We start from the raw sequence: 52731 nt of genomic DNA, 5'->3' as shown, positions 1-52731 counted from the left end.
CTGCAGGCGCAGCAGGTTGCGGAAGTACAGGTGCCGCTCGCGCTTTTCCCGATCGGAAAGCGGGATCTCCCTGCCCTCTCCGTCGAAGGGGCGGTCTTCCAGTTCGAGCTCGAGTTCCTCGTCCCAGGAGTCCAGGGTTTCCAGCTGGGTGCGCCGGGTGAATTCTTCGCTGTTCATCGCAGCCTCCAGTCGCTAGCTTACGCCAACGGGCCGCGGATTTTGTGACACGGCCAAACGGCGGCAAGGAGTCAACTCACCTTCATGGTGGCCAGCGCCGGATCCTCATCCGGATACCGCAGCGGCAGGCCGCGGAAGCACTCGCGCAGGGCCAGCGCGATCATCAGGTTGCGGTGCGTCTTGGAGTCGGCCGGCACCACCACCCAGGGCGCCCACGGCGTGGACGTCGCGCCCAGGAAGCGTGCATAGGCGCGCTGGTAGTCGTCCCAGTGCTGGCGCACGTCGAGGTCGCCGCGCTGAAACTTGTAGCGCTTGGTCGGGTCGTCCAGACGGTCCTGCAGGCGCTTGCGCTGTTCATCCTTGGAGATGTGGAGCATGAACTTCACGACCAGCGTCCCCGTTTCGGCCAGCAGCCGCTCGAAATCGTTGATCTGCGCGTAGCGCCGCCTGGTCTCCGACTCGTCGATGTTGCCGTTCACCACCGGCACCAGCACGTCCTCGTAGTGGCTGCGGTTGAACACGACGACCTCGCCCGCGCCCGGCACCTCCTTGTGGATGCGCCACAGGTAATCGTGGTCGCGCTCGGCCTCGTTCGGCGCGCGCCAGGCCACCGTTCGCACACCCAGCGGGCTCATGCGGCCGAACACCGTGCGCAGCGTGCCGTCCTTGCCGCTGGTGTCCAGGCCCTGCAGCACCACCAGCATCTTGAAGCGCCGGTCGGCGAAGAACTTGTTCTGCAGCTCGTCGAGTTCCTGCGCGAGGTCGTCCACGCGCTTGCGGTCGCGCGCCTTGTCGCCGCCGGAAAACGGCTTGGCGCCAGGGTCGATCGCCTCGAGCGAGAAGGCTTCGTCGGCCGTCGTGAACCGGAAGCGCGCCCAGGGGTCTTTGGTGGCCATGCGGCAGTTTAGGGGGATCAGCGCCAGAACGGTTCGACCTTGGCCAGCTTGCGCAGCTGCCGGCCGCATTCGCGTGCGGCGCGTTCGCGGTCGGCCGTGAGCCAGCCCACCGCGAACCAGGCCCGCGGGTCCCCGGCGGCCCGCTCGCGGTAATGCGTCAGGGCCGTCATGCCGTCGATGTAGTCGCCGAGCGCGTCCTGCACCTTCTTCAGCTTCGCGAGATAGGCTTTCAGGGCCTTGGCGTCGTGCAGCGGCGCGCTGAATTCGGCCAGGTAGCGCAGGCGCTTGAGGCGCTTGCGCACGCGGTGCTGGCGCGCCGTCTCGATGCGCTCGTACAGCACGCCGTCGCGCAGCACCTGCTCGTGCAGTCTGGAAAGGCGCGCGCGGATTTCCGCCTTGGCGCCCCGCGCAGGGCCGTCGTCGGTCCGCAGCTCGCAGGCCCGCGCCAGCAGGTCCAGCACGGCCTGCTGGAACGCGGGCGCGCGCACGATGCGTTCCGGGGCCGGCGCGCCGGACGCGCGTTCGTGGGGCAGCGGCCCGCCCGCATCGCGCAGCCTGGGCTCGATGGCGCGCAGCACATGCGAGACGTCGCGATGTTGGCCCAGACCGCGGAATGCCTGGACCAGCGCCTGCTCCTGCGCGGCGACGTCTTCGCGCACCAGTTCGCGCAACGCGGTGCGGGCGCGGCGTATGCCGACGCGCAACTCGTGGATGTGGTCGTCCTGCGCGCTGCCGCTGGCGAGCTCGCTCGCATTGCGGATCACTTGATCGAGCGAAGCGGTCAGCGCCTCGCCTGCGATGCGACGAAGCGACGCGCGCGGATCGAAATCGGCGTCGGCAGCACCGGCCGCCGGGCCGAAATGCTGCGCGGCCGACGCCAGTTGCGCGCCCTTCTGGGCTTTGCTGATCGTGCTCAGCCAGAGCCCATGTTGCGTGCACCACTGGCGCGCCAGCTCGATCGCAGCACGCGGCTCGCCTTCCTTCAGTTCGAATTCGATCTCGCACAGCGCGAGCTTGCGCTGCCCCGACAGGATGTGCCCGCGGTCGAAGGCGATCTCGATGCGCGACGCGCCTTGGGCGACGGTCGCTTTCGTGCGTTCGACGTCGGTCTCGAAGAGCGGCTCCCACGCGCTGTCGTCGAAGCCCTGGCCCAGCACGCGCATCAGGCGCTGGCCCGCCGCAGCGTCGGCGTGCCTGGCCGCCACCGGATGCGGTACCGCGCGCGACCGGCCGAGTGCGACCTCGTGCTCCAGCCGCTCGAGCGAGCGGCCGCTGTCGCCCTTGAGCGTCTGCACCCAGCGGCCGCTCTCCGAGCGCAGGCGCAGCACCAGGCCTTCGCGCTGCAGCAGGCGCCCGGGCGTGTCGTAGTAGATCGCGCGCAGCTTTTCGGTCCTGGGATGCAGCCGCGCGAGCGCGGCCCGCACGGCTTTCGCGCGAACGGGCGGGATTTCGAGCTTCAGCTCGAACTCGGTACTCATCAATCAGTAGAGCACGTGGAAGCGCGAACCGCGGAAGGCCAGGATGACGCCCTCCGGCCGGATCTCCTGGACCACCACGCCGGAGCCGACGTCCTGCCCTTCGTGCACGACGTTGCCGTTGACGATCGCCATGCGCAGGTCGCGCCGCTCGGAATAGGTGCCGCCATTCACGACGAGCTTGGGCGCATCGGGCGGCAGGCCCTTCACCGGCGGCGTCGGCGGTGCGGGTGGCGCCGGCGCGCGCGCCACGGGCGCCGGCGCCGGATTGGGCGGCACCTGCTGAATTTGCGCGTACGGCGGCGTGACCTGCGGCTGGGGCGCAACTGCGGGCGCCGGCATCGCCACGGGGGCGGGCCCGGCGGCGGGCGGCGGCACCGCGGCTGCGGCCGAAGCGGGCGCCACGGCAGGGGTCGATGCAGGCGCCGAAGCCGGCGTCGCAGGCATCGCAGGCTGCGCCCACGCGGCAGAACCGGCGGCCGCCGCGGCAAGGGACAAGGCGAATCGGGTCATCATGGTCATGCCTCCGCAGGTTCGCGCGGCAGCTCGAATATCCGGAACGGCGGCTGGCCCGGGCGCGTGCGCTGCAACAGCGGCTTGGCCACGTTGAAGACCGGAACGCCGCCGATGGTGCGGGCTTCCATCGTGCCGCGATGCGCGTGACCGTGGAAGACCGCATCGACCGGGTAGCGGTTCAACGGCTCTTCCAGGCGGCTGCTGCCGAGGAAGGGAAAGATGTCGACGGGCTCGCCTTCGACGGTGCCGACGATCGGGGAGTAATGCAGGATCGCGAGCCGCCGGCGCGTGCGCAGCTTGGCCAGTGCCGACTCGAGCTTGAGCGCCTCGTTGAGCGCCTCCTGCACGAAGACCTTGATCGCCGGCTCGCCCCAGGCGCCCAGCGACCCGCGCCCGAAGCCCCCGGCGAAGCCCTTCACGCCCGCGATGCCGACGCCGTGGATCTCGCACGCTTCGCCGTCGAGGACCCGCGCGCCCGCGCGCACCAGGTGCTCGCGCACGATGTCGGGGATGCCCGACTCGTAATCGTGATTGCCCAGCACCGCGATGATCGGCACGGCGACCACGCTCAGCTCTTCCGCGAGCACCTTCGCCTCGTCGGCAGTGCCGTAGTCGGTGAGGTCGCCGCACAGGAGCAGCGCGTCCGCCGCTTCGGAGGCCTGCGCGAAGAAATCGCGCAGCTGCCCTGCGGAATCCTTCTTCACGTGGAGGTCGCCGACGGCGGCGAATCGGATCGCGGTTTCGGATTTGTTGTGGGTCATGAGCTTCGTCGGGCCTGAGCTCCAGCCGGATGATGCCCCGCGCGAGGCCGGTTGGGCTGTAGGCGCGCGCCGACGCCGCATGAGGCTTCCCACCGTGTTGCGTCCTGCAGGGGCGAAGTTACTGTGGGAGCGATGCGCCGACCACCCCTCGCCCCTTCGCTCGAGGTCGAAGTCGCCCCCGACACGGCCGCCTTCTATCGACGAGCCCTCCAGTTGCTCGTCGACCAAAGAGTGCCGTTCCTCGTGGGCGGCGCCTTCGCGCACGCCTGCTTCACCGGCATCCGGCGCGCGACCAAGGACCTGGACCTGTTCATCCGCCGCGCCGATTACGAGCGCGTGGCGCAGCTGGCCCGCGCACAGGGCTGGCACGCCGAACTCGCGTTCCCGCACTGGCTCGCGAAGGTGTATGCGGGCGACGAGTTCATCGACCTCATCTTCAATTCGGGCAACGGCGTGACGCCGGTGGACGACCGGTGGTTCCGCAACAACCGCAAGGCCGACGTGCTCGGCGTGCCCGTGCGCCTGGCCAACATCGAGGACAGCCTGCTCTCGAAGGCCTTCATCATGGAGCGCGAGCGCTTCGACGGCGCCGACATCGCCCACCTCATCCTCGCCAACGCCGAACGGCTGGACTGGCACGCGTTGCTGGATCGCACCGGGGCCCACTGGCGCGTGCTGCTCGCGCACCTCACCCTGTTCGGCTACATCTACCCGGGCGAGCGCCATCGCGTGCCGCAGTGGCTGATGGAGACGCTGGTCGGCCGGCTCGCGGCCGAAACGCGCCAGCCCCCGAGCGAAGACCCGCACGTGTGCGCCGGCACGCTGCTCTCGCGCGAGCAGTACCTGCACGACGTCGAGCAGCTTGGCTACGTCGACGGGCGCCTCACGCCTGCCAGCACGATGACACCGCAGGACGTGGTGGTGTGGACGGAAGCGATTCCGGGCCGGCAGGAAGAACCCCCGCCGCAGGAGCAATCGGGCACACGGTAGACTTCGACGGTTCGATGAACCCCGAAGCCGACCAACTCTGGCGCGCGCCGCGCTGGTCCCTCGCTTTCCTGCTGGCCGTGCTCGGCATGCTCGGGCCGTTCTCGATCGACACCTACATCCCCGCGTTCGCAGGTATCGCCAAGGCACTGGACGCCTCACCGGTGCAGATGCAGCAGACGCTTTCGGCCTACCTGTTCGGCTTCGCGTTCATGAACCTGTTTCATGGCGCGCTGTCGGACAGTTTCGGCCGGCGGCCGGTCGTGCTGACGGGGATCGCGATGTTCACGCTGGCCTCGGTGGGCTGCGCGCTGTCGCAAAGCATCGGGCAACTGGTGTTCTTCCGCGGCGTGCAGGGCCTGTCGACCGGTGCCGGCATCGTCGTCTCGCGCGCGGTGATCCGCGACATGTTCCCGCCCGCCGAAGCGCAGAAGGTCATGAGCCAGGTCACGATCTACTTCGGCGTCGCGCCGGCGATCGCGCCCATCATCGGCGGCTGGGTGTTCGTCAACCTGGGCTGGCACAGCGTGTTCTGGTTCCTCACCGGCGTCGGCGTCGTGCTGTGGGTCGCGAATTTCAAGCTGCTGCCCGAGACCTTGCATCGGACGCAGCGGCAGGCCTTCAACGTGGGCAACCTGATGCGCGGCTACTGGGAGCTGGGCGCGAACCCGCGCTTCCTGCTGCTGGCACTGGCGAGCGGCGTGCCCTTCAACGGCATGTTCCTCTACGTGCTGGCGGCGCCGGCCTTCCTGGGCGACCGCCTGGGCCTGGCGCCCACGCAGTTCTTCTGGTTCTTCGTGCTCACGATCAGCGGCATCATGGGCGGCGCCTGGGCGAGCGGACGGCTGGCCGGGCGCATCACGCCGCGGCAGCAGATCCGCCACGGCTTCGAGATCATGCTGGTGGTGTCGCTGCTGAACGTCGCCGCGAACTTCATGTTCCAGGCGCACGCCGCATGGGCCCTGCTGCCGATCGCGATCTTCGCGTTCGGCTGGGCGCTGATGGTGCCGGTGGTGACGCTGCTCGTGCTCGACATGGCGCCGGAGCGGCGCGGCCTGGCCTCGTCGCTTCAGGCCGTGATCGCGTCGGCGGCCAACGGCCTGGTGGCGGGCGCGGTGGCGCCGCTCGTGATGCATTCGACGCGGGCGCTCGCGCTCACGTCGATCGGCTTCCTGGCGATCGGGCTCTTCGCCTGGCTCTTCGTGCAGGGCCGCTGGCCCCACACCGGCCGCACGATCTCCGCGTCGGCTTGACGATCAGCGCGCCGGCTTGAACGCCGTGCGCTTGTTGCCGTTGTCGCCCCAGCCCGGCTTGCGGCCGTAGCCGTTGGCGTTGCGGCGCTCGCCGAAACCGCCGCTGCGGCCCGCAGGCTTGCGGTGGTCGCGCTTGAAATCGGGACGCGCCGCGCGCTGCTGCGGCTCCAGGCCCGGGATCACTTCGGCCTTGAACGGCTGCTTGGTGAAGCCTTCGATGTCGAAGATCTTGCGGCGGTCGCGGTGCTCGGCGAACGTGACGGCCAGGCCGTCGCGGCCGGCGCGGCCGGTGCGGCCGATGCGGTGCGTGTAATCCTCGGCCTTCATCGGCAGGCCGAAGTTGAACACGTGCGTGATCGTCGGCACGTCGATGCCGCGCGCGGCGACGTCGGTGGCCACCAGCACCTGCACGCGGCCCTGGCGCAGCGCCATGAGGCGGCGGTTGCGCAGGCCCTGGCTCAGGGCGCCGTGCAGCGCGACGGCGTCGAAGCCGGCCTGCTGCAGATCCTCGGCGAGGCCGTCGCATTCGATCTGGGTCGACGCGAACACGATCGCCTGGTTGATCGTCGTGTCGCGCAGCCAGTGGTCCAGGAGCTTGCGCTTGTGCTGGGCGCCATCGGCCCAGAACAGCACCTGCTTGATGTTGCTGTGGCGCTCCTGCGGCGACGCGATCTGGATCTTCTTGGGCTCGCGCATCACGCGCGCTGCCAGCTGCTGGATGCGCGGCGCGAAGGTCGCGCTGAACATCATCGTCTGGCGACGCGCGCTCGTGAGCTGGTTGATCTCCGCGAGATCGTCGGCGAAACCCAGGTCCAGCATGCGATCGGCCTCGTCGACGACGAGGAACTGCACCTTGTCCAACTGGAGCTGACCCGAGCGCTGCAGGTCGAGCAGCCGGCCCGGCGTGGCGACCACGAGGTCGGCGTTCTGCAGCTTGGCGATCTGCATCTGGTACGGCATGCCGCCCACGACGTTGGCGACGCGCAGGCCGCGGGTGTGGCGCACGAGGTCGATCGCGTCGTGCGCGACCTGCTGCGCGAGTTCGCGCGTCGGGCACAGCACCAGCGCGCCGGGCGTGGCGGGCTGGAACTTGCGCGTGCGCGCCGGGTGCGGTTTGGACGACTTGGCGCTCTGCCCGATGAGCGTGTGCAGCACGGGCAGCAGGAAGGCCGCCGTCTTGCCGCTGCCGGTCTGGCTGGAGACCATCAGGTCGTTGCAGCCGGCGGCCTCGTCATCGCCGGGCAGCGCCATCGGGATGGTGCGCTCCTGCACGGGGGTCGGCTGGGTGAAGCCCAGGTCCTCGATGGCCTTCATCAGCTCGGGCGCGAGGCCCAGCTTCACGAAGCCGTTGGGTGCGAGGCTCTCCACGGGCGTGGAGGCGTCGAAGGTTTCTGCGGGCGCGAAATCGCCTCGCGTATCGAACTGGTCGGTCATGTGTACTCACACGCGCAGGCGCACGGAGCGCGCTGCGCTGTCATCGATGGTTGGAAGAGAACATCAACCATCAAACGACTGCCGGCACGCGCGTAATAACTGCGGTGCCGTGGCCCCTTCATGGGACCGGGTGAGTGAAGGTCAGATGCGCGAAAGCCGCTTCTTTTGCGGCGAAAGGCGGATTATCGCAGATTCACGGATTTCCTGCTGGTGGCGTTTCCGCGGCCAGTCTCAGGAAGTGCTCGCGATAGTGCAGCAGTTCGTCGATCGATTCGTTCACGTCGGCCAGCGCCGTGTGGGCCTGCTGCTTCCTGAACGAGTTGTAGATGTCGGGGCGCCAGCGCTTGGCGAGCTCCTTGAGCGTGCTCACGTCCAGGTTGCGGTAGTGGAACCAGGCTTCGAGCTTCGGCATGTACTTCACGAGGAAGCGCCGGTCCTGCCCGATGGTGTTGCCGCACATGGGCGAGCCGGACTTGGGCACGTACTGCGCGATGAAGGCGATCAGCTGCTCCTCGGCCTGCGCCTCGGTCATCGTCGATGCCTTCACCTTGTCGATCAGGCCGCTCTTGCCGTGCGTGCCCTTGTTCCACGAGTCCATCTTGTCGAGCTGCGCGTCGCTCTGGTGGACCACCAGTACGGGCCCTTCGATCCGCGGCATGAGGTCCGGCCCGGTGACGATCACCGCGATCTCGAGCAGGCGATCGCTCTCGGGGTCCAGCCCCGTCATTTCGCAGTCGATCCAGACCAGGTTCTGGTCGCTCTTGGCGAGCGTGGGTGCGGCAGGCAGCGTGTTGTCCGTCATGGCCAGCGATTGTCGCCGATGGCCTAAACTTCCCCGGATGAACGATTCGGAACTCATGACTCTGGCATTCGCCGCGTTCCTGCTGGCGAGCCTGGCCGTCAAGTTCTGGCTCGCTTCGCGGCAGGTGCGGCACGTGGCGACGCACCGGGACGACGTGCCGACACCCTTCCGCGAGAAGGTGCCGCTCGCCGCGCACCAGAAGGCCGCCGACTACACGGTCGCGAAGACGCGCTTCGGCATGCTCGAGATGGCGTTCGCCGCCGCCGTGCTGCTCGGCTGGACACTGCTGGGCGGCCTCGACGCGCTCAATCGCCTGCTGCTGGGCTGGGTCGGCCCCGGAATGGGTCAGCAACTGGCCGTGGTGGCGGGTTTCGTGCTGATCAGCGGCGCGCTGGATCTGCCGTTCACGCTGTACGAAACCTTCGTCATCGAGGAGCGCTTCGGCTTCAACAAGATGACATTCAGGCTGTGGCTGGTCGACCTGGTGAAGGGCCTCGTGCTCGGCGTCGCCTTGGGCCTGCCTCTGCTGTGGGTCGTGCTGTGGCTCATGCATGCGGGCGGCGGGCTCTGGTGGCTGTACGCCTGGGCGATCGTCGCGGGCTGGCAGCTGCTGGTGATGTGGATCGCACCGCGCTTCATCCTGCCGCTGTTCAACAAGTTCACGCCCCTGCAGGACGAGGAGCTCAAGGCCCGCGTGACGCGCCTGATGGAACGCTGTGGCTTCGCGGCCAAGGGCCTGTTCGTGATGGACGGCAGCAAGCGCAGCGCGCATGCCAATGCCTTTTTCACCGGTTTCGGCACCAACAAGCGCGTGGTGTTCTTCGACACGCTGCTCGCGCAGCTGTCGTCCAGCGAGATGGAAGCGGTGCTCGCGCACGAGCTGGGCCACTTCAAGCGCCGCCACATCATCAAGCGCATGGCGTCGGGGCTCGCGCTGTCGCTGGCCGGCTTCGCGCTGCTCGGCTGGCTCTCGCAGCAGGCCTGGTTCTACACGGGCCTGGGCGTTCGCCCCAACCTCGACGGGCCGAACGACGCGCTGGCGCTGCTGCTGTTCATGCTGGCCGTGCCGGTGTTCACCTTCTTCGTGTCGCCGGTGATGGCGCGCTTCTCGCGCAAGCACGAGTTCGAAGCTGACGCCTTCGCGGTCGAACATGCGAGCGGACATGACCTCGCGGCGGCGCTGCTCAAGCTGTACGAAGACAACGCGTCGACGCTCACGCCCGACCCCTGGTACGTGAAGTTCTACTACTCGCACCCGCCCGCGTCCGAGCGCCTGGCAAGAATGGGAGCCTAGTCATGTGTGCCCCCGCGCTTCTCACTTCGTGCAGTGCGCTGCCCCCCGAGGGGGCCTCAGCCTCCTTCGGGCGGCCGTGCGGAGGCTGAATGGCCACTTCGATGATGCCCAAGAAGGACTGGTCGCTGCTGCCGCGCCGCGCGCTCACGCCGACCGAGGTCGTCTCGCGCCTCACGACCGCGCCGGGCTGGCAGCTCACGGGCACCGGGCCCGACGTCGCGATCGAGAAGACCTTCACTTTCGCGAACTACCACGAGACGATCGCCTTCGTGAACGCGGTGGCCTTCATCGCCCACACGCAAGACCATCACCCCGAGCTCGCGGTCCACTACGCCCGCTGCATCGTGCGGTTCGCCACGCACGACGTGCAGGGCCTGACGGAAACCGATTTCGAATGCGCGTCGCGGGTCGACGCGCTGCTCGCGTGAGCGGACGGCTTGCGGGACGGGTGGTCGCGAGCCACGGGCGCCATTTCCTCGTCGAGAAGGAGGACGGCAGCCGCCTCATCTGCCATCCGCGCGGCAAGAAAAGCGAGGCCGTGGTGGGCGACCGCGTGCAGTGGAGCGAGTCGCACGACGAAGGCGTGATCGACGCCATCGAGCCGCGTCGCAACCTCTTCTACCGCCAGGACGAGATCCGTACCAAGTCGTTCGCGGCCAACCTGGACCAGGTGCTGGTCCTGCTCGCGGCCGAACCCGAGTTCTCGGAACACCAGCTCGCGCGCGCCTTGATCGCCGCCGAGGCCGAACGCATCCAGCCCCTGATTGCACTGAACAAGAGCGACCTCGTCGACGCCTTCGAACGCGCCTGGACGCGGCTGCTGCCTTACCAGCGCATGCGCTACGGCGTGCTGCCGCTGTCGCTGCGGCTGTCGAAGGACGTCGATCGCGCGAAGCTGCTCGAGCACCTGCGCGGCAAGACCACGCTGGTACTGGGCCCCTCCGGTGCGGGCAAGAGCACCTTGATCAACACGCTGGTGCCCACGGCGACGGCGCAAACCGGCGAGATCTCGCGCGCCCTCAGCTCCGGCAGGCACACCACGACGACCACCACGCTGTATTGGGTCGATGCCGAGCGCACCACGGCGCTGATCGACTCACCGGGCTTCCAGGAATTCGGGCTGCACCACATCGAGCCGCAGCACCTGGCCGAACTGATGCCGGACCTGCGCGCACACCTCGGGCAGTGCCGCTTCTACAACTGCACGCACCGGCACGAGCCGGGCTGCGCGGTGATCGCGGCCGTGGGCGATTCGCCCGAAGGCATCGCGCCCTCGCGCCACCGGATCTACCAGGACCTGTTCGAGGAGCTCTCGCAGCCGCCGCGGTACTAGGAGGCTGGGCGGCCCAGCCTCCTACCCGAGCAGGCGAGCCAGCGTGAGCAGCGCCAGCAGCACCATCCACAGCACGACCGAGCGCCACACCAGGCCGACGATGCTGCGCAGGTGGCCGACTTCAGCTTCACGGCCCGGCGTGCTCTCGGTCGCGTCCACCACGCGCTCACCGGACGCGGTGAAGCTCTGCGAGTTAGCGGGCGAGAAAGCCGACGGCAGCGACTCGCCGCCCAGCCGCACGTTCACCGCGCCCGAGGTCGCGGCGAGGATCACGCCGTCGTTGTCGTCGGGGAAACGCTGCGCGTAGTTGCGCCAGCAGTCGACCGCGTCCTCGAAGCTGCCGACCACCGCGAAGGCCAGCGCGGTCGCGCGGGCGGGCAGCCAGTCGATGGTCTTCCATGCGGTCGCGGCGGCGTGCTGCAAGGCGGGACTGGCGGGTTGCGCCTGCGTGCTCGCGCGGTGCTTCCAGTAGCGCACGACGAATTCGCTCATGCGGTAGAACACCGCGCCGCCGGGGCCCAGGCCGAATGCCGCGGGGACCGAGAACCAGGCCAGGACGCCGAACACGTGGCGGTGCGCGGCGAGCACCGAGTACTCGATCACGTGCCGAACGATCTCGCTGCGGGGCAGCTCGCCCGCATCGACCTGCTGCCATTGCGCGAGCAGCTCGCGGGCGCGCTGCTCGTCGCCCGCGTCGAGCGCGTCGCGGATATCGGTGAAGTGGTGGCTGAACTGGCGAAAGCCGAGCGTGACGTAGAGCACGACCACCGTCCACGCGAAGGCGAACGGCCAGCCGGCGAAGTACACCAGCAGCCAGTAGATGCCGCTTGCGGCCAACGCCGGACCCAGGGTCGCCAGCGCCCAGGTTACCCAGCCATGTTGCGGCTTGCCCGCGTCGAAATTGATGCTGGTCCAGCGCGCCCACGCCCGCAGCATCGCGTGGATCGGGTTGTGGCGCGCCAGCGGCCGAACCTGCTCGATCAGGAATGCGAACAGGATGGAGAAGAAGGACATGAGAAGATGATAAATCCCTACGCCACGAGGAAGCGGTAGAGATTTCGCAGCATTCCCGCGGTCGCGCCCCAGATGAAGCGCTCGGTGGCGCCGTCCATGTAGGGCATGGAGAACCAGTCGCGCCGGATGCCGTCGGCGTCGTAATGGTGCCTGTGATGGTGCGCCGGGTTCATCAGGAACTCCAGCGGCACCTCGAAGGCATCGGCCACTTCGTGCGGATTGGGCTGGATTTCGTGCGACGGGTCGACCAGCGCCACCACCGGCGTGATGATGAAGCGCGTGCCGGTGGTGTAGATCGGCAGGGTGCCGATCACCTCGACGTGGGCCGGATCGAGCCCGACCTCCTCCTGCGCCTCGCGCACGGCCGTGTGCGCGGCGTCGCGGTCGGTGTCGTCACGCTTGCCGCCGGGCAGGGCCACCTGGCCCGAATGCGTCGACAGGTGCGTGGTGCGCTCGGTCAGGATCAGCGTGGGCTTCTCGCGCGTGACGATCCCCACCAGCACCGAAGCCTGCGCGGGCTGGCGCTCGGTGAAGTAACGCTCGGCCCACACCTCCGGCTCCCACGCCGGCGGGCTCGCGAAGCGCGCGCGCAAGGCCGCGGGCGTGAGCGACGCGGCGGCCACGGCGGGCAGGTGCGTGTCGATCCCGTCCACGGCCACCTCGCGCGGGTCGAAGTGCGGCAGCTTCGACAGGGGGACGGCGTTCTCGGGGATCGGTGCGGGTTTGGTGGTCATGCGGTCCAGAAAGCAAAAACCGCCGCAGCGCGAACGCTGGCGGCGGTTCGGCCCGGGTGCGGCGCCTTATTCGGCGGCAGCGGCCTTGTTGTGGTGCGCCAGCTTTTCCTTGATGCGCGCCGACTTGCCCGAACGCTCGCGCAGGTAGTACAGCTTGGCACGGCGCACGTCGCCGCGGCGCTTCACTTCGATGCCGGCGATCAGCGGGCTGTAGGTCTGGAACGTGCGCTCCACGCCTTCGCCGCTGGAGATCTTGCGCACCGTGAAGGCGCTGTTCAGGCCGCGGTTGCGCTTGGCGATCACCACGCCTTCGTAGGCCTGCGCGCGCTTGCGGTTGCCTTCGACGACGTTCACGCTGACGATCACCGTGTCGCCGGGGGCGAACTCGGGGATCTTCTTGCCCAGGCGGGCGATTTCCTCTTGCTCGAGGGTCTGGATCAGGTTCATGGTTGCCTCAGTCGATCGTGCCCGCGCTACGCAAGGGGCGGTTTCGTCAGACTCGAAAGTGCTGGAATCCGCGGCCGGGCAGAGGATCGGGGAACCGGGGATTATAGCAAGCCGGCCAGGAAGGCCTCGTCCGTCCGGGTGAGCCGCCCTTGCGCCCGGGCGGCCGCGATCAGGTCCGGCCGGTGGCGGGCCGTGATCTCCAGCCGCCGTTCGCGCCGCCAGCGCTCGATCTGGGCGTGGTGGCCGGAGAGCAGTTCGGCCGGCGGCCGGGTCCCTTCCCAATCCTCGGGCCGCGTGTAGTGCGGGCAGTCCAGCAGGCCGTCCAGCGCCGGGTTGAAGCTGTCGAACTGGTGGCTGTCCTCGTCGCCCAGCACGCCCGGCTGCAGGCGCGCGACCGCATCGAGCAAGGCCATCGCCGCGATCTCGCCGCCGGAGAGCACGAAATCGCCCAGGCTCAGCTGTACGTCCACATAGCGATCGACGAAGCGCTGGTCCACGCCCTCGTAACGGCCGCAGATGAGGACGGCCCCCTCGCTCGCAGACCAGGCCTCGACGCCGGAATGGTCGAGCTTGCTGCCGATCGGCGAGAACAGGACGACCGGCGCCTTGTCGCCACGTTCGGCGCGGATCGCTTCCACGCACTTCGCCAGCGGCACGGCCATCATCACCATGCCCGGCCCGCCGCCGAAGGGTCGGTCGTCCACGCGCCGGTAATTGCCTTCCGCGAAGTCGCGCGGGTTCCACAGCCGCACGTCGACCAGCCTGGCCTCGTACGCACGTCGCGTCACGCCCGAGGCCAGGAACGGCGCGAACAACTCGGGGAACAGCGTGACGACGTCGAAGCGCATCTCAGTAGTCGGGTTGCCAGTCCACCGTGATTGTCTTCGCGGCCAGGTCCACTTTGTCGACGTAGCTCGAAACGAAGGGGATCATGCGCTCGGCTCGCTTGCCGTCCTGCTCGTAGTCCAGCACCAGCACCGTCTGCGGGCCGGTCGCCATGAGATCCGTCACCCGTCCGAGCGCCAGGCCTTCGCGGTTGACGACATCGAGGCCGATCAGGTCGACCCAGTAGTACTCGTCGTCGCCGGCCGTGGGGAAGCTCGATCGCGGCACGAAGATGCGCGCGCCCTTCAGGAGTTCGGCCGCATCGCGGTCTTCCACCTCATGCGCCAGGGCGACCAGCGAATCGGAATGCTCTTTCGTCTCGCGGATGCGCAGCAGCGCCGTGCCCGAAAAGGTTTTCGCGCCTTTCCCGGACGGCTGCAGCCACCAGCGGCGGGAAGAAAAAAGCGCTTCGGGCGAAGCGCTGTGGGGGATCACCTTGAACCAGCCCTTGACGCCCCAGGCGTCGGCGATGCGGCCGACTTCGACGGCATCGGGCGGCAGCTCGGTCGCCTCCAGGCCCGCCGGAAGCTCGGCTGGAGGGCGGCCGGGCATCGGGCTCAGGCCGCGGCGGGTGCCTTGGCGGCGGCTTGCTTCAGGAGGCGCTCGACGGTGGGCGAGGCCTGGGCGCCGACGCCCTTCCAGTAGGTCAGGCGGTCCTGCGCGATGCGGATGCTTTCTTCCTTCTCGGTCGCGATCGGGTTGTAGAAACCGATGCGCTCGATGAAGCGGCCGTCACGGCGCGTGCGCTTGTCCGCCACGACGATGTTGAAGAACGGGCGGGCCTTGGCGCCGCCGCGGGAGAGTCGAATCACGACCATGATTTATCCTTGGGTGGTGTCGAAAGGCTCCGCAAGAGCCTTCCGTCGATTTCCACCAGCGTTGAGACACGCGCTTCGGCCACCCGGCCAGCGACACGCTGGGAAGCCCGCCATTATAGCCTTCCTGCCAACAATGAGTTCGATCCGTCCCAGCCGCGACTCCGACCTGCCCGCGATCACCGCGATCTACGCCCACCACGTGCTGAACGGCACGGGTACTTTCGAGACCACGCCGCCGACGGAAGCCGAGATGGCCGCGCGCCGCGCCGACGTGCTCGCGAAAGGCCTGCCTTATCTCGTGATCGAGGACGGCGGCCAGGTGCTGGGCTACGCGTACTGCCAGTGGTTCAAGCCGCGGCCGGCCTACCGGTTCTCGGCGGAAGATTCGATCTACATGCACCCGGACGCGGCCGGCAGGGGGCGGGGCAAGCGGCTCCTCGCCGAACTGGAGAAGCAGGCCGAGGCGGCGGGCATACGCAGGCTGATCGCCGTGATCGGCGATTCCGCCAACGCGGGTTCGATCGGCGTGCACCGCTCGCTCGGCTTCACGCACGCCGGCGCGATCAAGTCCTGCGGCTGGAAGTTCGAGCGCTGGCTGGACATCGTCATCATGGAAAAGGCGATCGGCAGGGGCGACACGACGCCGCCCGGAGCCGCCGCATGAAGAACAAGACCTTCGCGGCCTGGCTCGCGTTCCTCGGCGGCCCCCTGGGCCTGCACCGCTTCTACCTGCGCGGCTTCGCCGACGGGCTCGGCTGGCTGTTGCCCGTGCCGACGCTGCTTGGGCTCTACGGCATCGCGCGCGTGCAGCAATACGGCCTGGACGATCCGTGGAGCTGGGTGCTGATCCCGCTCCTCGGCTTCAACATCGCCGGTTGCGCGCTCACCGCGATCGTCTACGGCCTGAAGACGCGCGAGGAATGGAACGCGAAGTTCAACCCCGGCGTGCCCGCCGACCACGTGGCCGGTGCGACGAACTGGTTCACCATCGGCGCGATCGTGCTCTCGCTGATGATCGGCACCGGCTGCCTGATGGCGAGCATCGCGTACAGCTTCCAGCGCTACTTCGAGTACCAGGTCGAGGAAGGGCGGAAGATCAGCGAATAGTCTGTCGTTGCGGGCCTGACCCTTGTGGCCTTTGTTCCGGGTCGGCGGTCGGGGAGGACTTTTCTCCGGGACACGCTCGCGACAACCATCGCGTCGTCTTGAGACTACGCCCTCCCGCCCCCATCGCGCCAGAACCGTCCGCTGGGGTACGCGAATGGCCCTGCGAAAAGCCCTCCCCGACCGCCAACCCTGCGTGGGTGACCAACCATCGCGCCTGACGCGAGCCCCGCACGCATCGCTCCATGCGAATTCCGCATTTCACGCGGAACGAGCCCTTCGGTAGATTGATTCAGATGGACGCCGCCACCATCACCATCCGCAGCGCCGAACCGGAAGACGCCGCAACACTCGCCGCCCTGCTCGGCCAGGAGGGCGTGTACGAGGGCTTGCTGCAGACGCCCTACGCGCCCAACGCCTCGCGGCTGGAATACCACCAGAAGGTGGAGGCGCGGGAATGCCGCCTGGTCGCGGTCGCGGATGGCGAGATCGTCGGCATGGCGGGATTGCACCTGTCGGGGCCGGGCCTGCGGCGGGCCCATGTGCGCAGCCTGGGGCTGTTCGTCGCGTCGCCTTGGCAGGGGCGCGGCATCGGCCGCAAGCTGCTCGCCGCTGCGATCGAGTGGGCCGACAACTGGGGCCAGGTGCTGCGCATCGAGCTTCACGTGCACGCCGACAACGAGCGGGCGAAGGCGCTCTATGCCTCGCTCGGCTTCGTCGAGGAAGGCCGGCACAAGGGCTACTCCCTCAAGAACGGCCGCTACGTCGACAGCTTCTCGATGGCGCGGGTCCACCCGAACCCGCCGCGCATCGAGGCCTAGAACATCTGCAGGCTGGCCCAGTAGGCGATGCTGGCGACGAAGGCGCTGGCGGGGATCGTGAAGATCCACGCCCACACGATGTTGCCCGCCACGCCCCAGCGCACGGCGCTCGCGCGCTGGGTCGAGCCGACGCCGACGATCGCGCCGGTGATGGTGTGCGTGGTCGAGACCGGGATGCCCAGCGCGGACGCGAGGAACAGCGTCATGGCGCCGCCCGTCTCCGCGCAGAAGCCGTGCACCGGCTTGAGCTTGGTGATCTTCTGGCCCATGGTCTTGACGATGCGCCAGCCGCCGAACATGGTGCCGAGCGCGATCGCCGTGTAGCAGGAGAGCTCGACCCACAGCGGCGGGTGCTTGGCCGTGCCTTCCAGGTAGCCGGTGGCGATCAGCAGCATCCAGATGATGCCGATCGTCTTCTGCGCGTCGTTGCCGCCGTGGCCCAGGCTGTAGGCGCTGGCGGAAACCAGCTGCAGGCGGCGAAACCAGCGGTCGATGCGCGAGGGCGGCGTGCGCCGGAACAGGTGCGACACGACCAGCATCATCAGCGAGCCGAGCACGAACCCGAGCAGCGGCGACAGGAAAATGAACAGCACCGTCTTCCAGATGCCGGCCGCGACCAGGTGGCTGGCGCCCGCCTTGGCCATCACGGCGCCGACGATGCCGCCGATCAGCGCGTGCGACGAGCTGCTCGGGATGCCCCACATCCACGTGAGCACGTTCCACACGATCGCGCCGATCAGCGCACCGAAGACGACGTGCACGTCGACCACGTTCGCATCGACGATGCCCTTGCCCACCGTGGCGGCCACGTTCAGCCCGAACAACGCGTAGGCGACGAAGTTGAAGAGCGCCGCCACCGCCACGGCCGTGAACGGCCGCAGCACGCCCGTGCTGACCACGGTGGCGATCGAGTTGGCGGCGTCGTGGAAGCCGTTCATGAAGTCGAACAGCAGGGCGATCACCACCAGGATGACCACGAGGCCGAGGGTCGCCTGCATCAGGAATGCTCGAGGATGATGCCTTCGATCACGTTGGCGACGTCCTCGCACTTGTCCGTGATCGTCTCGAGCAGCTCGTAGATCGCCTTGAGCTTGAGCACCTCGCGCACGTCGGGCTCGTCCCGGAACAACTTGCTCATGGCGGAGCGCATCACGCGGTCGGCGTCCGATTCGAGCTTGTCGATCTCCTCGCAGGTCTTGAGCGCGGCTTCCGCCGTGGCCGAATCACCCAGTTTGCCGATCATGTAGACGGCTTCCTTCAATCGGTCGCAGCAACGCACCGAGAGGTCCGTCAGGCGCGCGATCTCCTCGGTGATGTGCCGCACGTCGTAGAGGGCCATCGTCTCGGCCGAGTCCTGGATCAGGTCGGCGACGTCGTCCATCGTGTTGATCAGCGTGTGGATCTGCTCGCGGTCGATCGGCGTGATGAAGGTCTTGTGGATCAGCCGGTTGACCTCGTGCGTCACCCGGTCGGCGGCGCGCTCGGCGTTGTCGACGTCACGGTTGTACTGCTCGCGCAGGTGCGGGTCGTTGTAGTTGGCCACCAGCTGCGCGAACGCACGCGCCGCCTCCACGATGCGGTCGGCGTGCTGGTTGAACATCTCGAAGAAATTGCCTTCCCGCGGCAGCAGCTTGGCAAAGAACATGACTGTCTCCTGGTCGGATGCGGGCGAGTGTAACTGGCCGAGTCAGCCACGGAACATGAAGTACACGGCGCCGACCATGCACAGGCCGGCCCAGAGGTAGTCGAGCTTCATGGGTTGGCCGAGCACGAAGACCGCGAAGGGGGCGAAGACGCCGAGTGTGATCACTTCCTGGAGGATCTTCAGCTGCGCGACGCTGTAGCCCGCCTCGAGGAAGCCGATGCGGTTGGCCGGCACCTGCAGCAGGTATTCGAACAGGGCGATGCCCCAGCTCACGACGGCGACCACGTACCATGGCGAGCCGGACTTGAAGAACTTCAGGTGGCCGTACCACGCCACCGTCATGAACACATTGGACGCAACGAGCAGCAGGATGGTCTGCAGCGACAGGGGAATGGCTGAAAGCGGGCTCATCGCCGGATTATCCGGAAGAGCCGGGACGGCCGGCTTGCCGGTGCTCCACGCCGACGATCACCTCGTCGTGCTCGACAAGCCGGCGGGGCTGCTGGCCGTGCCCGGCCGCGGCGCCGACAAGCAGGATTGCCTCTCGGCGCGCGCGCAGCAGGTGTTCCCGGATGCGCACATCGTGCATCGTCTCGACATGGCAACCTCGGGCCTCTTCCTGATGGCGCGCGGGGCGCGGGTGCAGCGGGCCTTGAGCATGGCCTTCGCCGGGCGCGAGGTGGCCAAGCGTTATGTCGCGCTGGTCGCCGGGCGCATGGAGGGACAAGGCGCCATCGGCCTGCCCCTCGTCGCCGACTGGCCGAACCGGCCACGACAGAAGGTGGACGCGCTGAACGGCAAGCCGAGCCGCACGCTCTGGCGCGTCATGGCGTACGACACGGCGAGCGACACGACGCGCGTGGAACTCGAGCCCGTGACGGGCCGTTCGCACCAGTTGCGCGTGCACCTGCAGGCGATCGGCCACCCCATCCTCGGCGATGCGCTCTACGCGCCGCCCGCCGTGCAGGATCGCGCGGCGCGGCTTATGCTGCATGCCACGCGGCTGGAACTCGCGCATCCCGCAACCGGCGAACTGCTGGGCTTCGTGAGTGCCGCGCCGTTTTAGGAAAGGAGCCGCGATGGCACGGTCGAACATCCGCCGGCGCGAAGCCGCCGCGCTCGTGGCGTTGCCATGGATCTGGGGCATCGCCCGCGCCCAATCCGCGCCCGCGCGTCGGCCGACCCCGGCGCAGACCGAAGGGCCGTTCTACCCGGTCGCGCTGCCGCAGGACAGCGACGGGGACCTGTTGCGCAACGGCGCGCTGCAATACACCCAGGGCCAGCCCGCGTGGGTCGAAGGGACGGTGACCGACCTGCAAGGCCAGCCTCTTGCCGGCGCGCAGGTCGAGATCTGGCAATGCGACGAGTCGGGCCATTACCACCACCCGGGCGACCGCGGCCGGGCCGACCCGGCATTCCAGGGATTCGGCCGCGTGGTTGCCGACAGGAACGGCGCCTGGCGCTTCCACACCATCCGGCCGGCGCCTTACACCGGGCGCACGCCGCACATTCATTTCAAGGTGAAGCTCGCCAACCGCGAGCTGCTCACCACCCAGCTGTACGTCGAAGGCGACCCGCACAACGCGCGTGACGGCCTGTGGCGCAGCCTGGGCCCCGACGACTGCAACGCCGTCACCGTGCCCTTCGCACCCGGCACGGACGGCATGCATGCGCAATTCCCGATCATCATCGCCACCTGAAACGACGACATGGCACGACACCTCACGGTCATCACGGGCGCATCGCGCGGCATGGGCCACGCGATCGCGCAGCAACTCATGGATGGCGGCCACGACCTGCTGTGCATCTCCCGCAAAACCAGCGGGGAGCTCGATGAGCGCGCGACAGCGCGCGGCGTTGCATGCGAGCAGTGGCCGCAGGACCTCGCGCACCCGTCGGTCGCCGCCGGGCGGCTGGAAACCTGGTTGAAGGAAAGGGCCGAAGAGCCTTACGAATCCGTCACGCTGGTCAACAACGCCGCACTCATCCCGAAGGCCGCGCCCCTGTCCGCGCTGCCGATCGACGAGCTCGCGGACGCGATCCGGGTGGATCTCGAGGCGCCGCTGCTGCTCACCTCGTCCTTCCTGCGTGCGACCCAGGCGTGGAAGGCACGGCGCCGCGTGCTGAACATCTCGTCCGGGCTCGGCCGGCGCGCCATGGCCTCGCAGGCGCTGTATTGCGCGGCCAAGGCCGGCATGGACCACTTCACGCGTTGCGTGGCGCTGGAGGAAGCGCAGCGGCCGAACCCGGCGCGGGTGTGCTCGCTGGCGCCGGGCGTGATCGATACCGACATGCAGTTGCAGCTGCGCAGCAGCGACCCGAGCCAGTTCCCCGACATCGGCTACTTCACGGGCATCAAGCAGCAGGGCGTGCTGATGTCGCCGGAAGAAGCGGCGCGAAAGGTGATCGCCTATCTCGAGCGGCCGGACTTCGGCTCGAACCCGACGGGCGACATCCGGGACTAAGAAAAGGAGCCCCGGGTTGCGGGGCTCCAAAAGGTTTCCCTGATGAAGAGCGCCCATCATATTTGGGCAAATGCATTTGGGACATGGGGGATTTCCCTCCTGCTACGTTCCCCTGGGCTGCGCCGGCAGGCTCGCGATCTGGGCAAGCGCCAGCGCGGGATAGAGCGGCCGCGCGATCCAGCGCGCGATGAGGCTCGCCAGCAGCGCCGCCGCCATCAGGCTCAGCACCATCGAATGGCCGTCGACCATCTCCATGACGATGATGAAAGCCGTGATCGGCGCCTGCGTGATGGCGGCAAGGAAGCTGGCCATCCCCAGCGCGATCAGGGCGGGGGCCTGCGCGTCGCTGCCGCACAGCAGCGCGACGTCGCTGCCCAGTCCCGCGCCGATCGCGAGCGACGGCGCGAACAGCCCGCCGGGCACCCCCGACCACACCGCGAGCCAAGTGGCGGCGAACCGCAGCGTCACATAGAGGAACGGCAACGTCGCATGGCCGGCGACCAGGGACTTCGTGAAGTCGTAGCCGCTGCCGAAGGTCGCGCCGCCGCTGGCCCAGCCGATGCATGCGATCGCCAGTCCGCAACCGCCGGCGAAACGCACCGGGTAGCGCCGCTTCCACGCGCTGAACATGTCGCTGCCGCCGACGATGGACGCGTGCAGCAGCCGCGAGAACACCCCGCCGGTCAGCCCGGCCACGGCGGCGACCAGCGCGGCCGGGAGCAGGAAGGCCGCATGCAGCGGCGCCGTCCTGATGACACCGAAGTAGGTGGAGTTGCCGAACACGGAGACCGCGATCAGGCCAGCCAGCACGATGGCCGCGACCACGAGACCGCTGCTGCGCTGTTCGATGCGCGGCGTGAGTTCCTCGATGGCGAACATCACGCCGGCCAGCGGCGCGTTGAAGGCGGCGGCGATCCCCGCAGCTCCGCCGGCCACCAGCAGGCCGTGCGTCTTGATGGACACGCCCGGGGGCAGCCAGCGGCGCGCGTGCAGCATGACGCCTGCGGCAATCTGCACCGAAGGGCCTTCGCGGCCGATCGCCAGGCCACCCAGCAGCCCCGTGGCGGTGAGCACGATCTTGGCCACGGCCAGGCGCAGCGAGACGAAGCGGCCGCGGTGCGCCGAAGGAACTTCGGGCCTGAGCGCGGCGATGATCTGCGGAATCCCCGAGCCGGCCGCGCCGGGGAAGAACTTGCGGGTGGCCCAGGCCACCGCGGCGCACACCAGCGGCGTCCAGACGAACGGGGCGAACGGCTCCCAGTGCTCCAGCGCCATGAAGGCGTGCAGCGCACGGTCGCACAACCAGGTGAAGGCGACGACGCTGGCGCCTGCCAGGGCCGCGTAAGCGAGCACGATGCTGCGCGCGAGCCACTCCCGCCGGTCGGCGAAGTCCCTGCGGATCGCGTGCAGGACATGAGGCTGCCCGTGCGCATGGGTTGGTCCCTGCATCGCATCGATTATATTTGTACAAATCAATTGCAACCGGGAGAGGGCCATGCCGACACCCGATCAGGACCTGCGGGTCGACCCCGAAGAAAGCGCCCGCCGCTTCCAGCGCCGGGGCAGCGGCATCGCGCCGTGGATCGCCGCGCTCGCGGCGGCGGCGGCGTGCGCCGCGGCCGCCTACTGGTGGTGGTCCGAGCGGCAGCCCGCCCCGTCTCCGCCGATCGTTGCGGCCAGCGCGCCCGCGGTCGCCCCCGCGCAGCCCGCGTCCTCGGCCGCATCGGAGCCGAGCCATCCGGTCCAGACGGCCAGTGAAGGGCCGATGTCCGCAGCCGACATCGACCCCGCGCTCGTCGAGCTGCTCGGTACGCGCGCCGTGGCCGCGTTCATGCAGACCAGTGATTTCCCGCGGCGCTTCGCTGCCACCGTCGACAACCTCGGACGCGCGCATGCGCCTTCCGCCGTGTGGCCGGTGCAGCCGACCCCGGGGCAATTCACGGTCGAAGAAGGCCCGGAAGGAACGGTGATCGCGCAGGCCAACGCCAGGCGCTATGCGCCGTTCGTGCAGATGGCCACCGCGGTCGATGCGAAGCGGGCGGCCGCCTTGTACCGGCGGATGTATCCGCTGCTGCAGCAGGCCTGGCGCGAGCTCGGCCTCGGCAAGCGCTACCTCAACGATCGCGTGATCGAGGTCATCGACCTGCTGCTGGCCACCCCCGAGCCCGAACGCCCGCCCCGCGTGCAATTGACCGAAGTGAAAGGACCGATCCCGTCGACGCGGCCCTGGGTGCGCTACGAGTACGTCGACCCGCAGCTCGAGTCGCTCACCGCGGGCCAGAAGATCCTCGTGCGCATGGGCGTCGCCAACGAGCGGCGCCTGAAGCAGAAGCTCAGGGAGTTGCGCGCGCAACTCGCCTGAGCCGCGCCGGGCAGTTCAGCCGCCCTGGAACCCGCCCGCGCGGTACGTCAGCACCAGCGTGTCGCGCCAGCCGCCCTCGCCCACCGGCTGGATCGGCGTCGATTCGTGGATGACGCGCTCGTCGTCCAGCAGCAGGAGCGACCACGGTTGCGTGAGCGTGAAACGCTCGCCGCGGGGACCCTCGGCCTCGAACACGCGCGTCTCGCCGCCTTTGATGCCCTCGCGCGCCACGAGGAAAACCGCGACCAGGTCGACGCCGTCGCGATGCGCGCCTTCAGGCGTGGGGCGGCCGATGCCGCCTTCGGTGTCGATGCGGAACTGGTGCGCCTCGACGAACCAGGGCTGCGCGCCTTTGAGCGCCGAGCTCACCCGGCCCAGCCAGCGCAGCAGCGCGAGCCAGGCCGGCGCCTGCGCGACCCGCGGCAGCACCGGCTCGAACCAGCGCTGCATCCCGCCGTGCAAGGCGTTGTATTCGACCGGCTGCCAGTGAGCGCGATGGGGCGCCAGGGTCACGCCGTCACCTTCCACCACATACGACGAGTGGCGGCGCTTGCGGTAATGGCCGCCGTCTTTCAGGTACCTGTCCGGCGCGAGCTCGTCCCAGCTCGGACGCAAGGCCATCAGCTCCTCGAGCGTGCAGCCCGCGAGTTCGCACACCGCCTGCACGGTGAGAACGGCGTAACCGCGCTCGCGCATGGCGGCGTCGAGTTGCCCTGGGTCGGTGGTGTGCGGCGCGAGCAGTTGCATGCCGCTAGCTTAGCGGCTTCAGCTTTCCCAGGATGGTCGGCAAGAATTCGGCCACCGTGGGGTGCACCGGCAGCGCCTCCTTCATCGCCCGCGCAGTGCCGCCCGCGGCCATGAAGTTCGTGAAGACGTGGATGATCTCGTCGGCGTTGAGCCCGACCAGCGCCGCGCCGAGGAACCTGTCGCTGTCCGCATCGACCAGGAGTTTGACCAGGCCGATCGTCTCGCTCTCTTCCTTCGCGCGGCTCACGTTCTTCATGTCGAACTTCGCCATCAGCACGCGCTTGCCCGAGGCCCGCGCGTCCGACTCGGACATGCCGACACGCGCGAACGGCGGGTCGGTGAACATCGCGTAGCACATGGTGCGTTCCTCGGCCGAGCGGTTGCCGCCGCCATGGTTCGCCACCACGATCTCGTGGTCGTGGTAGCTGGTGTGCGTGAACGCGCCGCGCTTGTTGATGTCGCCCAGCGCCCAGATGCCCGGCACGTTCGTCTCGAGCCGGCCATTGGTGGGGATGTAGCCACGCGGGTCGGTCTGCACGCCCACGGCCGCGAGGTTCAGTTTCTCGGAGTTCGGCAGCCGGCCGGTCGCGACCAGCACGTGCGAGCCTTCGATGCGTTCGTTGCCCACCTGCACGGCGATGCCGTCCCGCGTCTTCTCGACTTTCGTCACGGCCTGGCCCGCGACGATGCGGATGCCTTCCTTCCCGAGGAAGGCCGCGATGCAGGACGTGACGTCCTCGTCCTCGCGCGCAGTGATGCGCGGCGCCGTTTCGATCACCGTCACCTCGGACCCGAGGCGGCGGAAGATCTGCCCCATCTCCAGGCCGATGTAGCTGCCGCCGATGACGACCAGCTTCCTCGGCAACGTGCGCAGCTTGAGCAGGCTGTCATTGTCGAGATAGGGCACGTCGGTCAAGCCGGGAATCGGCGGGATGAACGGGCGCGTGCCGGTGTTGAGGTACACGCGTTTCGCGCGGATGGGTTGCGTGCCGGCGGTGAGGTCGAACGCGCCCTCCTGGCCACCGGTGAAGGAGCCCCAGCCGCGCACCAGGGTGATGTTCTTCGTGCCGCCCACCCACGCCTCGAGGCCCGCGCGCGCGGTATCGACGCGGTCCTGCATGCGGTTCATGGCGGCGGCGAAATCGACTTTCACTTCGCCCACGTGCACGCCGAACTCCGCCGCGTGATTCGCCATCCAGGCCACGCGCGCGCTCTTGCGCAAGGTCTTGGTCGGTGTGCAGCCGTTGTTCACGCAGGTGCCGCCCAGCTGCGCCGCCTCGACCAGCGCGACCTTCTCGCCGCGCTGCGCGAGCGCGATGGCCAAGGCCGGCCCGGCTTGACCCGCGCCGACGATTGCCGCATCGACTTCCAGGATATCGGCCATGATGCGCTCTCCTCAGGGTTCCACTTTCACGCCCTTCCAGAAAGCCACGCGGTCACGAACCATCTCGGCTTCGGGCTTCGGGTCGGGGTAGTACCAGACGGCGTCCGGGTTCAGTTCGCCGTCGACCAGCAGCGAGTAATAGCTGGCCGTGCCCTTCCACGGGCACACGGTGTGCGTGTTGCTGAAGCTGACGTATTCGCGCCTCAACGCGCCCGCGGGGAAGTAATGGTTGCCTTCGACGACCACCGTGTCGTCGCTTTCGGCGAGGGTGACGCCGTTCCAGGTGGCTTTCATGCGCTCGCTCTCCTTCAGGCCGGCGCGTGCAGCCAGTGCACGCTGAACAGGCGGTCGGCGTCGGTCCACACGGGACCGGGCCTGAAGCCCGCGCGCACCGCCAGCGCGTGCAGGCCCTCGATGGTGAACTTGTACGAGTTCTCGGTGTGGATCGCCTCGCCTTCGCCGAAGTCGAAGTGCTCGCCTTTCCACTCGACGCTGTGGCGCTCCCGGCTGACCAGGTGCATCTCGATGCGCGAGAGCGGCGCGTTGTAGAAGCCGCTGTGCCAGAACTTCGACAGGTCGAAATTCGTGCCGAGCTCGCGATTGGCGCGCGCCAGCAGGTTCAGGTTGAACGCCGCCGTCACGCCCTGTGCGTCGTTGTAGGCCGCGTGCAGCACCTGCGGGTCCTTCACCAGGTCCGCCCCGAGCAGCAAGGCACCGCCGCGCAGCACCTGCCCGGCGACGACGAAGAAATGAAGGGCTTCTTCCGGCGTGAAGTTGCCGATGGTCGAGCCGGGGAAGAAGCCGATGCGCCGTCCCGCCTGCGGCAGCGGGGCCGGCAAGAGCAGGCGCTGGGTGTAATCAGCAATGACCGGCTGGACGTCCAGGCCCGCATGGTCGCGCTGCAGCTCGGCCGCGCAGCGCGCGAGGTGCTCGCCCGAGATGTCGATCGGCAGGTAGCGGGCCGGCGCCTCCATCGCCTGGAGCAGCAGGCGGATCTTGCGCAACGAGCCGGCGCCGAATTCGACGATCTCGGCTCGCGGCCCGATGTGCGCGGCGATCTCGGACGCGTACTGCGTCAGGATGGCGAGCTCCGTGCGCGTCGGGTAGTACTCGGGCAATTCGCAGATCGCGTCGAAGAGCTGCGAGCCGCGCTCGTCGTAGAACCACTTGGGCGAGATGCTGCGCGGGCGCGACGCCAGCATCGCGCGCACGTCCGTGGCGAAGCTCGACGCGGTCGCCTTGCGGTCGCCCGGTTCCACGTGCATCTGGCCGCGCGTCAGCATGCGCCGTCCTTCGCGAGCCGCAGGCCCGAGAACTGCCAGCGCGCGCCCGGCGGGAAGAAATTGCGATAGGTGTCGCGCGCATGGCCGGGGGGCGTCGCGATGCTGCTGCCGCGAAGCACCACCTGGCCGATCATGAACTTGCCGTTGTATTCACCGACCGCACCGGCGAACGGACGGAAGCCCGGGTAAGGATCGTACGAAGAGCGCGTCCACTGCCACGCGCTCCCGTGCATGTCCTGCAGGCCCGCCGCGCTGGCGGCGGCTTCCCATTCGAATTCCGTAGGCAGGCGCGCGCCGGCCCATTCCGCATACGCCGCGGCCTCGTAGAAGCTCAGGTTCGTCACGGGCGCGGCGAAGTCGAGCGGCCGCACGCCATGCAGCCCGAAGGCCTGCCAGTGCGACGCGCGGCTGCGCGGATCATCCGGTGCGATCCAGTAGATCGGGTGCTTCCACACGCCGGCCTGCACAGCGGCCCACCCGTCGGACAGCCACAGGCCGGCGCGCTCGTAGCCGCCGTCCACGATGAACTCCAGGTATTCGCCGCAGGTGACGAGCCGGTCGGCGACACGGAAAGGCGCGAGCAGCACGTCGTGGCGCGGCGTCTCGTTGTCGAACGCGAAGCCTTTGCCGGCATGGCCGACCGAGACGGTACCGCCGGGCATCGCGATCCAGCGCGGCGGTTGCGGTGGCGACGCGACGCGCAGCGCGGCCGCCTCCATCGGCTGGTACGCCGGCAGCAGCGGATTGCAGGACAGCAGGTAGAGCATGTCCGTCAGGATCAGCTCCTGGTGCTGCTGCTCGTGATGCAAGCCGAGCTCCACCAGCGGCGCGGCGGTTTCCCAGTCGGCGTCCTCGGCGCTTTCGATGAAATGCAGCATCGCCGCATCCACATGCTCGCGGTAGCGATGCACGTCGGCGAGCGTGGGCCGCGTCAGCAGGCCGCGCGCCGGCCGTGGATGGCGCGGGCCGAGCGACTCGTAATAGGAATTGAAGAGCAGGAAGAAACGTTCATCGAAGGGCCGGTAGCCGCTTGCGCACTCGCGCAGCACCACGGCTTCGAAGAACCAGCTCGTATGGGCGAGGTGCCATTTGGTCGGGCTCGCGTCGGACATGGCCTGGACGCACTGGTCCTCGGGCGAGAGCGGTGCGGCCAGGGCGAGGGTGCGCGCGCGAACTTGCGCGAACCGGTCCTGCAAGGCCGCCCGCGACGGGGCGATGGTGCCGCTCAGGGCAGAAGTCACGGACACGTGAAAGGCCTCCAGCAGTTCAGTCGTTGCCCCATCCATTTCATTACAGCATGAATGGGGCCGGGCTCGCAGTGTCACCTTCGATACCCCGCGGGAGTGTCAGCATCCTTACCATCGCAAGCTCACCAGGAGCCCTGCCATGACCGCCATCGCCACCCTCGTCAACCACCAGGTCCGCCTCGCCAGCCGCCCCGTGGGCCTGCCCACGCGCGACGTCTGGTCGTTCACCACCGAACCGGTGCGCGAGCCGGGCGAAGGCGGCGTGCTCGTCAAGGCACTCGCGCTCTCGCTCGATCCCGCGATGCGCGGCTGGATGAACGAAGGCAAGAGCTACATCGAGCCGGTCGGGATCGGCGACGTGATGCGCGCCGGCGGCATCGGCCAGGTGATGGCCTCGAAGAATCCGCAGTTCGCCGCGGGCGACCTCGTGTCGGCGGTCATCGGCGTGCAGGAGTACGCCACCATCGAAGCCGACCAGGTGCGCAAGGCGGGCCTCTTCAAGATCGATCCGCGGCTGGGCAGCGTCACGCAATGGCTCAACGTGCTGGGCATGCCCGGCATGACGGCGTACTTCGGACTGCTCGACGTCGGCCAACCGAAGCCGGGCGACACCGTCGTGGTCTCCGGTGCGGCGGGCGCCGTCGGCCAGACCGTGGGCCAGCTCGCGAAGATCAAGGGCTGCCGCGCGGTCGGCATCGCGGGCGGCCCGGCCAAATGCGAATGGGTGGTGAAGGAGCTGGGCTTCGACGCCTGCATCGACTACAAGGGCGGCAGCGTGCGCGACGGCCTGAAGGAGCATTGCCCCAAGGGCGTGGACGTGTACTTCGACAACGTGGGCGGCGAAATCCTCGACCACGTGCTCGCGAAGCTCGCGCGCGGCGCGCGCATCGTGATCTGCGGCGCGATCAGCCAGTACAACAACACGCAGCCCGTGCAGGGACCGAAGAATTACATGTCGCTGCTGGTGAACCGCGCGCGCATGCAGGGCATGGTGGTGTTCGATTACGCCGATCGCTTCCCGCAGGCGGTCGCCGAACTGGCCGGCTACCTGAAGGATGGCCGCATGAAGAGCCGCGAAGACATCGTGCGCGGCATCGACAATTTCCCGGAGGCGCTGCTCAAGCTGTTCTCCGGGGAGAACTTCGGCAAGCTGGTGCTGCAGGTCGCCGAAACCTGATCACGACAGCGGCTTGACGGTCGAGCCCTCGACCCTCACGCGCGATCCGGCGGCGAGGGCGCCGCGCTGCTCGATGGTGCGCATCGTGCCGTCGTCCATGCGGATGTGCATCTGGTAGCCGCGCGGCTGCTTGCTGCCCTTGTCGTTCACGGCAACGACCATCTGCACCACGCCACATTGCTTGCATGCCGCCGCGCCGCCCATCGCCTGCGCCGACGCGGTGAGCGGTGGCGCCTTCACGACGTCGCTGCTTTGCGTGGCGACCGGCCCAGGCGCAGCGAGCGCCGCCTCGCGCGGCGCATCGTTCTCCGCCCGCTTCACCATCACTGCCGCGGCGACCGCCACCACCGCGACGGCCGTGACGGCCAGTGCGGGGACCAGGGATTCGCGACGCGTGGGAGGGACTTCGGGGAGCTCGGGATCGAGGTCGTCGGTGGGATCCATCAGCCCGTCTTGTAGCCAAGGAACCCGTCCAGCACGTGTAGGAGAGCGCCAACACGTGTGTAGTCAGTCTTCGACTACACGCCGCCCTTGGGGTGCGTGGGATCGACCCACAACACGCGTTCGGGTTTCTCGGCCGGCTCGATATCGAGGTTGATCGCCACCGCCTCGCCGTCGCTGCGGCAGAGCACGCATTCGAGCACCTCGGTCGGGCTGGCGTTGATCTCCTGGTGCGGCACGTACGGCGGCACGTAGATGAAATCGCCCGGCCCCGCCTCGGCAGTGAACTCCAGGTGGTCGCCCCAGCGCATGCGCGCGCGCCCCTTCACGACGTAGATCACGCTCTCCAGGTGACCGTGGTGATGCGCGCCGGTCTTCGCGTCGGGATGGATGTGCACGGTGCCGGCCCAGAGTTTCCGGGCGCCGACGCGCGCGAAATTGATCGCCGCCTTGCGGTCCATGCCCGGGGTCTGCGCCGTGTTCGCGTCGAGCTGGTTGCCGGGGATGACGCGCACGCCGTCGTGCTTCCAGCGGGGTTCACCGGAGGGGTTCGAAGGTGTCATGGCCCTCCTTTGTACCCCTGTTTGCACGGATGGGCGAGTGAGATGGCCGCCGCTTCGGGGTCCTTGTCCTGAACGGCGCGCGCCGGCGCAAGGCCGGCGAAGACGCGCCCGTGCAGCCCAAGTTGAAGCGGGCGTGACGACGCGCGGCTAGTCCACCGCCGCATAAACCAGGTGCCGGAACATGTTGCGGAAGAAGATCCGCTGGTTCGGCGCCTGTGTCATCAGGATCGCGAAGAGGTCTTCCGCCGGGTCGACGAAGAAGGACGTGCCGCCGATGCCGCTCCAGAAGTACTGGCCGACAGAGCCCGGCTGCGGCGCCATGCCGGTGTGGGTGCGCACGGCGACGCCGAGGCCGAACCCGTAGCCGGGGATCAGCAGGTCGTTGTACGCCGGCGTGGCACCGAGATGGTCGGACGTCATCCACTCGATGGTCTTGCGCGACACGAGCCGCATCCCGTCGAGCAAGCCGCCGTTGCGCATCATCTGCAGGAACCGCACGTAGTCCGGCGTGGTGCCGAACAGGCCGCCTCCGCCGGATTCGAACGCCGGCGTCATGCGCGCATCGATCATCTCGACCGGCTTGCCGGTGTCGGGGTCGGTCGCGAAAGGCTCGGCCACGCGGCCCCAGGCCTCGCTCGGCACCCCGAAGGCCGTGTCTCTCATGCCGAGCGGCGCGAAGATGCGTTCGGCGAGGAAGCGGCCCAGCGTCTGCCCGGCCACGACCTCGATCAGGGCGCCGAGCACGTCGGTGGCACGGCTGTACTGGAACCAGGCGCCGGGCTGGTCCTGCAGCGGAATCGATGCGAGTACCTTGCAGAACTCGCGGTTCGTGCGCGAAGGGTTGGCGATGTCGGCCGCGTCGTACTGCTTCTGCGCGGCGCTGCTGCCGAGGTATTCGTAGGTGAAGCCCGCGGTGTGGCGCAACAGGTCGTGCACCGTTGCCTCGCGATTCGCCCCCACCAGTTGCACGGACGATCCCTTGTCGACGGCCACCTTCGGGTTCGCGAACTCCGGCAGGAACTTCGAGAGCGGATCGTTCATCTGCAGCGCGCCCTCCTCCATCAGCATCAGCGCGGCCAGCGAGACGATCGGCTTGGTCATCGAGTAGATGCGGAAGATGGCATCCTCGCGCATCGGGCTGCCGGCCTGCGGGTCGAGGCGGCCGAGGCATTCGAAGAATTCCACCTGCCCTGCGCGCGCGACCACGGCAATTGCACCGGGAATGCGGCCGCGATCGATGTGCGATTGCAGCGTCCCCCGCAAATTGGCGAGCGCGCGCGTGTTCAGGCGCGCCGTCACGACCCCCACCTGTCGCGCGCCAGCTGCGCGCCCTGGGCAAGCGCCTCGAGCTTGCGCAGCGCGATGTCGCGGTCCATCGGCGCCATGCCGCAATTGGTGCAGCAGATCAGGCGGTCCTTGGGCACGAACTGCAGCGCCGTGCCTATCGTCTCGGCGACCTGCTCGGGCGTCTCGACCTCGTCGCTCGCCACGTCGATCACGCCGACCATCACCTCCTTGCCCCGCAGCAGCTTCATCATCTCCGGCGGCACGTGCGAATGGAAGCACTCGAGGCTCACCTGCTGGATGCTGCTCCTGGCGAGTGCGGGGAACACCTGCTCGTACTGGCGCCACTCCTCGCCCAGCGACTTCTTCCAGTCGACGTTCGCCTGGATGCCGTAGCCGTAGCAGATGTGCACGGCCGTCTTGCACGTGAGCCCTTGCGCCGCGCGCTCCAGCGCCTTCACGCCCCAGTCGGCGGCGTCCTTCATGTAGACGTTGAAAGCCGGCTCGTCGAACTGGACGATGTCCACGCCGTCGGCCTGCAACGCGAGCGCCTCCCGGTTCAGGAGCTCCGCGAAGGCGAAAGCCATCTTCACGCGGTCGCCGTAGTAGTGGTCGGCCACCGTGTCGACGATGGTCATCGGGCCCGGCAAGGTGAACTTGAGCTTGCGCTTCGTGTGGGCACGCGCGAGCCGCGCCTCGAATTCATGCACGCGCCCTTTCAACCGCAGGGGCCCGACCACCTGCGGAACCATGACCTTGTAACGGTCGGCGCGGATGCCCATCTCCACCTTGTGTTCGAAGTCGATGCCCTCGACCTGCTCGAGAAAGCCGTGCACGAAATGCTGGCGCGATTGCTCGCCATCGCCGACCACGTCCAGGCCGGCGTCCTCCTGGGCCTTGATCCAGAGCAGCGTCGCGTCGGCTTTGGCTTGCTTCAGCTCATTGCCCTGCGCCTTCCATTGCGGCCAGAGCTTGTGCGTCTCGGCGAGCCAGGCCGGCTTGGGCAGGCTGCCCGCGATGGCGGTGGGGAACATGGCTGTCTCCTTCATCGTGCTGTGCAGTCGGACATTCGCATAATGCCAGCATGCGAGCGAACAAGAATAAACCCCGCGTCGTCATCATCGGTTGCGGCTTCGGCGGCCTCGAAGCGGCCCGGGCGCTGAAGGATGCCGACCTCGACATCACCCTCGTCGACCGCACCAACCACCACCTGTTCCAGCCCTTGCTCTACCAGGTGGCGACGGCGGGCCTGTCCGCGCCCGCCATCGCCGCGCCGGTGCGCCACCTCTTTCGCCGGCAGCAGAACGTGACCAGCCTGCTTGGGGAGGTCACACGCATCGATCCCGCGGCGCGTGAAGTGCATCTCAAGGAAGGCCACGTGCTGCCGTACGACTACCTGATCGTCGCGGCGGGTGCGACGCACAGCTATTTCGGGCGCGACGATTGGGCACCGTTCGCCCCGGGATTGAAGACGCTCGACGATGCGTTCGAAATCCGGCGGCGCATCCTGCTCGCGTTCGAATCGGCGGAGAAGGAAGCGGACGCCACGCAGCGCGAAGCGTGGCTCACGTTCGTGATCATCGGCGGCGGACCGACCGGCGTCGAGATGGCCGGCACCGTTGCGGAGATCGCGTGCGATACCCTCCCCGGCGAGTTCCGCCACATCGACCCGAGCGGCGCCCGGGTGATCCTGCTCGAAGGCAGCCCGCGCTTGCTGCAGGCCATGCCCGAGGTGCTCGGTCGCCGCGCGCAGCAGCAGCTCGAAAGGCTGGGCGTGGACGTGCGGGTGAATTCGCGCGTCGTCGCCATCGACGCGCAACGTGTCGAGATCGCGCCGGCCCAAGGCGAAACCTACGCCGTCGCGACCCGCTGCGTGGTCTGGGCGGCGGGAGTCGCCGCATCGCCGCTCGGCAAGCAGCTCGCGCAGGCGACAGGCGCGCAGACCGACCGCGCGGGACGCGTGATCGTCGAGCCCGACCTGTCGCTGCCCGGCCATTCCGAGATCAGTGTGGTGGGCGACCTCGCATCGGCACGCAGCTTCGCGCCGGGACACGAGCCCACGCCCGTGCCCGGCGTTTCACCCGGCGCCAAGCAGATGGGCCGATGGGCCGCGGCGAACATCCTGCGCCGCATCGCGGGCGAGCCGACGCGGCCCTTCCGCTACCGCGACTACGGCAACCTGGCGACCATCGGCCGCAATGCAGCGGTGGTCGACCTCGCTTCGCCCATCGGCCACTTCAAGTTCAGCGGCTATTTCGCCTGGCTGTTCTGGCTGTTCGCGCACATCTACTTCCTCATCGGGTTTCGCAACCGCATCGTCGTGCTGATCGACTGGGCCTCGGCTTACTGGAGCAAGCAGCGGTATGCGCGCGTGGTGACCGGGATAGAAGATTAGTATCGCGGGCTTGAGCACAGCCGCCGTCATCGTCAACGCTTCCGCCGGCGCAGGCTGCCGCCCCGGGTACGACCGCGAGCTCGAAGAGCGATTCGCGGCGCAGGGCCTCTATGCCAGCGTGCTGCTCGTGCACACGGGCGATGAAATCGTCCACGCGGCGCAGGAGGCCGTGCGAAGCGGCGCGCGGCGCATCGTCGCGGCCGGCGGCGACGGCACCGTCAGCGCCGTGGCTTCGCAAGTCGCGGGCACCGGCATCGCACTGGGCGTGCTGCCGATCGGCACCTTGAACCATTTCGCCCGCGACGCCGGCATCCCGCTCGACATCGACCAGGCCATCGCCACCATCGTGCAGGGCCGCGAGCAGGCGGTGGACGTGGGCGAAGTGAACGGGCGCGTGTTCATCAACAACTCGAGCCTGGGCCTTTATCCGGACATCGTGCTCGATCGCGAACGCCAGCGCCGGCGGCTCGGTCGCGGCAAGTGGATGGCCCTGGCCGCAGCGTCGCTGGATGCGATGCGGCGCTACCCGGTGCTCACGCTGGCGATGGACGTCGACGGGAAGCAGCTGCTTCGGCGCAGCGCCTTCGTCTTCATCGGCAACAACGATTACGCGATGGCGGGCTTCGAGATCGGCGAGCGCGCACGGCTCGACGAGGGCTTCCTGAGCCTGTACGTCACGCAGCGCACCGGCCGCTTCGGGCTATTGCGCCTGGCGCTGCGTGCCCTCCTGCGCCGGCTCGAGCAGGCGCGCGATTTCGACCGGCTCCATGCAGGGCGGGTGACGGTGCAGACGCGGCAGCGCTCGATGCGCGTCGCGGTCGACGGTGAAGTGGTGCGGATGCGCATGCCGCTCGACTACCGCATCCGGCGAGGCCATTTGCGCGTGCTCGTGCCGGCCTGACAAGCTGGACTGTGCGCGTCCGGCTTATTGATAAGCCAAACCATTTCGCGCTGTGTCGAAAAAGGCTGACGCAGCGTGGCTCATGCGGCTCTTAACCTTCGCGGCTCAACAGCATCGAGCAGGAGACCCCATGAATTCCACCCGTTCGTCATCCTTGCGCATCAGCGCTGCCTTGGTCGCTCTCTGGTTGAGTGCCTGCGGCGGAGGTGGCGGAGGCGACACGACCGCAGCTGCGCCTGCGCCCGCGCCCGCCCCCGCCCCCGCGCCGGCTCCCGCGCCCGCCCCCGCTCCCGCTCCCGCTCCTGCTCCGGCACCCGCGCCGGCACCCGCACCCGCGCCCGCGACATACACGTGGGCGGTCGCGGATCCGACGGCGCGCATCTGGCATTCGCTCGCGGCTGACACGGCGGGTGACGTGATCGTGGCGGGCGAAGCGGCGGGCGGGGCCCTGCATGTTTCGCATGACAGCGGAGCGACCTGGACCGCGGGCGACAGCCCATCGGGGATCTGGATCTCCACCGCGAGCTCCGGCACGGGCAACCGCCTTTACGCCGTGCAATTCGGCGGCACGGCGTACCTGAGCACCAACTTCGGCACCAACTGGACGGCGCTGGCCAGCGGCACGGCGAACTGGGAAGGCATCGCGTCTTCGCAGGACGGAACGAAGCTTGCTGCTGTCGCGCAGAACGGACCCCTGAAGCTGTCGACCAACTCCGGCACGACCTGGACCGTCGCGGCCATGCCGGATTCGCAGGCCAACCATTGGTGGCGCTCGGTCGCGATGTCCAGCGACGGCAGCGTGATCGTCGCCGTGGCGCACACCGGTGAGATGTTCCGCTCCACCAACAGCGGCGCGACGTGGAGCAGCGTCGCCGTCACGGTGGGCGCGACGACAGTCTCGGTCCCGGGGTGCTTCACCACCGGCCCTTGCGAAAGCTGGTACCGCGTGAAGATCTCCTCGGACGGTCAAACCATTGCGGCAGTCGGCAACAGCTTCGGCACCGGTCCGGGTACGGGCATCTACGTCTCGCATGACGGCGGCACAACGTGGACGAAGGGGTCGAGCCTGGTGGCGGACTACACGTTCCTCGCGATGTCTTCGGACGGGCAACGGATCGCCGCGACCGTGTCCAACAGCACGGCCACGGGTGCAGCGACCACCGGGCGTGTGCTCTTGTCGACCAACGGCGGCGCGACGTTCACCCAACTGACGATGCCGGGCACGAACACGGACTGGCGCGCGATCGCGATGTCCGCCACGGGCAATCTCGCTTACGCGGCGACGGGCAACTTCGCCACGAGCACGCCGGGCCTGCTCTACAAGGGCCAGTGAGAATGGAGGCGGGCGGGTATAACGTGCGTGTTTTCCGACCAGGAGCCGCTCATGCCCGTCCGCATCGTCCGACTCGGTACAGCGCGCAGCCCCGGCGAGGGGCTGCGCCTCGGCACCGTGCGGCGCCCGCCGCGCGGTGTTCCCAAGTCCGAATTCGCCCAACGCGATTTCTACGACACGTGGCTTCCGAACCTGGCCCCGTCCGCACCCTTGATGGCCGAGGGCCAGGCCGCGAAGACCGACAAGGAGTGGGCCTCGTTCAAGCGCAAGTTCCATGCGGAGATGAAGCAGCCCGAGGCGAGCCACGTCCTGGACCTGCTCGCTGCACTCTCGCACCAGACCTCTTTCGCCATCGGCTGCTACTGCGAAGACGAGAACCACTGCCACCGCTCAGTGCTGCGTGAACTGCTCAAGCAGCGCGGCGCCGACATCGCCGAAGCGGAATAAGGCCCAGCCGACTGCGCCTACGCGGCGCCTCAAGAGGCGACGACAGCCTCCGGGGCAGCGACTCCCCACACTGGGGGGTGGCCCGAAAGAAAGGAGGTCCGCCATGTTCGGAAGATATCTGGCCCCTTATTCGCAATCGCGCGACCTGCGCACGACCGATCCGTTCACTGAGCTGCATCGCGAGATGAACCGCCTGTTCGATGATTTCGTGGGTGGCAGCGGAACCGGCAGCGCCTCGCAGAACATGATGATGGCCCCGCGCCTGGACGTGAAGGAGCGCGACAACGAGATCTGCGTCGCGGCCGAGCTGCCGGGTGTCGAGCCGGCCGAGGTCGACGTGCGGCTGGAAGGCAGCCTGCTCACCATCCGCGGCGAGAAGAAGCACGAGGCCGAGCAGGAGAAGGAGGATTACCACCTGATGGAGCGCAGCTACGGGCGGTTCCAGCGCTCGCTGCAACTGCCGTTCGAGCCGGACGCGAATCAGGTGCATGCCGACTTCAAGCACGGGGTGCTGACGATCCACGTGCCCAAGCAGCCGCAGCAGGAGCGCAGCAAGCGCATCGAGATCGGCACCGGCGGTCAACCTGCCCAGCAGCAGGCCAAGGTGCGCCACTGAGCCGCGTCACTTCAGGCGGTTGTGGATCTCGGTCGACGCGATCGCCGCCTCGCCGGCGGCGACGTTGATCTGGTTCAGGCCCGACGCGACGTCGCCGGCGGCGAAGAGGCCCGGCACCGTGGTCTCGAAGTGATCCGAGACGACGAGCTGCCCGGCCTCGTTCGCCCTGGCGCCTAGCGCCGTGGCCAGCTCGGACGCGTGCTTCAGGCCCAGCGCCGGGTAGAGCACGTCGAACCGCAGGCGCTCGCCGTTCTTCATTTCGACTTCGATGCCTTCTTCTGCATCGCAGTCGATGTGGCGTGGATCGTGCTCGACGATCTTCACGCCTTGCGCGCGCAGGCGCTCGACTTCCCGCGGGTCGCAATTCACGTGCGTGCCGAGCGAAAGCCAGGTGACCTCGTTGTCGAAACCGGCCACGAACGCCGATTCGCGCAGGCCATGGGCTTCACGACCGAGCACGGCCACCCGTTTGCCCTGCGTCTCGTAGCCGTCGCACACCGGGCAATAGCGCACGTGCCCGGCCTTCAGCGATTCCGCCAAACCCGTGAGCTGGGGCTCGATGTCGCGGGCTCCCGTGGCCAGGATCACAAAGCGCGCACGCAAGTGCGTGGATCCGGCCCAGGCTTCGAAAACATCGCCCTGCTTCTCGATCCGCTCGACGCGCCCCATCTCCAGCCGCCCGCCGAAGCGCGCCGCATGGTCGCGCATGCGCTGCAGCAGGTCCATGCCGACGACGCCATCGGGAAAGCCCAACACGTTGCGCGTCTTCGGGATCATGGCCAGCCGGCTGCGCCCCTCGTCGACAACGACCGCGCTGCGCTGATAGCGCCCCAGGTAAACGGCCGCCATCAACCCGGCCGGTCCGCCGCCGACGATCAGGCAGTCGAGGATGGCTCGCGGCAACGGAAGATCAGGCTGTGCTGAGCGCGCGCTCGCTCTGGCCGCCATGCAGGGCGGTGGCGACGGCCGAACCCAGCGAGTTGATGTCGAACGGCTTGCGCAGCACGGTGGGCTTGCCGGCGAGCCGCTCGACTGCCGCCATGTCGGCATAGCCCGTGGCGAGGATCACGGGCAGGTCGCCGACCATTTCGCGTGCTTTCGAAATCACTTCCGCGCCGGTCATGTCGGGCATCGCGTAATCGACCACCAGCAGGTCCGGCTTGCAGCGCTGGATCGCCTGCAGGCCTTCCGCACCGTTGGGGGCCTCGGTCACGCTGTAGCCGATCAGGCCCAGGCACTCGACGATCACGCGGCGGACATCGGCGTCGTCCTCGACCACCAGGATGTTCCGCGAGCGCTCGCCCGCGGGCATGGTCGACGCGCCGGGCGGCTCGGTTGCGTCCTCGACGTTCTCGGGTGCGCAGGGAAAGTACATCTCCACCGTCGTGCCCTTGCCCACTTCGCTGCGGATGAACGCGAGCCCGCCCGATTGCCGCGCGAAGCCGTACACCTGGCTCAGGCCCAGGCCCGTGCCGCTGCCCAGCGGCTTCGTGGTGAAGAAGGGCTCGAAGACCTTAGACAGCAGGGCCGGCGGGATGCCGGGGCCACTGTCGGTGACGGAGAGCAGGACGTAGTCGCCCCTGGGCAACTGGCCCTCGACGTCCGTGCCGCACCGGGCGCGGGTGGCGATCTTCACCGTGCCACCTTCGGGCATCGCGTCGCGCGAATTCACCGCGAGGTTCAGCACGGCCATCTCGAGCTGGCTCGGGTCGACGACGATGGCGCAATCCTCTTCGCTCAGGTCGAACTCCACCGCCACGGCGGAACCCGCGGAAATCTCGACCAGGTCCCGCATTCCCAGCAGCAACTTGTTCACGTGCGTGAGCTTGGGATGCAGCGACTGGCTGCGCGCGAACGACAGCAGCTGTCCGGTGAGCTTCGCGCCGCGGCGCGCGGCGGACTTCGCCCGGTCGACCACGGGTTTGACCTTCTCGTCCCTGGCGTAGAGCGAGATCAGCTCCAGGTTCATGTTGACGACGTGCAGCAGGTTGTTGAAGTCGTGCGCGATGCCGCCCGTCAGGCGCCCGATCGCTTCCATCTTCTGGCCCTGCGTCAGCGCTGCCTGCGCGCGCTCCCGCTCGGCGATCTCCTTCATCAGCCGGTTGTTGGCCATGGCCAGTTCGCGCGTGCGCGTCTCGATGCGGTGCTCGAGCTCGGTGTTCAGCTTCTGTACCTCGGCCTGCGCCCGGTTGATCTCCTCCAGGTGCTGGCGCGTGACGTACTGGCGCCGGCGCGCACGCACGGCGGCATCCGCGGCCGACAGCAGCGTCTCGGCATTCAGCGGGCGTTCGAGCAGGATCACGTTGCCCAGCCCGTGCAGGATGTCCAGGGCGAAGGCCGATCGCGGGCCGGCCTGGCGCGAGGCGAGCACGATGAAGGGGAAGTCGGACCAGGGCGGCTGGGTGACGAGCCACTCGTTCAATCGCCCGGCCAGCGATTCGTCCGCCAGCGCCTCTTCAGTGATCACGGCTGCGGCAGCGTCCTCTTTCATGGCGGCCACCAGCTCCGCGGGCGTTTCGCAGATGCAGGCTGCGTGGTTGGGCTGAATGATGTCCTTCACGACCGCGGCATCACGCGCGCGTTGGGCATGGATGAGGACACGCAGCTCCATCAGGCCGCGATCCTAAGCCGATCCGCCCCATCGCCATGTAGGAAGGGGCCGACAGTCGAGCTGGAGGCCGCTAGCGGGACTCCTGCTCCTGCAGCGTGCGCCACATCACCTTGCCGCTGCCGCTCTTGGGCAGGCTGGCGGCGAACTGGACGATCTTCGGTGCCTTGTACACGGCCATGTTCTCGCGGCACCAGTCGATGATGTCCTGCTCGCTCACCTTGCCCTCCTGGCCCGGGCGAAGGACAACCACGGCCTTCACCGTCTCGCCCCGGTAGGCGTCGCGTGCCGCGATCACGCAGGCTTCGGCGATGGCCGGGTGGCGGAACATCAGCGCCTCCACTTCGGCCGGCCAGACCTTGAAGCCCGAGGCATTGATCATGCGCTTGAGGCGATCGGTCAGGAAGAAATAGCCGTCCTCGTCCATGCGGCCGAGGTCGCCGGTGCGGAAGAACCGCTTGCCCTCGAACTCGATGAAGGCGGCTTGCGTGGCTTCGGGCCGCTTCCAGTAGCCATCGAACACCATCGGGCCGTGCACGACGATCTCGCCCTGTTCGCCGGTCGCCACTTCGCGCAAGCTATCGGGATCGATCACCCGGGCGTCGCAGCTCATGAAAGGCACGCCCAGGCACTGCTGCTTGGGCCGGTCGGGCGGGTTGCTGTGCGAGGGCGCCGCCGTCTCGGTCAGGCCGTAGCCTTCCACGTATTGCAGGCCGAACTGCTCGAACAGGCGCTGGGCCACGGCCTGCGGCATCGCCGCACCGCCCCCACCGATGTGCTTGAGGCTGGACAGGTCGTACTGCGCGAAATTCGGGCTGGCCATCAGGTCGATGATCATGGTCGGGATGTTGGTCCACGACGTGACCTTCCAGCGCGAGATGAGGCGCCCGGCCAGCTCGCGGTCCCAGCGCGGCATCATCACGAGCGTGCCGCCCATGTAGATGGTCGAGTGCATCACGCTCACCATGCCGGTGATGTGGAACATCGGCACGACCTGCAGCGCGACCGTCTCCACCGTCCCGTTGCCCCATACCGTGCTGGACGCCGCGTTGTGCATGAGGCTGCGGTGCGGGTGCATGCAGCCCTTGGGCAGGCCGGTGGTGCCGCTGGTGTAAGGCAGCACGGCCAGGTCCAGCGGACCCGCCTGCAAGTCGGGCAGGGGCAGCGCGTTGTCCAGCGCCGCCTGCCAGGCCATGACCTGGCCGCCCGCGATCCCAGGCAGCGCGTGCTTCGTCAGCAGCCAGTCGCGCCACGCGGCAGGCAGCGGATCGGCATTCGGGTCCTCGGGATCGAACGCATCCGTGAACTGCGTGACGATGAGGTGGGCGAGACGCTGCTCGGCGGGCAAGGCGTCGCTGGCCTTCGCGATCTCGGGCGCGAGATCGGCCGTCGTGATCGCGACCTTCGCGTCCGGATCGGTGATGTAGTGCTTGAGCTCTTCCGCCCGGTTCATCGGGTTCACCGGCACCACGACCGCATTGGCGCGCAGGATCGCGAAGTGCGCGATCAGGAGCTGCGGGCAGTTCTGCATGTCGAGCATCACGCGGTCGCCCTTCTTCACGCCAAGCGACGCCAGGCGCGCCGCCAGCCTTTCGGCCAAGCGCACGACTTCGGCGTATGAATGGACGCGGCCGAAGAACACGAGCGCTGCCTTGTCGGGGTAGCGGCGGGCGCTGATGGCCAGGTTGTCCCACAGCGACGTGGCGGGCGGGGTGAGCGAATGCGGCAGGCGCGCGGGCCAGAACTTGTGGTGCGGACGATCCATGCGCGAAGACTAAACCGGGTGACGCGCCGCTCGCATCGGGAGGATTCCCCTACGCGTCACCTGCGCGACGCCGCCGATATCATGGATCGATGACCGCCTCATTCGACGTGCACGAGGCTGCGCGCCGCCTCGTCGCCGCGCGCCAGGGCGGCCGCCCGATCCGCAGCGCGACCGTGTGCCCGCCGGGCCGCGACGGCGCCTACGCCGTGCAGGACTCGACAGTGGATGCCTTGGGCGGCGCGGGCGGATGGAAGGTGGGCTCCCCGCGACCGGAGCTGGAGCCTCATTGCGCGCCCCTGCCCGCGCCGGGCATCTTCGGCACCGGCGCGTCGCTGGTCGGTGCACCTTGGCGGATGCGCGGCATCGCGGTCGAGGTCGCGGTGCGCTTCGCCCGCGACTTCGAACCCCGCTCGCCGCGGATCGCGCGTGGCGAACTGCAGGATGCGATCGAGTGCGTCCTGCCGGTCATCGAGGCCGTCGAATCGCGTTTCGCCGACGTGCGCGAGGCCGATCCCCTCTCCTTGCTCGCCGACCTGCAATGCCATGGTGCTTTGGTCCTGGGCGAGCCGTCGGCGATCAGTCCCGCCGCGCTCGACCTGCGCCAGGTCGAGGCCTACCTCGCCTTCGACGGCCAGCCGGTCGCGAGCTGCCGCGGCGCCAACCGCGCCGGCGACATCTGGCACCTTCTCTCGTGGCTGGCCTGGCATGCGGCGCAACGCGGGCGGCCGCTGCGCGCGGGCGACATCGTCACGACCGGGTCGTGCAGCGGCCTGCTGTTCGCCGGCGAGGGCATGCACGTGCTTGGTGACCTGAAGGGTATCGGGCGGGTCGAACTGCACTTCTGAGGCGCACCGCGAACCAGCGCGGTGCACCAAGCTTGTATACCAGTTGGCACGGCCGATGCTTGCCATGCGACCATGGCCACGTCGTCGGAGATCTCGGACCGCATTCTCGAAGCGGTGATGGCGCGCAAGCTCGAACCCGGCTCGCGCCTGGGCGAGCAGCAGCTCGCGATGCTGTTCGACTGCAGCCGCACCATCGTGCGCGAGGCGCTCACGCGGCTGGCGGCGCGCGGCATCGTCACCGTGAGCGCGCGTCGGGGCTGGTACGTCGTCGAGCCCGGCGCCGACGAGGCGCGCGAAGCCTTCGAGGCCCGCAAGGTGATCGAGACCGGCCTGATCCGCAGCACGAAGGCGATCGACAAACCCGCGGCGCAGCGGCTGCGCACCCACCTCGCGCGGCAGAAGGCGGCGGTCAAGGGCAGCGACGTCGGGATGCGCAGCTTCCTTCTGGGCGACTTCCACGTCTGCCTGGCCGAGTGCCTGGGCAACTCCCTGCTCGCCGAGACATTGCGCGACTTCACCGCGCGCACCACCCTCATTGCCATGCGCTACCAGTCGCCCGAGGACGCTGCGCAGTCCTGCGCGGAACACGTCGAGATCGTCGCGGCGCTCGAAGCGGGCGACCTCAAGCGCGCCGAGCAACTGATGGCGGCGCACCTGTCCACCTGGCAGCGCAAGCTGCAGGCGCCGGGCGACGACCCGCTGCACAAATTGCGCACCGCCCTGGCGCCGGTCCGGCCGGGGGCACGGGACTTGCATACAAGGAAACGGTCCACCTACCTAGGAGAAGTGCTATGAAGCCCACCCGCCGCCTGTTCACGCTGGCCCTCGCGGCCTCGGCCCTGGCCGCCACGGCCGTCCATGCGCAGACCGCGCTGGACGACGTGATGAAGGCCAAGGAGATCCGGATCGCGATCCCGACCGACTTCCCGCCCTACGGCTTCGTCGGCACGGACCTCAAGCCCCAGGGTCTGGACATCGACGTGGCGAATTACATCGCCGCCAAGCTGGGCGTGAAGGTGGAGCTGCTCCCGGTCACGACGGCGAACCGCATCCCCTACCTGCAGACGAAGAAGGCCGATCTCGTGATCTCCACGCTGGGCAAGAACCCGGACCGCGAGAAGGTCATCGACTTCACCATCGCCTACTCGCCCTTCTACATCGCCGTGTTCGGGCCGAAGACGCTCGCGGCCAAGGGCCCGGCCGACCTCGCCGGCAAGTCGATCTCCGTCACGCGGGGCTCGATCGACGACATGGAACTGACCAAGGTCGCGCCGCCCGCCGCGGAACTGCGCCGCTTCGAGGACAACAACTCGACCGTGTCGGCGTATGTCGCGGGCCAGGTGCAATTGATCGCCACCAGCGCCCAGGTGGCCGGCGCGATGATGTCCAAGAACCCGCAGCTGGGCACCGAGTACAAGTTCGTGCTGAAGGATTCGCCCAACTACATCGGCGTCGGCAAGGGCGAGGACAAGCTGCGCCTGAAGGTCAACGAGATCATCCTGGAGGCTCGCAAGAACGGCGACATGGACAAGATCGCGATGAAGTGGCTGGGCCGGCCCGTCGGCGACCTGCCGCAGTAAGCCCGCGCCGTGCGCATCACCTTCGACTTCCTCGCCGTCCTCTCGCAATGGCCCATGCTGGCCAAGGGCGTGGCGTGGACGCTCGGCCTGACGGCCGTGTCGGCGCTGGTGGGTGTCGCGGTGGGCATCGCCTGCGCGTGGGCGCGCAGCCAGGGCCCCGCGTGGCTGCGCGCGATCGCCGGCACGTACGTGGAGTTGATCCGCAACACGCCCTTCATCGTGCAGCTGTTCTTCGTGTTCTTCGGGCTGCCGGCCGCAGGCGTGCGGCTGTCGCCCGAAACCGCGTCCGTCATCGCGATGGTGGTGAACCTGGGCGCCTATGCGACGGAGATCATCCGCGCCGGCATCGAGGCCACGCCGCGCGGGCAGGTCGAAGCCGCATTGAGCCTGGCGCTCACGCGCGCGCAGGTGTTCATGCGGGTGGTGCTGCCGCCGGCCTTGCGCAAGGTGTGGCCGGCGCTCGTGAGCCAGATCATCATCGTGATGCTCGGCTCCGCGGTGTGCGGCCAGATCTCGACCGAGGAACTGAGCTACGCCGCGAACCTGATCCAGAGCCGCAACTTCCGCGCGTTCGAGGCGTTCATGGTTGCGACCGGCATCTACCTGCTGCTGGCCGTCGGCGTGCGCCGCCTGCTCAACTGGGCCGGTCCCAGGTTCCTTTTCTGAGCGCACCGTGATCGAATTCGCCTTCTGGGACGTGGTTCGCAACCTGCTGCTGGCGGTGCGCTGGACCATCGCGCTGTCGCTCATCGCGTTCGTCGGCGGCGGGCTCGTCGGCCTCGCATTGCTCATCGCGCGCATGACGAAGCGCCGCGTGGCGCAGCGCGTCGTCGCGGGTTACGTGCAACTGTTCCAGGGCACGCCGCTGCTGATGCAGCTCTTTCTCGCCTACTTCGGCATCGCACTGTTCGGGATCAACACATCGCCCTGGGTCGCGGCGGCGCTGGCCCTCACGCTCTACACGAGCGCGTTCCTCGCCGAGATCTGGCGCGGCTGCGTCGAGGCCGTGCCGAAGGGCCAGTGGGAGGCCGCACAGAGCCTGGCGCTGAATTTCCGCGAGCAGCTGGCGCACGTGATCCTGCCGCAGGCCGTCCGCATCGCGATCGCGCCGACCGTGGGCTTCCTCGTGCAGGTGATCAAGGGCACCGCGCTCGCCTCGGTGATCGGCTTTGTCGAGCTCACGAAGGCCGGGACCATGATCACGAATGCCACGTTCCGCCCCTTCCTCGTCTACAGCTGCGTGGCGCTGCTGTACTTCGCGCTGTGTTTCCCGATCAGCTGGTATGCCAAGCGCCTGGAGCGCCGCCTGAGGCCCGCATGAAACCCGTCGTCCAGATCACCGCCCTGCGCAAGTCCTTCGGCACGAACGAAGTGCTCAAGGGCATCGACCTCACCGTGCAAAGCGGCGAGGTCATCGCCATCATTGGCAAAAGCGGCTCCGGCAAGAGCACGCTGCTTCGCTGCATCAACGGCCTGGAGACGTTCCAGGAAGGCTCGCTCACCGTGGACGGCAAGCCGCTGCTGCACGAGAGCAGCATGGCCATGCGCGAACTGCGCCAGCACGTGGGCATGATCTTCCAGAGCTTCAACCTGTTCCCGCACCTCACGGTCGGCCGTAACGTGATGCTCGCGCCGACGCTGGTCAAGAAGACGAACCGCGCCGATGCCCAGACGATGGCGCGCAAGCTGCTCGATCGCGTGGGCCTCGCGGAGAAATTCGATGCGATGCCCGACCAGCTCTCCGGCGGCCAGCAGCAGCGCGTCGCGATCGCGCGGGCGCTGGCCATGCAGCCGGCCGTGCTGCTGTGCGACGAGATCACCAGCGCGCTCGATCCCGAGCTGGTGGGCGAGGTGCTGCGCGTCGTCGAAAGCCTGGCCGAGGACGGAATGACCCTGCTGATGGTCACGCACGAGATGAACTTCGCGCGCAAGGTCAGCGACCGCGTGATCTTCATGCACCAGGGCAAGGTGCACGAGATGGGCCCTCCGGAACAACTCTTCGGCGCGCCGAAGACGCCCGAGTTGAAGCAGTTCCTGTCGTCGCTGGACTAATCGAGCGCCGAGAGGTCCAGCGGCCACTCGTTCCCGAGCCAGTACGCGTACTTCGTGTGATCGGCGATCGCGTCGTCCGACAGGCCGTGCACCAGCACGTCGAGATTGCCGCGGTGCTCGTCGAGCCACGGAATCAGCTTGCCGAATTCACTCCGCGAGAACGCGAGCTGCACGCTCCACGCCGGATGCGGACCGACCGGCCGCTCGTGCACGCGTCCGACAGCCACCTTGAACAGGCGGCCGGCTTCCTGCGCGAGCGCCCGCGCCTGCTCCAGCGTCTCCGGGCCGAAGTAGATGTGGGCGTGGTAAGCGTCGTGGACGTTGACGGGACGTTGCGGCATCTCACTTCCCCCAGTGCGCGGCGAATACCGGGGCCACGGAGTCATGCGACTCGATGCGCTCCAGCAGTTCGAAGAAGGCGGGCCGGTGTACGCGCAGGTGGGGCCGCGTGCCCGCCCACTTCGATACCACGGCCGCGAGGACATCGAGCGCGCCCGGCGCCGCGCCGTTGAAGAACGGCGCCCCCTGGAACGTGTCGGCGAAGATCTCCCAGTGCCGGTGCAGCCGCCGGCGCGTGCCGGCGCGCACCGCGTCGAGCCGCTCCTTGTCGGTATCCGTCGTCCAGCGCTCGGGGTAATCGATGATGCTGATGCCGCTGTAGCAGTTGGCCGCGATGTAGACCAGCCCGCGGATGCACTGCGCGCGCGCCGCCGCATCGGCCGGCAGCAGCAGCCCCGGTGGCGCGACGAGTCCCAGGTGGATCAGGATCGCCGCGCTCTCGGTCATCACGCTGCCGTCGGGCAGCACGAGCGTCGGGATCTGCACCAGCGGATTCACCCGGCGCAGTTCCTCGATGGCGGACGTCGGTTCCCAGCTCGCCACGTTCACGGTGCGGTATTCGAAGCCGGCAACATGCAGGCCCATCTCCGCCGCGGCGGAGCCGGTGCCCTTGAAGCCATACAGCGTGTACATCGTGGCAACCTCCTTGTCTCGCCGCGCATTCAATCACAAGACCGCCGTCAGTGCTGGTGCCGGTGATGCGCGTCCGGGTAATGGGGATGGCTGTGCGCGAACGGGGTGTGCTCGTGCGGATGCGTGTGCCGCGTGCCCGGCGCGACCGGCGGGTCGTGGCGATGGTCGTGGTGCTCGTCGCCCTCGCCGTGCACGTGCTCGTGCGAATGGGCCATCGCCTCGTGGGCATGCCGGTGCTCGTGCCGTTCGGACAGGTGCAGCGCGACACCGATCGCCATCAGCACGCCGGCGAGGACGAGCGGCAGCGTCACCGGCTCGCCCAGCCAGGCGATCGCCACCACGGCGCCGAAGAACGGTGCGACCGAGAAGTACGCACCGGTGCGCGCCGTACCCAGGCCGCGCAGCGCGATCACGAACAGCGTGAGGCTCGCGCCGTAACTGGCGAAACCGACGAGCGCCGCGCCGGCCACCGTGGGCAGCGGTGGCCACGTGGCGCCAAGCATCGACGCCAGCACCAGGTTCGTGGCCCCGGCCGCGAGCCCCTTGACCATGGCGATCCACGACGCGTCGGCGAGCGCCACCTTGCGCGTGAGGTTGTTGTCGATGCCCCAGGCCAGGCACGCGCCCAGCACGGCCAGCGAAGGGCGCCAGCCCGCCCACTCCAGCGAACCTGGCCAGCTGATGAGCGCAGCACCCGCCACGATGCAGAGGAACCCGAGAAAGATCCGCGCATCGACGTTCTCGCGGAACACGATCCATGCGATCGCCGCGGTGAACACCGCTTCGGCATTGAGCAGCAGCGATGCCGAGGACGCCGGCATCGCCGCCAGCCCGAGCATCAGCAGCACCGGCCCGATCACGCCGCCGGACACGACGGCGCCGGCCAGCCACTTCGCTTCGCCCGGGCGCAACCGGGGCCCGTGCGCGCGGCCGAGCACGCGCGTGATGGCCAGACCCGCGCCGGAGCCGAGGTACAGCAATGCGGCCAGCAGCCACGGACCGGCGTGCGCCAGCAGCGACTTGGCGAGTGGCGTGCCCGCGCCGAAGAGCAGTGCGGCCGCCAGTGCGGCGAGGATGGGACGTGCGTTCACGCCCCCGATTCTGTCAGCGCGTGATCTTCGCGAGGACGTACCCGAGCGCGAAGGCGCCGGCCACCATCATCAGCGGGTTCTGGCGGACCTGCTCGCGCGCCATGTCGCCGTATTCCTGCTGCCAGCTCATCACGCGCTCGGTGCCGGAGCTGATGCTCTGCGCCATCGTGTCGACGGCGGCATGCGCCTTCTCGGCCACGCGCTGGACCTGCGCCTGCGGGTTGGCGCTCGTGCCGTTCAGGCCCGTGGTGCCCTGGCCGGTGACGCCCATGGTGTCGCCGGTGTCCATCGTTTCGCTGTTCATAGGTGAATTCCTCTCGCCGAAAGCATCACTGTAGGAAGCTCTTCACTCCGGGTTTGTCGGCCGATACCGAGCAAGGTTTGTAGGACAGGGCCTCCATGCTCATGCATGGATAATGCCCCGATGCCCCGCATCGCTTCGATCACCGACGTCGCCGGCATCGAGGTCGGTCACTTCACCGACACGCGCCGTCCCACCGGTTGCACGGTCGTGCTCGCGCGCGAAGGCGCCGTGGCCGGTGTCGACGTGCGCGGCGCCGCACCGGGCACGCGCGAGACCGACCTGCTCGCGCCGACGAACCTCGTGGACCAGGTGCACGGCATCCTGCTCGCCGGCGGCAGCGCGTGGGGGCTCGATGCGGCCACGGGCGTCGCGCACTGGCTCGAGGAACAGGGCGTCGGCCTGGACGTGCGCGTGGCACGCCTGCCCATCGTTCCCGCCGCCGTGCTGTTCGACCTGGTCGTGGGCGACGCGAAGATCCGTCCCGACGCGCAAGCCGGCTACGCGGCGTGCGAGGCGGCCTCGACGCGCGCGCCCGCCGAAGGCAATGTGGGCGCGGGCAGCGGCGCCGCCGTCGGCAAGATCTTCGGCATAGCCCGCGCGATGAAAGGCGGCATCGGCAGCGCGTCGCTCACGGTGGACGGCGTCACCGTGGGCGCGCTCATCGCCTGCAACGCACTGGGCGACGTGGTCGATCCCGACACGGGCCGCCCGATTGCCGGTGCCCGCACGAAGAACGGCAAGTCGCTCGTCGATTCGCGCCGCGCGATCCTGCGCGGCGACGCGCCCAAGCCGCTGCTGGCCGGCACCAACACGACCATCGGCGTGATCGCCACCGATGCGGCGATCACGAAAGCCCAGGCCACGCGGCTCGCGACCATGGCGCACGACGGCCTGGCGCGCGCGATCAACCCGGTGCACACCATGTCCGACGGCGACACTCTGTTCGCGCTGGGCACCGGCCGCGCGAAAAAGTCGCCCGGCATGATGGTGCTGGGGACGATGGCCGCCGAAGTCACCGCGCGCGCGGTCGTGCGCGCCATCCGCGCCGCGCAATCCGTGCGCGCCGGCAAGCTCCACCTGCCCGCTGCCCGCGACCTCGCATGACCAAAACCATCCGCTACACCCTGGTCTCCATCCGCGAACTGCTCGTCTCGGCGGGTCCGTTTGCCGTACTTGCCATCGCTCTGCTGGTGCTCGCCTACCTGTGGCTCAACCCCAACCCGCCCAAGCACGTGCGGCTCGCCACCGGGCCGGCGCAAAGCGCGTACGACGAGTTCGGCAAGCGGTACAAGAAGGCCCTGGCCGCGAACCGCATCGAGGTCGTTCTGGTCCCCAGCAACGGCTCCGCCGAGAACCTGCGGCTGCTGCGCGAGGGCAAGGCGGACATCGGGTTCGTGCAGGGCGGCAGCACCCAGGCCGACGAGAACGACAGCGGCATCGAATCCCTCGGCAGCCTGATGGTCGAGCCGCTCTGGCTGTTCTACCGCGAGGACAGCGCGAAGAAGGCGAACATCCCGGTGCTCGCGTCGCTGACGCAGTTGCAGGGCTGGCGCCTGAACATCGGTGCCCGCGGCAGCGGCGCACCGCGGCTGATGCGCAAGCTGTTCGAGGCGAACGGCATCGACATGGCCAACCTCAAGAACGTGTCGCGCCTGGACGATACGCCGGCCGTGGTGGCGTTCCTGAATGGCGAACTCGACGCGATCGTGTTCACCTCCGCGCCCGAATCGCTGTTCGTGCAGATGCTGCTGCAGACTCCCGGCGTGAAGCTGATGGACTTCGCGCAGAGCGAGGCCTATTCGCGGCGCTTCCCCTTCCTCACGCCGGCGGTACTGCCGCGCGGCGTGGTGGACCTGGCGCGCGACGTGCCCGCGTCCGACATGCGCCTGGTCGCGACGACCACGTCGCTGCTCACGCGGCACGAGACGCACCCCGCGATCATCGAGCTGTTCGTGCAGGCCGCGCGCAGCATCCACGGCCCGGCCGGCTGGTTCAACCGCGCGGGCGCGTTCCCGAACCCGGAGCACAGCGAATTCCCGCTCTCGCCCGAGGCGCAGCGGGCGCTGCAGAACGCGCAGCCCTTCCTGCAGCGTTACCTGCCCTTCTGGCTCGCGAACCTGGTCGAGCGCATGTGGCTGGCCCTGGGCATCATCCTGGCCATCCTGCTGCCGCTCTCGCGCGTCATTCCCCCGCTCTACACCTTCCGCATCCGCTCGCGCATCTTCCGCTGGTACGGCCAGCTGCGCTCGATCGAGGCGCGCCTGCAGGACGAAGGCACCGATCGTGCGGAACTCGCGAAGGAACTGGAGGAACTGGATGCGCGCGCGGGCCGCATCCATGTGCCGCTGTCGTACGCGGACGAGCTTTACGCGCTGCGGCAGAACATCCAGCTGGTGCGCGGGCGCTTCGCCTGAGCCCGCCTGGGGATCACTTCAGGGCCTTGTAGCGAACGCGATGGGGTTTGGCGCCTTCCTCACCGAGGCGCTTCTTCTTGTCGGCCTCGTACTCCTGGTAGTTGCCGTCGAAGAAGGTCCATTGCGAATCGCCTTCGGCCGCGAGGATGTGCGTGGCGATGCGATCGAGGAACCAGCGGTCATGGCTGATCACCATCACGCAGCCTGCGAATTCGAGCAGCGCGTCTTCCAGCGCACGCAGCGTTTCGACGTCGAGGTCGTTCGACGGCTCGTCCAGCAGCAGCACGTTGCCGCCCTGCATCAGCGTCTTGGCCAGGTGCAGGCGCCCGCGCTCGCCGCCCGATAGCAGGCCGACCTTCTTCTGCTGGTCGCCGCCGTTGAAGTTGAAGCGGCCGCAATACGCGCGGCTGGGCATCTGGAACTTGCCCACGGTGATGATGTCCAGGCCGCCGGAGATGTCCTCCCACACCGTCTTCTCGTTGGAGAGGTCGTCGCGGCTCTGGTCCACGAAGGCCATCTTGACGGTCGATCCGATCTTCACGACGCCCGCGTCCGGCTTCTCCTTGCCCGCGATCATCTTGAACAGCGTCGACTTGCCGGCGCCGTTCGGGCCGATGATGCCGACGATCGCGCCGGCCGGCACCTTGAAGCTGAGGTTGTCGATCAGCACGCGGTCGCCGAAGGACTTGCTCACGCCGTTGAACTCGATCACCTCGTTGCCCAGGCGCTCGGCGACCGGGATGAAGATCTCCTGCGTCTCGTTGCGCTTCTGGTATTCGTAATCGGAAAGCTCCTCGAAGCGCGCGAGGCGGGCCTTGCTCTTGGCCTGCCGCGCCTTCGGGTTCTGGCGCGCCCACTCCAGCTCCTTCTTCATGGCCTTGGTGTGCGCGTCCTCGGCCTTCTGCTCCTGCTCCAGGCGGGCTTCCTTCTGTTCCAGCCACGACGAGTAATTGCCCTTCCACGGGATGCCGCGGCCGCGGTCCAGTTCGAGAATCCACTCGGCGGCGTTGTCGAGGAAGTAGCGGTCGTGCGTGACGCCCACCACCGTGCCGGGGAAGCGCAGCAGGAACTGCTCCAGCCACTCCACCGATTCCGCGTCCAGGTGGTTGGTCGGCTCGTCGAGCAACAGCATGTCCGGTTTGGACAGCAGCAGCCGGCACAGGGCGACGCGGCGTTTCTCGCCACCCGACAGGTTCTTGATCACGGCGTCCCACTCGGGCAGGCGCAGCGCATCGGCGGCGATCTCCAGCTGGTGCTCGTCGCCTCCGCCGGAGGTGGAGATGATGGCTTCGAGCTGGGCCTGTTCGGCCGCCAGCTTGTCGAAGTCGGCGTCCGGCTCCGCGTAGGCCGCGTACACCTCTTCGAGGCGCTTCTTGGCGTCCATCACCTCGCCCATCCCGCTCTCGACCGCTTCGCGCACGGTCTGTTCCGGCTCGAGCTGCGGCTCCTGCGGGAGGTAGCCGATCCTCAGGTCCGGCATCGGGATGGCCTCGCCCTCGATCTCCTTGTCGATGCCGGCCATGATGCGCAGCAGCGTCGACTTGCCCGAGCCGTTCAGGCCCAGCACGCCGATCTTGGCGCCGGGGAAGAACGACAGCGAGATGTCCTTCAGGATCTGCCGCTTCGGCGGCACGATCTTGCCGACGCGGTTCATGGTGTAGACGTATTGCGCCATTGCTTTTGGGAAATGCGGGGAAACCCCGCATTATCCCCGCCTCGCGCGCCGGGCTACTTCTGCTTGCCGTCGAGGCTGTTCTGCAGCGCCTGCTTGGCCACCTGGTCGAGCGCCTCGTCCACCACGTTGCGTTCGGCGATGACCTTGATGTGCCCCTGTCCGCGAAGGCGGTCGAGCGTGCGGCGCGACATCGAATGCGCCGTGCCGGCCTGCGAGGTGAACATGAACAGCGTGCCGGCGGGGCTGGCCCAGGTGAGCTGGGCGCGGATCCACTCGTTCTTGACACTGAGCTCGACCCAGGTGCCGGTCCTCATCTCGCCGACGCGGACGTTGGCGGGCGGCTCCTCGACCGCCACCGCCTCGGGGCTGGCGACATGCTCGGGC

61 protein-coding genes (2 of these 61 only partly in view) are annotated in these 52731 nt (G+C 68.4%); 26 read left to right on the top strand and 35 right to left on the bottom strand.

All coding sequences use genetic code 11. From position 1 onward, the window contains the following. The 5 genes from ppk2 to AC3EF3_RS05235 form a co-directional block, all read right to left on the bottom strand. Window positions 1-177, bottom strand: partial view of a polyphosphate kinase 2 gene (gene ppk2, locus AC3EF3_RS05255; protein WP_488531101.1) — the 5' portion only. Its footprint begins 729 nt before the window's first position; the window shows 177 of its 906 coding nt (coding positions 1-177); the start codon lies at window positions 175-177; its stop codon lies beyond the left edge, outside the window. A 71-nt stretch (window positions 178-248) separates the two neighbouring features. Continuing rightward, window positions 249-1073 (bottom strand): PPK2 family polyphosphate kinase, encoded by an 825-nt coding sequence (locus tag AC3EF3_RS05250; RefSeq protein WP_488531100.1) that lies wholly within the window; start codon window positions 1071-1073, stop codon window positions 249-251. A 17-nt stretch (window positions 1074-1090) separates the two neighbouring features. Beyond that, window positions 1091-2551 carry a CYTH and CHAD domain-containing protein gene (locus AC3EF3_RS05245; RefSeq protein ID WP_488531099.1) on the bottom strand — a complete coding sequence of 487 codons (1461 nt, stop codon included), beginning with the start codon at window positions 2549-2551 and terminating at the stop codon, window positions 1091-1093. A gap of 3 nt (window positions 2552-2554) precedes the next feature. Then, window positions 2555-3064, bottom strand: coding sequence for a general secretion pathway protein GspB (locus tag AC3EF3_RS05240; RefSeq protein ID WP_488531098.1), 510 nt, complete (start codon window positions 3062-3064; stop codon window positions 2555-2557). A gap of 2 nt (window positions 3065-3066) precedes the next feature. Then, window positions 3067-3825 (bottom strand): metallophosphoesterase family protein, encoded by a 759-nt coding sequence (locus tag AC3EF3_RS05235; RefSeq protein ID WP_488531097.1) that lies wholly within the window; start codon window positions 3823-3825, stop codon window positions 3067-3069. Window positions 3826-3957: 132 nt separating this feature from the next. On the opposite strand from AC3EF3_RS05235, the gene AC3EF3_RS05230 reads away from it, so the two are divergent. Next, window positions 3958-4815, top strand: coding sequence for a nucleotidyltransferase (locus AC3EF3_RS05230; protein WP_488531096.1), 858 nt, complete (start codon window positions 3958-3960; stop codon window positions 4813-4815). Window positions 4816-4829: 14 nt separating this feature from the next. Then, entirely contained in the window at window positions 4830-6065 is a 1236-nt protein-coding gene (locus AC3EF3_RS05225; protein ID WP_488531095.1) for a multidrug effflux MFS transporter, read from the top strand. A gap of 3 nt (window positions 6066-6068) precedes the next feature. On the opposite strand, the gene AC3EF3_RS05220 is transcribed toward AC3EF3_RS05225, so the two are convergent. Beyond that, window positions 6069-7499: a DEAD/DEAH box helicase gene (locus tag AC3EF3_RS05220; RefSeq protein ID WP_488531094.1), complete on the bottom strand. Its 1431-nt coding sequence runs from the start codon at window positions 7497-7499 to the stop codon at window positions 6069-6071. Window positions 7500-7692: 193 nt separating this feature from the next. After that, a complete protein-coding gene (gene orn, locus AC3EF3_RS05215) occupies window positions 7693-8301 on the bottom strand; it encodes an oligoribonuclease (RefSeq protein ID WP_488531093.1) in 609 nt (202 codons plus the stop codon). 37 nt (window positions 8302-8338) lie between these two features. Here orn and AC3EF3_RS05210 point away from each other — a divergent pair, with 37 nt between their 5' ends. From AC3EF3_RS05210 to rsgA, 3 genes are all read left to right on the top strand, one after another. Continuing rightward, the gene (locus tag AC3EF3_RS05210; protein ID WP_488531092.1) at window positions 8339-9595 is read left to right on the top strand and encodes a M48 family metallopeptidase; all 1257 of its coding nucleotides are present in this window, start codon (window positions 8339-8341) and stop codon (window positions 9593-9595) included. A gap of 89 nt (window positions 9596-9684) precedes the next feature. After that, entirely contained in the window at window positions 9685-10023 is a 339-nt protein-coding gene (locus tag AC3EF3_RS05205) for a 4a-hydroxytetrahydrobiopterin dehydratase (protein ID WP_488531091.1), read from the top strand. Continuing rightward, entirely contained in the window at window positions 9990-10928 is a 939-nt protein-coding gene (rsgA, locus tag AC3EF3_RS05200; protein WP_488531090.1) for a ribosome small subunit-dependent GTPase A, read from the top strand. Before AC3EF3_RS05205 ends, rsgA begins: the two co-directional genes overlap by 34 nt. Before the next feature lie 21 nt (window positions 10929-10949). On the opposite strand, the gene AC3EF3_RS05195 is transcribed toward rsgA, so the two are convergent. The 6 genes from AC3EF3_RS05195 to rpsP all read right to left on the bottom strand — a co-directional run bounded on the left by AC3EF3_RS05195 (window position 10950) and on the right by rpsP (window position 14826). Continuing rightward, complete coding sequence (locus AC3EF3_RS05195) at window positions 10950-11942, bottom strand: CobD/CbiB family protein (protein WP_488531089.1); 993 nt, start codon at window positions 11940-11942, stop codon at window positions 10950-10952. 17 nt (window positions 11943-11959) lie between these two features. Beyond that, window positions 11960-12676, bottom strand: coding sequence for a CoA pyrophosphatase (locus tag AC3EF3_RS05190; protein ID WP_488531088.1), 717 nt, complete (start codon window positions 12674-12676; stop codon window positions 11960-11962). Between the two features lie 66 nt (window positions 12677-12742). Further along, on the bottom strand, window positions 12743-13123 hold the full coding sequence (rplS, locus tag AC3EF3_RS05185) for a 50S ribosomal protein L19 (protein ID WP_488531087.1): 381 nt from the start codon (window positions 13121-13123) through the stop codon (window positions 12743-12745). 101 nt (window positions 13124-13224) lie between these two features. Next, window positions 13225-13971 carry a tRNA (guanosine(37)-N1)-methyltransferase TrmD gene (gene trmD / locus AC3EF3_RS05180; protein WP_488531086.1) on the bottom strand — a complete coding sequence of 249 codons (747 nt, stop codon included), beginning with the start codon at window positions 13969-13971 and terminating at the stop codon, window positions 13225-13227. A gap of 1 nt (window position 13972) precedes the next feature. Next, window positions 13973-14560, bottom strand: coding sequence for a ribosome maturation factor RimM (gene rimM, locus AC3EF3_RS05175; RefSeq protein WP_488531085.1), 588 nt, complete (start codon window positions 14558-14560; stop codon window positions 13973-13975). A gap of 5 nt (window positions 14561-14565) precedes the next feature. Then, window positions 14566-14826 carry a 30S ribosomal protein S16 gene (gene rpsP, locus AC3EF3_RS05170; RefSeq protein ID WP_488531084.1) on the bottom strand — a complete coding sequence of 87 codons (261 nt, stop codon included), beginning with the start codon at window positions 14824-14826 and terminating at the stop codon, window positions 14566-14568. A gap of 133 nt (window positions 14827-14959) precedes the next feature. Between rpsP and AC3EF3_RS05165 the strand changes: the two genes are divergently transcribed. The 3 genes from AC3EF3_RS05165 (at window position 14960) to AC3EF3_RS05155 (ending at window position 16751) form a co-directional block, all read left to right on the top strand. Next, window positions 14960-15490, top strand: a complete 531-nt coding sequence (locus AC3EF3_RS05165) for a GNAT family N-acetyltransferase (RefSeq protein WP_488531083.1) — start codon at window positions 14960-14962, stop codon at window positions 15488-15490. After that, window positions 15487-15933 (top strand): NINE protein, encoded by a 447-nt coding sequence (locus AC3EF3_RS05160; protein ID WP_488531082.1) that lies wholly within the window; start codon window positions 15487-15489, stop codon window positions 15931-15933. Before AC3EF3_RS05165 ends, AC3EF3_RS05160 begins: the two co-directional genes overlap by 4 nt. Before the next feature lie 293 nt (window positions 15934-16226). Continuing rightward, window positions 16227-16751, top strand: a complete 525-nt coding sequence (locus tag AC3EF3_RS05155) for a GNAT family N-acetyltransferase (protein WP_488531081.1) — start codon at window positions 16227-16229, stop codon at window positions 16749-16751. Here AC3EF3_RS05155 and AC3EF3_RS05150 read toward each other — a convergent pair. Genes AC3EF3_RS05150 through AC3EF3_RS05140 form a run of 3 tightly spaced genes read right to left on the bottom strand, consistent with a single transcriptional unit; the run spans window position 16748 to window position 18807 of the window. Beyond that, on the bottom strand, window positions 16748-17749 hold the full coding sequence (locus AC3EF3_RS05150; RefSeq protein ID WP_488531080.1) for an inorganic phosphate transporter: 1002 nt from the start codon (window positions 17747-17749) through the stop codon (window positions 16748-16750). The genes AC3EF3_RS05155 and AC3EF3_RS05150 overlap by 4 nt on opposite strands. Further along, window positions 17749-18396: a DUF47 domain-containing protein gene (locus tag AC3EF3_RS05145; protein WP_488531079.1), complete on the bottom strand. Its 648-nt coding sequence runs from the start codon at window positions 18394-18396 to the stop codon at window positions 17749-17751. Before AC3EF3_RS05145 ends, AC3EF3_RS05150 begins: the two co-directional genes overlap by 1 nt. A 42-nt stretch (window positions 18397-18438) precedes the next feature. Further along, on the bottom strand, window positions 18439-18807 hold the full coding sequence (locus tag AC3EF3_RS05140) for a DMT family protein (protein ID WP_488531078.1): 369 nt from the start codon (window positions 18805-18807) through the stop codon (window positions 18439-18441). On the opposite strand from AC3EF3_RS05140, the gene AC3EF3_RS05135 reads away from it, so the two are divergent. Genes AC3EF3_RS05135 through AC3EF3_RS05125 form a run of 3 tightly spaced genes read left to right on the top strand, consistent with a single transcriptional unit; the run spans window position 18788 to window position 20861 of the window. Continuing rightward, window positions 18788-19462: an RluA family pseudouridine synthase gene (locus AC3EF3_RS05135; RefSeq protein WP_488531077.1), complete on the top strand. Its 675-nt coding sequence runs from the start codon at window positions 18788-18790 to the stop codon at window positions 19460-19462. The genes AC3EF3_RS05140 and AC3EF3_RS05135 overlap by 20 nt on opposite strands. A 13-nt stretch (window positions 19463-19475) precedes the next feature. Then, window positions 19476-20096 (top strand): dioxygenase family protein, encoded by a 621-nt coding sequence (locus AC3EF3_RS05130; RefSeq protein WP_488531076.1) that lies wholly within the window; start codon window positions 19476-19478, stop codon window positions 20094-20096. Between the two features lie 9 nt (window positions 20097-20105). Further along, the gene (locus AC3EF3_RS05125; protein ID WP_488531075.1) at window positions 20106-20861 is read left to right on the top strand and encodes an SDR family NAD(P)-dependent oxidoreductase; all 756 of its coding nucleotides are present in this window, start codon (window positions 20106-20108) and stop codon (window positions 20859-20861) included. Window positions 20862-20963: 102 nt separating this feature from the next. Here AC3EF3_RS05125 and AC3EF3_RS05120 read toward each other — a convergent pair whose 3' ends face one another. Next, a complete protein-coding gene (locus tag AC3EF3_RS05120; protein ID WP_488531074.1) occupies window positions 20964-22310 on the bottom strand; it encodes a chloride channel protein in 1347 nt (448 codons plus the stop codon). 46 nt (window positions 22311-22356) lie between these two features. On the opposite strand from AC3EF3_RS05120, the gene AC3EF3_RS05115 reads away from it, so the two are divergent. Then, window positions 22357-23223 (top strand): DUF3014 domain-containing protein, encoded by an 867-nt coding sequence (locus AC3EF3_RS05115; RefSeq protein WP_488531073.1) that lies wholly within the window; start codon window positions 22357-22359, stop codon window positions 23221-23223. A 15-nt stretch (window positions 23224-23238) separates the two neighbouring features. Here AC3EF3_RS05115 and AC3EF3_RS05110 read toward each other — a convergent pair whose 3' ends face one another. The 5 genes from AC3EF3_RS05110 to egtB are packed head-to-tail and all read right to left on the bottom strand — an operon-like array spanning window position 23239 to window position 27923. Next, window positions 23239-23970: a 2OG-Fe dioxygenase family protein gene (locus AC3EF3_RS05110; RefSeq protein ID WP_488531072.1), complete on the bottom strand. Its 732-nt coding sequence runs from the start codon at window positions 23968-23970 to the stop codon at window positions 23239-23241. A gap of 4 nt (window positions 23971-23974) precedes the next feature. After that, window positions 23975-25354 carry a mercuric reductase gene (locus AC3EF3_RS05105; protein ID WP_488531071.1) on the bottom strand — a complete coding sequence of 460 codons (1380 nt, stop codon included), beginning with the start codon at window positions 25352-25354 and terminating at the stop codon, window positions 23975-23977. Between the two features lie 12 nt (window positions 25355-25366). Further along, a complete protein-coding gene (locus AC3EF3_RS05100; RefSeq protein WP_488531070.1) occupies window positions 25367-25648 on the bottom strand; it encodes a DUF427 domain-containing protein in 282 nt (93 codons plus the stop codon). A gap of 14 nt (window positions 25649-25662) precedes the next feature. Next, the gene (gene egtD / locus AC3EF3_RS05095) at window positions 25663-26637 is read right to left on the bottom strand and encodes an L-histidine N(alpha)-methyltransferase (RefSeq protein ID WP_488531069.1); all 975 of its coding nucleotides are present in this window, start codon (window positions 26635-26637) and stop codon (window positions 25663-25665) included. Continuing rightward, the gene (egtB, locus tag AC3EF3_RS05090) at window positions 26631-27923 is read right to left on the bottom strand and encodes an ergothioneine biosynthesis protein EgtB (RefSeq protein WP_488531068.1); all 1293 of its coding nucleotides are present in this window, start codon (window positions 27921-27923) and stop codon (window positions 26631-26633) included. The genes egtD and egtB overlap by 7 nt, the downstream gene beginning before the upstream one ends. Before the next feature lie 100 nt (window positions 27924-28023). Here egtB and AC3EF3_RS05085 point away from each other — a divergent pair, with 100 nt between their 5' ends. Beyond that, window positions 28024-29061 (top strand): NADP-dependent oxidoreductase, encoded by a 1038-nt coding sequence (locus AC3EF3_RS05085; protein WP_488531067.1) that lies wholly within the window; start codon window positions 28024-28026, stop codon window positions 29059-29061. On the opposite strand, the gene AC3EF3_RS05080 is transcribed toward AC3EF3_RS05085, so the two are convergent. The 4 genes from AC3EF3_RS05080 to AC3EF3_RS05065 all read right to left on the bottom strand — a co-directional run bounded on the left by AC3EF3_RS05080 (window position 29062) and on the right by AC3EF3_RS05065 (window position 32383). Beyond that, complete coding sequence (locus tag AC3EF3_RS05080; protein WP_488531066.1) at window positions 29062-29505, bottom strand: hypothetical protein; 444 nt, start codon at window positions 29503-29505, stop codon at window positions 29062-29064. A gap of 74 nt (window positions 29506-29579) precedes the next feature. Next, window positions 29580-30065, bottom strand: a complete 486-nt coding sequence (locus AC3EF3_RS05075) for a cupin domain-containing protein (RefSeq protein ID WP_488531065.1) — start codon at window positions 30063-30065, stop codon at window positions 29580-29582. A 147-nt stretch (window positions 30066-30212) separates the two neighbouring features. Next, window positions 30213-31364 carry a serine hydrolase domain-containing protein gene (locus AC3EF3_RS05070; RefSeq protein ID WP_488531064.1) on the bottom strand — a complete coding sequence of 384 codons (1152 nt, stop codon included), beginning with the start codon at window positions 31362-31364 and terminating at the stop codon, window positions 30213-30215. Continuing rightward, on the bottom strand, window positions 31361-32383 hold the full coding sequence (locus tag AC3EF3_RS05065; RefSeq protein WP_488531063.1) for a methionine synthase: 1023 nt from the start codon (window positions 32381-32383) through the stop codon (window positions 31361-31363). The genes AC3EF3_RS05070 and AC3EF3_RS05065 overlap by 4 nt, the downstream gene beginning before the upstream one ends. A 50-nt stretch (window positions 32384-32433) precedes the next feature. Here AC3EF3_RS05065 and AC3EF3_RS05060 point away from each other — a divergent pair, with 50 nt between their 5' ends. The 5 genes from AC3EF3_RS05060 to AC3EF3_RS05040 all read left to right on the top strand — a co-directional run bounded on the left by AC3EF3_RS05060 (window position 32434) and on the right by AC3EF3_RS05040 (window position 37041). Further along, window positions 32434-33744, top strand: coding sequence for an NAD(P)/FAD-dependent oxidoreductase (locus AC3EF3_RS05060; protein ID WP_488531062.1), 1311 nt, complete (start codon window positions 32434-32436; stop codon window positions 33742-33744). Between the two features lie 10 nt (window positions 33745-33754). Continuing rightward, on the top strand, window positions 33755-34645 hold the full coding sequence (locus AC3EF3_RS05055) for a diacylglycerol/lipid kinase family protein (protein WP_488531061.1): 891 nt from the start codon (window positions 33755-33757) through the stop codon (window positions 34643-34645). 130 nt (window positions 34646-34775) lie between these two features. Continuing rightward, entirely contained in the window at window positions 34776-35978 is a 1203-nt protein-coding gene (locus AC3EF3_RS05050; RefSeq protein ID WP_488531060.1) for a WD40/YVTN/BNR-like repeat-containing protein, read from the top strand. A gap of 51 nt (window positions 35979-36029) precedes the next feature. After that, window positions 36030-36425 carry a DUF488 domain-containing protein gene (locus AC3EF3_RS05045; RefSeq protein ID WP_488531059.1) on the top strand — a complete coding sequence of 132 codons (396 nt, stop codon included), beginning with the start codon at window positions 36030-36032 and terminating at the stop codon, window positions 36423-36425. 103 nt (window positions 36426-36528) lie between these two features. After that, a complete protein-coding gene (locus tag AC3EF3_RS05040; RefSeq protein WP_488531058.1) occupies window positions 36529-37041 on the top strand; it encodes an Hsp20/alpha crystallin family protein in 513 nt (170 codons plus the stop codon). Window positions 37042-37047: 6 nt separating this feature from the next. Here AC3EF3_RS05040 and AC3EF3_RS05035 read toward each other — a convergent pair whose 3' ends face one another. The 3 genes from AC3EF3_RS05035 to AC3EF3_RS05025 all read right to left on the bottom strand — a co-directional run bounded on the left by AC3EF3_RS05035 (window position 37048) and on the right by AC3EF3_RS05025 (window position 41414). After that, entirely contained in the window at window positions 37048-37944 is an 897-nt protein-coding gene (locus AC3EF3_RS05035) for an NAD(P)/FAD-dependent oxidoreductase (RefSeq protein WP_488531057.1), read from the bottom strand. Between the two features lie 7 nt (window positions 37945-37951). Then, on the bottom strand, window positions 37952-39652 hold the full coding sequence (locus AC3EF3_RS05030; RefSeq protein ID WP_488531056.1) for an ATP-binding protein: 1701 nt from the start codon (window positions 39650-39652) through the stop codon (window positions 37952-37954). Between the two features lie 70 nt (window positions 39653-39722). Then, on the bottom strand, window positions 39723-41414 hold the full coding sequence (locus AC3EF3_RS05025) for a long-chain fatty acid--CoA ligase (RefSeq protein ID WP_488531055.1): 1692 nt from the start codon (window positions 41412-41414) through the stop codon (window positions 39723-39725). Window positions 41415-41503: 89 nt separating this feature from the next. Here AC3EF3_RS05025 and AC3EF3_RS05020 point away from each other — a divergent pair, with 89 nt between their 5' ends. The 6 genes from AC3EF3_RS05020 (at window position 41504) to AC3EF3_RS04995 (ending at window position 45891) form a co-directional block, all read left to right on the top strand. Then, a complete protein-coding gene (locus AC3EF3_RS05020) occupies window positions 41504-42259 on the top strand; it encodes a 2-keto-4-pentenoate hydratase (protein ID WP_488531054.1) in 756 nt (251 codons plus the stop codon). A 72-nt stretch (window positions 42260-42331) separates the two neighbouring features. After that, window positions 42332-43054, top strand: coding sequence for a GntR family transcriptional regulator (locus tag AC3EF3_RS05015; protein WP_488531053.1), 723 nt, complete (start codon window positions 42332-42334; stop codon window positions 43052-43054). Continuing rightward, entirely contained in the window at window positions 43051-43839 is a 789-nt protein-coding gene (locus tag AC3EF3_RS05010; RefSeq protein WP_488531052.1) for a transporter substrate-binding domain-containing protein, read from the top strand. The genes AC3EF3_RS05015 and AC3EF3_RS05010 overlap by 4 nt, the downstream gene beginning before the upstream one ends. Before the next feature lie 9 nt (window positions 43840-43848). Continuing rightward, window positions 43849-44505: an amino acid ABC transporter permease gene (locus AC3EF3_RS05005; RefSeq protein ID WP_488531051.1), complete on the top strand. Its 657-nt coding sequence runs from the start codon at window positions 43849-43851 to the stop codon at window positions 44503-44505. Window positions 44506-44512: 7 nt separating this feature from the next. Beyond that, window positions 44513-45160, top strand: a complete 648-nt coding sequence (locus AC3EF3_RS05000; protein ID WP_488531050.1) for an amino acid ABC transporter permease — start codon at window positions 44513-44515, stop codon at window positions 45158-45160. Beyond that, window positions 45157-45891: an amino acid ABC transporter ATP-binding protein gene (locus AC3EF3_RS04995; protein WP_488531049.1), complete on the top strand. Its 735-nt coding sequence runs from the start codon at window positions 45157-45159 to the stop codon at window positions 45889-45891. Before AC3EF3_RS05000 ends, AC3EF3_RS04995 begins: the two co-directional genes overlap by 4 nt. On the opposite strand, the gene AC3EF3_RS04990 is transcribed toward AC3EF3_RS04995, so the two are convergent. From AC3EF3_RS04990 to AC3EF3_RS04975, 4 genes are read right to left on the bottom strand one after another with little or no spacing between them, the layout of a single operon-like run. After that, entirely contained in the window at window positions 45888-46232 is a 345-nt protein-coding gene (locus AC3EF3_RS04990) for a DOPA 4,5-dioxygenase family protein (RefSeq protein ID WP_488531048.1), read from the bottom strand. The genes AC3EF3_RS04995 and AC3EF3_RS04990 overlap by 4 nt on opposite strands. 1 nt (window position 46233) lies before the next feature. Next, the gene (locus AC3EF3_RS04985; protein WP_488531047.1) at window positions 46234-46863 is read right to left on the bottom strand and encodes a glutathione S-transferase family protein; all 630 of its coding nucleotides are present in this window, start codon (window positions 46861-46863) and stop codon (window positions 46234-46236) included. A 47-nt stretch (window positions 46864-46910) separates the two neighbouring features. After that, a complete protein-coding gene (locus AC3EF3_RS04980; protein WP_488531046.1) occupies window positions 46911-47954 on the bottom strand; it encodes a DMT family transporter in 1044 nt (347 codons plus the stop codon). Window positions 47955-47967: 13 nt separating this feature from the next. Next, window positions 47968-48258, bottom strand: a complete 291-nt coding sequence (locus AC3EF3_RS04975) for a hypothetical protein (RefSeq protein WP_488531045.1) — start codon at window positions 48256-48258, stop codon at window positions 47968-47970. 120 nt (window positions 48259-48378) lie between these two features. Between AC3EF3_RS04975 and AC3EF3_RS04970 the strand changes: the two genes are divergently transcribed. Next, window positions 48379-49362, top strand: a complete 984-nt coding sequence (locus AC3EF3_RS04970; protein ID WP_488531044.1) for a P1 family peptidase — start codon at window positions 48379-48381, stop codon at window positions 49360-49362. After that, window positions 49359-50672 carry a TAXI family TRAP transporter solute-binding subunit gene (locus tag AC3EF3_RS04965; RefSeq protein ID WP_488531043.1) on the top strand — a complete coding sequence of 438 codons (1314 nt, stop codon included), beginning with the start codon at window positions 49359-49361 and terminating at the stop codon, window positions 50670-50672. Before AC3EF3_RS04970 ends, AC3EF3_RS04965 begins: the two co-directional genes overlap by 4 nt. A 13-nt stretch (window positions 50673-50685) precedes the next feature. Here AC3EF3_RS04965 and ettA read toward each other — a convergent pair whose 3' ends face one another. Continuing rightward, window positions 50686-52347 carry an energy-dependent translational throttle protein EttA gene (gene ettA / locus AC3EF3_RS04960; RefSeq protein WP_488531042.1) on the bottom strand — a complete coding sequence of 554 codons (1662 nt, stop codon included), beginning with the start codon at window positions 52345-52347 and terminating at the stop codon, window positions 50686-50688. Window positions 52348-52400: 53 nt separating this feature from the next. Further along, on the bottom strand, window positions 52401-52731 hold the final stretch of the coding sequence (locus AC3EF3_RS04955) for a DUF1631 family protein (RefSeq protein ID WP_488531041.1). The gene runs 1883 nt beyond the window's last position; 331 of the gene's 2214 nt are visible here — the last part of the coding sequence; its start codon lies off the right edge, out of view; its stop codon occupies window positions 52401-52403.

The organism is Ramlibacter sp. GS1-15 (assembly GCF_057785015.1).
This window is presented reverse-complemented; position numbering and strand designations above follow the sequence as displayed.

Excerpts from the sequence above, each read along its gene's own strand:
- AC3EF3_RS05100 (WP_488531070.1), bottom strand. The coding sequence starts at position 25,648 with ATGAAAGCCACCTGGAACGGCGTCACCCTCGCCGAAAGCGACGACACG.
- AC3EF3_RS05075 (WP_488531065.1), bottom strand. The coding sequence starts at position 30,065 with ATGACACCTTCGAACCCCTCCGGTGAACCCCGCTGGAAGCACGACGGC.
- AC3EF3_RS05135 (WP_488531077.1), top strand. The coding sequence starts at position 18,788 with ATGGCTGAAAGCGGGCTCATCGCCGGATTATCCGGAAGAGCCGGGACG.
- AC3EF3_RS05145 (WP_488531079.1), bottom strand. The coding sequence starts at position 18,396 with ATGTTCTTTGCCAAGCTGCTGCCGCGGGAAGGCAATTTCTTCGAGATG.
- AC3EF3_RS05020 (WP_488531054.1), top strand. The coding sequence starts at position 41,504 with ATGACCGCCTCATTCGACGTGCACGAGGCTGCGCGCCGCCTCGTCGCC.
- AC3EF3_RS05195 (WP_488531089.1), bottom strand. The coding sequence starts at position 11,942 with ATGTCCTTCTTCTCCATCCTGTTCGCATTCCTGATCGAGCAGGTTCGG.
- AC3EF3_RS05160 (WP_488531082.1), top strand. The coding sequence starts at position 15,487 with ATGAAGAACAAGACCTTCGCGGCCTGGCTCGCGTTCCTCGGCGGCCCC.
- AC3EF3_RS04985 (WP_488531047.1), bottom strand. The coding sequence starts at position 46,863 with ATGTACACGCTGTATGGCTTCAAGGGCACCGGCTCCGCCGCGGCGGAG.
- AC3EF3_RS05250 (WP_488531100.1), bottom strand. The coding sequence starts at position 1,073 with ATGGCCACCAAAGACCCCTGGGCGCGCTTCCGGTTCACGACGGCCGAC.
- AC3EF3_RS04975 (WP_488531045.1), bottom strand. The coding sequence starts at position 48,258 with ATGAACAGCGAAACGATGGACACCGGCGACACCATGGGCGTCACCGGC.
- AC3EF3_RS05210 (WP_488531092.1), top strand. The coding sequence starts at position 8,339 with ATGAACGATTCGGAACTCATGACTCTGGCATTCGCCGCGTTCCTGCTG.
- AC3EF3_RS04990 (WP_488531048.1), bottom strand. The coding sequence starts at position 46,232 with ATGCCGCAACGTCCCGTCAACGTCCACGACGCTTACCACGCCCACATC.
- AC3EF3_RS05025 (WP_488531055.1), bottom strand. The coding sequence starts at position 41,414 with ATGGATCGTCCGCACCACAAGTTCTGGCCCGCGCGCCTGCCGCATTCG.
- AC3EF3_RS05125 (WP_488531075.1), top strand. The coding sequence starts at position 20,106 with ATGGCACGACACCTCACGGTCATCACGGGCGCATCGCGCGGCATGGGC.
- AC3EF3_RS05045 (WP_488531059.1), top strand. The coding sequence starts at position 36,030 with ATGCCCGTCCGCATCGTCCGACTCGGTACAGCGCGCAGCCCCGGCGAG.
- AC3EF3_RS05110 (WP_488531072.1), bottom strand. The coding sequence starts at position 23,970 with ATGCAACTGCTCGCGCCGCACACCACCGACCCAGGGCAACTCGACGCC.
- rsgA (WP_488531090.1), top strand. The coding sequence starts at position 9,990 with ATGCGCGTCGCGGGTCGACGCGCTGCTCGCGTGAGCGGACGGCTTGCG.
- AC3EF3_RS05205 (WP_488531091.1), top strand. The coding sequence starts at position 9,685 with ATGGCCACTTCGATGATGCCCAAGAAGGACTGGTCGCTGCTGCCGCGC.
- egtB (WP_488531068.1), bottom strand. The coding sequence starts at position 27,923 with ATGGATGGGGCAACGACTGAACTGCTGGAGGCCTTTCACGTGTCCGTG.
- AC3EF3_RS05225 (WP_488531095.1), top strand. The coding sequence starts at position 4,830 with ATGAACCCCGAAGCCGACCAACTCTGGCGCGCGCCGCGCTGGTCCCTC.
- AC3EF3_RS05085 (WP_488531067.1), top strand. The coding sequence starts at position 28,024 with ATGACCGCCATCGCCACCCTCGTCAACCACCAGGTCCGCCTCGCCAGC.
- AC3EF3_RS05140 (WP_488531078.1), bottom strand. The coding sequence starts at position 18,807 with ATGAGCCCGCTTTCAGCCATTCCCCTGTCGCTGCAGACCATCCTGCTG.
- AC3EF3_RS05150 (WP_488531080.1), bottom strand. The coding sequence starts at position 17,749 with ATGCAGGCGACCCTCGGCCTCGTGGTCATCCTGGTGGTGATCGCCCTG.
- AC3EF3_RS05120 (WP_488531074.1), bottom strand. The coding sequence starts at position 22,310 with ATGCAGGGACCAACCCATGCGCACGGGCAGCCTCATGTCCTGCACGCG.
- AC3EF3_RS05245 (WP_488531099.1), bottom strand. The coding sequence starts at position 2,551 with ATGAGTACCGAGTTCGAGCTGAAGCTCGAAATCCCGCCCGTTCGCGCG.
- AC3EF3_RS05230 (WP_488531096.1), top strand. The coding sequence starts at position 3,958 with ATGCGCCGACCACCCCTCGCCCCTTCGCTCGAGGTCGAAGTCGCCCCC.
- AC3EF3_RS05080 (WP_488531066.1), bottom strand. The coding sequence starts at position 29,505 with ATGGATCCCACCGACGACCTCGATCCCGAGCTCCCCGAAGTCCCTCCC.
- orn (WP_488531093.1), bottom strand. The coding sequence starts at position 8,301 with ATGACGGACAACACGCTGCCTGCCGCACCCACGCTCGCCAAGAGCGAC.
- AC3EF3_RS05130 (WP_488531076.1), top strand. The coding sequence starts at position 19,476 with ATGGCACGGTCGAACATCCGCCGGCGCGAAGCCGCCGCGCTCGTGGCG.
- AC3EF3_RS05240 (WP_488531098.1), bottom strand. The coding sequence starts at position 3,064 with ATGATGACCCGATTCGCCTTGTCCCTTGCCGCGGCGGCCGCCGGTTCT.
- AC3EF3_RS05190 (WP_488531088.1), bottom strand. The coding sequence starts at position 12,676 with ATGACCACCAAACCCGCACCGATCCCCGAGAACGCCGTCCCCCTGTCG.
- AC3EF3_RS05015 (WP_488531053.1), top strand. The coding sequence starts at position 42,332 with ATGGCCACGTCGTCGGAGATCTCGGACCGCATTCTCGAAGCGGTGATG.
- AC3EF3_RS04970 (WP_488531044.1), top strand. The coding sequence starts at position 48,379 with ATGCCCCGCATCGCTTCGATCACCGACGTCGCCGGCATCGAGGTCGGT.
- AC3EF3_RS04965 (WP_488531043.1), top strand. The coding sequence starts at position 49,359 with ATGACCAAAACCATCCGCTACACCCTGGTCTCCATCCGCGAACTGCTC.
- AC3EF3_RS04995 (WP_488531049.1), top strand. The coding sequence starts at position 45,157 with ATGAAACCCGTCGTCCAGATCACCGCCCTGCGCAAGTCCTTCGGCACG.
- AC3EF3_RS05165 (WP_488531083.1), top strand. The coding sequence starts at position 14,960 with ATGAGTTCGATCCGTCCCAGCCGCGACTCCGACCTGCCCGCGATCACC.
- rplS (WP_488531087.1), bottom strand. The coding sequence starts at position 13,123 with ATGAACCTGATCCAGACCCTCGAGCAAGAGGAAATCGCCCGCCTGGGC.
- AC3EF3_RS05115 (WP_488531073.1), top strand. The coding sequence starts at position 22,357 with ATGCCGACACCCGATCAGGACCTGCGGGTCGACCCCGAAGAAAGCGCC.
- AC3EF3_RS05040 (WP_488531058.1), top strand. The coding sequence starts at position 36,529 with ATGTTCGGAAGATATCTGGCCCCTTATTCGCAATCGCGCGACCTGCGC.
- egtD (WP_488531069.1), bottom strand. The coding sequence starts at position 26,637 with ATGCTGACGCGCGGCCAGATGCACGTGGAACCGGGCGACCGCAAGGCG.
- AC3EF3_RS05105 (WP_488531071.1), bottom strand. The coding sequence starts at position 25,354 with ATGGCCGATATCCTGGAAGTCGATGCGGCAATCGTCGGCGCGGGTCAA.
- AC3EF3_RS05065 (WP_488531063.1), bottom strand. The coding sequence starts at position 32,383 with ATGTTCCCCACCGCCATCGCGGGCAGCCTGCCCAAGCCGGCCTGGCTC.
- trmD (WP_488531086.1), bottom strand. The coding sequence starts at position 13,971 with ATGCGCTTCGACGTCGTCACGCTGTTCCCCGAGTTGTTCGCGCCGTTC.
- AC3EF3_RS05155 (WP_488531081.1), top strand. The coding sequence starts at position 16,227 with ATGGACGCCGCCACCATCACCATCCGCAGCGCCGAACCGGAAGACGCC.
- AC3EF3_RS05220 (WP_488531094.1), bottom strand. The coding sequence starts at position 7,499 with ATGACCGACCAGTTCGATACGCGAGGCGATTTCGCGCCCGCAGAAACC.
- ettA (WP_488531042.1), bottom strand. The coding sequence starts at position 52,347 with ATGGCGCAATACGTCTACACCATGAACCGCGTCGGCAAGATCGTGCCG.
- AC3EF3_RS05030 (WP_488531056.1), bottom strand. The coding sequence starts at position 39,652 with ATGGAGCTGCGTGTCCTCATCCATGCCCAACGCGCGCGTGATGCCGCG.
- AC3EF3_RS05235 (WP_488531097.1), bottom strand. The coding sequence starts at position 3,825 with ATGACCCACAACAAATCCGAAACCGCGATCCGATTCGCCGCCGTCGGC.
- rpsP (WP_488531084.1), bottom strand. The coding sequence starts at position 14,826 with ATGGTCGTGATTCGACTCTCCCGCGGCGGCGCCAAGGCCCGCCCGTTC.
- AC3EF3_RS05060 (WP_488531062.1), top strand. The coding sequence starts at position 32,434 with ATGCGAGCGAACAAGAATAAACCCCGCGTCGTCATCATCGGTTGCGGC.
- rimM (WP_488531085.1), bottom strand. The coding sequence starts at position 14,560 with ATGCCCGGCCGCCCTCCAGCCGAGCTTCCGGCGGGCCTGGAGGCGACC.
- AC3EF3_RS05010 (WP_488531052.1), top strand. The coding sequence starts at position 43,051 with ATGAAGCCCACCCGCCGCCTGTTCACGCTGGCCCTCGCGGCCTCGGCC.
- AC3EF3_RS05050 (WP_488531060.1), top strand. The coding sequence starts at position 34,776 with ATGAATTCCACCCGTTCGTCATCCTTGCGCATCAGCGCTGCCTTGGTC.